At 62.9% G+C, this 57671-nt stretch carries 49 protein-coding genes (2 of these 49 running past the window's edge); 33 read left to right on the top strand and 16 right to left on the bottom strand.

Features of this window, described 5'->3' with window-relative positions; all coding sequences use genetic code 11:
- From QME24_RS06685 to pvdM, 5 genes are all read right to left on the bottom strand, one after another.
- Positions 1-705, bottom strand: partial view of a cyclic peptide export ABC transporter gene (locus QME24_RS06685; RefSeq protein ID WP_281690797.1) — the 5' portion only. Its footprint begins 945 nt before the window's first position; 705 of the gene's 1650 nt are visible here — the first part of the coding sequence; the start codon lies at positions 703-705; the stop codon falls past the left edge of the window.
- A gap of 16 nt (positions 706-721) precedes the next feature.
- Positions 722-2056, bottom strand: a complete 1335-nt coding sequence (locus QME24_RS06680) for a SidA/IucD/PvdA family monooxygenase (RefSeq protein WP_054904861.1) — start codon at positions 2054-2056, stop codon at positions 722-724.
- A gap of 116 nt (positions 2057-2172) precedes the next feature.
- On the bottom strand, positions 2173-3033 hold the full coding sequence (locus QME24_RS06675; RefSeq protein WP_054904862.1) for a formylglycine-generating enzyme family protein: 861 nt from the start codon (positions 3031-3033) through the stop codon (positions 2173-2175).
- Between the two features lie 14 nt (positions 3034-3047).
- Complete coding sequence (locus tag QME24_RS06670; protein WP_054904863.1) at positions 3048-4319, bottom strand: aminotransferase class V-fold PLP-dependent enzyme; 1272 nt, start codon at positions 4317-4319, stop codon at positions 3048-3050.
- A 15-nt stretch (positions 4320-4334) separates the two neighbouring features.
- Entirely contained in the window at positions 4335-5681 is a 1347-nt protein-coding gene (gene pvdM / locus QME24_RS06665; RefSeq protein WP_280091549.1) for a pyoverdine-tailoring dipeptidase-like protein PvdM, read from the bottom strand.
- 220 nt (positions 5682-5901) lie between these two features.
- Between pvdM and QME24_RS06660 the strand changes: the two genes are divergently transcribed.
- Positions 5902-7530: a twin-arginine translocation signal domain-containing protein gene (locus QME24_RS06660; protein ID WP_280091548.1), complete on the top strand. Its 1629-nt coding sequence runs from the start codon at positions 5902-5904 to the stop codon at positions 7528-7530.
- 23 nt (positions 7531-7553) lie between these two features.
- On the opposite strand, the gene QME24_RS06655 is transcribed toward QME24_RS06660, so the two are convergent.
- From QME24_RS06655 to QME24_RS06645, 3 genes are read right to left on the bottom strand one after another with little or no spacing between them, the layout of a single operon-like run.
- Complete coding sequence (locus tag QME24_RS06655; RefSeq protein WP_280091547.1) at positions 7554-8957, bottom strand: efflux transporter outer membrane subunit; 1404 nt, start codon at positions 8955-8957, stop codon at positions 7554-7556.
- 3 nt (positions 8958-8960) lie between these two features.
- Positions 8961-10925 (bottom strand): MacB family efflux pump subunit, encoded by a 1965-nt coding sequence (locus QME24_RS06650; protein ID WP_280091546.1) that lies wholly within the window; start codon positions 10923-10925, stop codon positions 8961-8963.
- Entirely contained in the window at positions 10926-12104 is a 1179-nt protein-coding gene (locus QME24_RS06645; protein WP_280091545.1) for an efflux RND transporter periplasmic adaptor subunit, read from the bottom strand. It abuts the gene before it with no gap.
- Positions 12105-12332: 228 nt separating this feature from the next.
- Between QME24_RS06645 and QME24_RS06640 the strand changes: the two genes are divergently transcribed.
- From QME24_RS06640 to QME24_RS06630, 3 genes are all read left to right on the top strand, one after another.
- On the top strand, positions 12333-12809 hold the full coding sequence (locus QME24_RS06640; RefSeq protein ID WP_054904869.1) for a sigma-70 family RNA polymerase sigma factor: 477 nt from the start codon (positions 12333-12335) through the stop codon (positions 12807-12809).
- Positions 12810-12976: 167 nt separating this feature from the next.
- Positions 12977-13456, top strand: coding sequence for a response regulator (locus QME24_RS06635; protein WP_054904870.1), 480 nt, complete (start codon positions 12977-12979; stop codon positions 13454-13456).
- Positions 13457-13528: 72 nt separating this feature from the next.
- Positions 13529-14854: an MFS transporter gene (locus tag QME24_RS06630; RefSeq protein WP_280091544.1), complete on the top strand. Its 1326-nt coding sequence runs from the start codon at positions 13529-13531 to the stop codon at positions 14852-14854.
- Positions 14855-14911: 57 nt separating this feature from the next.
- Here QME24_RS06630 and QME24_RS06625 read toward each other — a convergent pair whose 3' ends face one another.
- The gene (locus QME24_RS06625) at positions 14912-16594 is read right to left on the bottom strand and encodes an electron transfer flavoprotein-ubiquinone oxidoreductase (RefSeq protein WP_280091543.1); all 1683 of its coding nucleotides are present in this window, start codon (positions 16592-16594) and stop codon (positions 14912-14914) included.
- Between the two features lie 532 nt (positions 16595-17126).
- Between QME24_RS06625 and QME24_RS06620 the strand changes: the two genes are divergently transcribed.
- The 13 genes from QME24_RS06620 (at position 17127) to QME24_RS06560 (ending at position 30416) form a co-directional block, all read left to right on the top strand.
- Complete coding sequence (locus QME24_RS06620) at positions 17127-17876, top strand: electron transfer flavoprotein subunit beta/FixA family protein (RefSeq protein WP_280091542.1); 750 nt, start codon at positions 17127-17129, stop codon at positions 17874-17876.
- Positions 17877-18806, top strand: coding sequence for an FAD-binding protein (locus QME24_RS06615; RefSeq protein ID WP_009684724.1), 930 nt, complete (start codon positions 17877-17879; stop codon positions 18804-18806).
- A gap of 95 nt (positions 18807-18901) precedes the next feature.
- Positions 18902-19723: a transporter substrate-binding domain-containing protein gene (locus tag QME24_RS06610; protein WP_029886527.1), complete on the top strand. Its 822-nt coding sequence runs from the start codon at positions 18902-18904 to the stop codon at positions 19721-19723.
- Between the two features lie 9 nt (positions 19724-19732).
- A complete protein-coding gene (locus QME24_RS06605; protein WP_029886528.1) occupies positions 19733-20086 on the top strand; it encodes a DUF4398 domain-containing protein in 354 nt (117 codons plus the stop codon).
- The gene (locus tag QME24_RS06600) at positions 20083-20895 is read left to right on the top strand and encodes an OmpA family protein (RefSeq protein ID WP_054904874.1); all 813 of its coding nucleotides are present in this window, start codon (positions 20083-20085) and stop codon (positions 20893-20895) included. Before QME24_RS06605 ends, QME24_RS06600 begins: the two co-directional genes overlap by 4 nt.
- Positions 20896-21061: 166 nt before the next feature.
- Complete coding sequence (locus tag QME24_RS06595) at positions 21062-22504, top strand: PLP-dependent aminotransferase family protein (RefSeq protein WP_280091541.1); 1443 nt, start codon at positions 21062-21064, stop codon at positions 22502-22504.
- A gap of 64 nt (positions 22505-22568) precedes the next feature.
- Positions 22569-23024: a hypothetical protein gene (locus QME24_RS06590; protein ID WP_280091540.1), complete on the top strand. Its 456-nt coding sequence runs from the start codon at positions 22569-22571 to the stop codon at positions 23022-23024.
- A gap of 132 nt (positions 23025-23156) precedes the next feature.
- Complete coding sequence (locus tag QME24_RS06585; RefSeq protein WP_009684718.1) at positions 23157-23411, top strand: YkgJ family cysteine cluster protein; 255 nt, start codon at positions 23157-23159, stop codon at positions 23409-23411.
- Between the two features lie 33 nt (positions 23412-23444).
- Complete coding sequence (locus QME24_RS06580) at positions 23445-24050, top strand: START domain-containing protein (protein ID WP_280091554.1); 606 nt, start codon at positions 23445-23447, stop codon at positions 24048-24050.
- Positions 24051-24468: 418 nt separating this feature from the next.
- Positions 24469-25572: an HlyD family efflux transporter periplasmic adaptor subunit gene (locus QME24_RS06575; protein WP_280091539.1), complete on the top strand. Its 1104-nt coding sequence runs from the start codon at positions 24469-24471 to the stop codon at positions 25570-25572.
- Positions 25569-26810, top strand: coding sequence for a hypothetical protein (locus QME24_RS06570; RefSeq protein ID WP_197885446.1), 1242 nt, complete (start codon positions 25569-25571; stop codon positions 26808-26810). Before QME24_RS06575 ends, QME24_RS06570 begins: the two co-directional genes overlap by 4 nt.
- A gap of 1 nt (position 26811) precedes the next feature.
- Positions 26812-28944, top strand: coding sequence for a glycosyltransferase family 2 protein (locus QME24_RS06565; RefSeq protein ID WP_280091538.1), 2133 nt, complete (start codon positions 26812-26814; stop codon positions 28942-28944).
- A gap of 11 nt (positions 28945-28955) precedes the next feature.
- Positions 28956-30416, top strand: a complete 1461-nt coding sequence (locus tag QME24_RS06560) for an efflux transporter outer membrane subunit (RefSeq protein WP_281690796.1) — start codon at positions 28956-28958, stop codon at positions 30414-30416.
- Between the two features lie 126 nt (positions 30417-30542).
- Here QME24_RS06560 and gltA read toward each other — a convergent pair whose 3' ends face one another.
- Positions 30543-31832, bottom strand: coding sequence for a citrate synthase (gene gltA / locus QME24_RS06555; protein ID WP_029886714.1), 1290 nt, complete (start codon positions 31830-31832; stop codon positions 30543-30545).
- Positions 31833-32184: 352 nt separating this feature from the next.
- Between gltA and sdhC the strand changes: the two genes are divergently transcribed.
- The 11 genes from sdhC to QME24_RS06500 all read left to right on the top strand — a co-directional run bounded on the left by sdhC (position 32185) and on the right by QME24_RS06500 (position 46227).
- The gene (gene sdhC, locus QME24_RS06550) at positions 32185-32571 is read left to right on the top strand and encodes a succinate dehydrogenase, cytochrome b556 subunit (protein ID WP_008091902.1); all 387 of its coding nucleotides are present in this window, start codon (positions 32185-32187) and stop codon (positions 32569-32571) included.
- Positions 32565-32933: a succinate dehydrogenase, hydrophobic membrane anchor protein gene (sdhD, locus tag QME24_RS06545; protein WP_008091903.1), complete on the top strand. Its 369-nt coding sequence runs from the start codon at positions 32565-32567 to the stop codon at positions 32931-32933. The genes sdhC and sdhD overlap by 7 nt, the downstream gene beginning before the upstream one ends.
- Positions 32934-32936: 3 nt before the next feature.
- Positions 32937-34709, top strand: a complete 1773-nt coding sequence (gene sdhA, locus QME24_RS06540; protein WP_009684709.1) for a succinate dehydrogenase flavoprotein subunit — start codon at positions 32937-32939, stop codon at positions 34707-34709.
- Between the two features lie 11 nt (positions 34710-34720).
- Positions 34721-35425: a succinate dehydrogenase iron-sulfur subunit gene (locus QME24_RS06535; RefSeq protein ID WP_009684708.1), complete on the top strand. Its 705-nt coding sequence runs from the start codon at positions 34721-34723 to the stop codon at positions 35423-35425.
- A gap of 246 nt (positions 35426-35671) precedes the next feature.
- Positions 35672-38503 (top strand): 2-oxoglutarate dehydrogenase E1 component, encoded by a 2832-nt coding sequence (locus QME24_RS06530; RefSeq protein ID WP_029886713.1) that lies wholly within the window; start codon positions 35672-35674, stop codon positions 38501-38503.
- Positions 38504-38545: 42 nt separating this feature from the next.
- Positions 38546-39769, top strand: a complete 1224-nt coding sequence (gene odhB, locus QME24_RS06525) for a 2-oxoglutarate dehydrogenase complex dihydrolipoyllysine-residue succinyltransferase (RefSeq protein WP_054881175.1) — start codon at positions 38546-38548, stop codon at positions 39767-39769.
- A 96-nt stretch (positions 39770-39865) separates the two neighbouring features.
- A complete protein-coding gene (lpdA, locus tag QME24_RS06520) occupies positions 39866-41302 on the top strand; it encodes a dihydrolipoyl dehydrogenase (protein ID WP_009684703.1) in 1437 nt (478 codons plus the stop codon).
- A gap of 172 nt (positions 41303-41474) precedes the next feature.
- Positions 41475-42641, top strand: coding sequence for an ADP-forming succinate--CoA ligase subunit beta (gene sucC, locus QME24_RS06515; protein ID WP_003254205.1), 1167 nt, complete (start codon positions 41475-41477; stop codon positions 42639-42641).
- A complete protein-coding gene (gene sucD, locus QME24_RS06510) occupies positions 42641-43525 on the top strand; it encodes a succinate--CoA ligase subunit alpha (RefSeq protein WP_003254203.1) in 885 nt (294 codons plus the stop codon). Before sucC ends, sucD begins: the two co-directional genes overlap by 1 nt.
- Positions 43526-43945: 420 nt before the next feature.
- Complete coding sequence (gene brnQ / locus QME24_RS06505) at positions 43946-45259, top strand: branched-chain amino acid transport system II carrier protein (protein ID WP_029887683.1); 1314 nt, start codon at positions 43946-43948, stop codon at positions 45257-45259.
- A gap of 218 nt (positions 45260-45477) precedes the next feature.
- Positions 45478-46227, top strand: a complete 750-nt coding sequence (locus QME24_RS06500; protein ID WP_054904881.1) for a DUF599 family protein — start codon at positions 45478-45480, stop codon at positions 46225-46227.
- Positions 46228-46292: 65 nt separating this feature from the next.
- Here QME24_RS06500 and QME24_RS06495 read toward each other — a convergent pair whose 3' ends face one another.
- On the bottom strand, positions 46293-46556 hold the full coding sequence (locus QME24_RS06495) for a hypothetical protein (RefSeq protein ID WP_009684700.1): 264 nt from the start codon (positions 46554-46556) through the stop codon (positions 46293-46295).
- 152 nt (positions 46557-46708) lie between these two features.
- On the opposite strand from QME24_RS06495, the gene QME24_RS06490 reads away from it, so the two are divergent.
- From QME24_RS06490 to QME24_RS06475, 4 genes are all read left to right on the top strand, one after another.
- Positions 46709-47185 (top strand): PaaI family thioesterase, encoded by a 477-nt coding sequence (locus QME24_RS06490; RefSeq protein WP_054904882.1) that lies wholly within the window; start codon positions 46709-46711, stop codon positions 47183-47185.
- On the top strand, positions 47182-47664 hold the full coding sequence (locus QME24_RS06485; protein WP_161892037.1) for a PaaI family thioesterase: 483 nt from the start codon (positions 47182-47184) through the stop codon (positions 47662-47664). Before QME24_RS06490 ends, QME24_RS06485 begins: the two co-directional genes overlap by 4 nt.
- A gap of 69 nt (positions 47665-47733) precedes the next feature.
- On the top strand, positions 47734-49638 hold the full coding sequence (gene htpG, locus QME24_RS06480; RefSeq protein WP_029887686.1) for a molecular chaperone HtpG: 1905 nt from the start codon (positions 47734-47736) through the stop codon (positions 49636-49638).
- A gap of 63 nt (positions 49639-49701) precedes the next feature.
- Complete coding sequence (locus QME24_RS06475) at positions 49702-50427, top strand: dienelactone hydrolase family protein (protein WP_281690795.1); 726 nt, start codon at positions 49702-49704, stop codon at positions 50425-50427.
- Between the two features lie 105 nt (positions 50428-50532).
- Here QME24_RS06475 and QME24_RS06470 read toward each other — a convergent pair whose 3' ends face one another.
- Positions 50533-51396, bottom strand: coding sequence for a pirin family protein (locus QME24_RS06470; RefSeq protein WP_054904885.1), 864 nt, complete (start codon positions 51394-51396; stop codon positions 50533-50535).
- 117 nt (positions 51397-51513) lie between these two features.
- Between QME24_RS06470 and QME24_RS06465 the strand changes: the two genes are divergently transcribed.
- Positions 51514-52518, top strand: coding sequence for an amidohydrolase family protein (locus tag QME24_RS06465; RefSeq protein ID WP_281690794.1), 1005 nt, complete (start codon positions 51514-51516; stop codon positions 52516-52518).
- A 496-nt stretch (positions 52519-53014) separates the two neighbouring features.
- On the opposite strand, the gene fabB is transcribed toward QME24_RS06465, so the two are convergent.
- The 4 genes from fabB to QME24_RS06445 form a co-directional block, all read right to left on the bottom strand.
- Positions 53015-54235 carry a beta-ketoacyl-ACP synthase I gene (gene fabB, locus QME24_RS06460; RefSeq protein ID WP_029887743.1) on the bottom strand — a complete coding sequence of 407 codons (1221 nt, stop codon included), beginning with the start codon at positions 54233-54235 and terminating at the stop codon, positions 53015-53017.
- An 11-nt stretch (positions 54236-54246) separates the two neighbouring features.
- Entirely contained in the window at positions 54247-54762 is a 516-nt protein-coding gene (gene fabA / locus QME24_RS06455) for a 3-hydroxyacyl-[acyl-carrier-protein] dehydratase FabA (RefSeq protein ID WP_008089108.1), read from the bottom strand.
- A 208-nt stretch (positions 54763-54970) separates the two neighbouring features.
- Complete coding sequence (locus QME24_RS06450) at positions 54971-56905, bottom strand: ATP-binding protein (protein ID WP_029887742.1); 1935 nt, start codon at positions 56903-56905, stop codon at positions 54971-54973.
- A protein-coding gene (locus QME24_RS06445; protein ID WP_009683175.1) for an ABC transporter substrate-binding protein crosses the window boundary here: on the bottom strand, positions 56902-57671 show its 3' portion. It continues 121 nt past the right edge of the window; 770 of the gene's 891 nt are visible here — the last part of the coding sequence; its start codon lies beyond the right edge, outside the window; it ends in the stop codon at positions 56902-56904. The genes QME24_RS06450 and QME24_RS06445 overlap by 4 nt, the downstream gene beginning before the upstream one ends.

Genomic DNA, 57671 nt, shown 5'->3' with positions numbered 1-57671 from the left:
GCGGATCTGGGTCTTGCAGATGAAATCCGCGGTGGCCTGGATGCCATGCACGAACATGCGGTGGCGACGTGGGCGGTGGATGCGCAGTTCCTTGGCGCCGCCGGCCACGGCGTTGTACTGGCGTTGCAGGTCGTCCTCGGCGTCGCGGGCGGCCATGAAGCCACGCACGCCTACCGATTGCGCGAGGTACTGGGCGCTCGTGCCCACGGCGATGGCCGCCAGCATCAGCAGGAACATCGGCCACGACAGCATGGCCAGGTAGCCCAGGCAGCCCAAGGTCACCGTCAGCGAAATCGCCAGCGGCGCGAAGGCGAAGGCGAAGTCGCTGATGGTGTCGACATCATGGGTCAGTACCGGAATCAGACGGTGGCTGCGAAAGCGCTCGATCTGCTCGATCGGCGCGGCGAGCACCTTCTCCCCCAGGGTCTTGCGCAGGCGGGCGATGATGTGCTGGCCGACGTAGTTGGTACCGATATCCGACAGGATCGTGCTCACCAGTGCCAGCAGGCACAACCCGGCAAAGCCCAGGATCAGGTTGTGCCCCAGGTCGCCCTCGGCGTGCAGCGCGCCGTTGATGGTGGCCAACAGCGTGGTCACGCTCAGGCCCCCGATCATGCCGAGGAAGATGGACAGGGTGACGATCGGCCAGAATGGCTTGAGCAGGGCCAGCAATTCACGCAGGGCCCCGCGGTTGGAAGTGCTCATCGGCTGGTTCCCGTCCTCAGGCGCAGGTCTGGCGCAGGCTGGCTGGCGCGTTGCTGGCCTGCTTGCCCAGATGCTGGTAGAGCGACTGGCCGATCTCCGCCGCACGTGCCGGCAATACCGACAGCAGCGTGTCGCTGAGGCCGTGGGAGGCTTCGCAGAACCCTTGCAGGTAGACGTTGGCGCCGAACTCGGAGTGGGCCAGCGCGCGGTAGTCGCGGTCTACCTCGAAGTCCTTCAGGTGCTGCTGCAGGGGGGCCAGCAATTCGCGGTGCGAGCGGCGTTCGTAGCCGGTGGCGAGGATCACCGCGTCGTAGCGGTGGGTCTGGCGCACATCGGTGGCCAGGTCGCGCAAGGTCAGCTCGATGCCTGCGGCGGTTTCCACCACATCTTCGATGGTGCGGCGGCACAGCACGGCGTGGCGGTGCAGGTGCGCGACCTTCTGGCGGTAAAGGATGCCGTAGATGCGCTCGAGCAGGTCAACGTCGACTACCGAGTAGTTGGTGTTGTGGTATTCGCTGACCAGCTTCTCGCGCTCGGCGTGGGGCTGGTTGAACACCAGGTCGGTGTACTCGGGGGCGAAGATCTCGTTGACGAACGGGCTGTCGTCGGCCGGCTTGAGAGCCGAGGCGCGCAGGATCATGTCGACCTTGACCGATGGATAGCTGTCATTGAGATCGATGAAGGCCTCGGCGGCGCTCTGCCCGGAGCCGACCACGGCGATGCGCATCGGCTTGCCTTCGTTGCAAGGCAGCTGCTGCAGTGCGCTCAGGTACTGGGAGTGGTGGAATACCCGCGGGTCGTTCCTGAAGGCGCGGAAGGCGTCGGGGATCTTCGGCGTGCCGCCGCTGCCGACCACCACCGAGCGGGCACGGCGTTGGGTTTCACGGCCCTGCGGGTCGCGGGAGACGATGCGCAGGTGGTCGACCTTGCCCTCGCGCAGCTCAGGTTCGATGCGCAGCACTTCCTCGCCGTACACCGCCTGGGTGGCAAAGTGCTCGGCGGCCCAGCGCAGGTAGTCGTTGTACTCCAGGCGGCAGGGGTAAAAGGTGCCCAGGTTGATGAAATCGGCCAGGCGCTGCTTCTGGTGCAGGTAGTTCACGAAGCTGTAGGGGCTGGTAGGGTTGCGCAGCGAAACCAGGTCCTTGAGGAAGGAGATCTGCAACTCACTCTGGGTGGCCAGGGTGTTGCCGTGCCAGCGGTAGTCGGTCTGCTTGTCGATGAACAGGGCGTCGAGAGCATGGCCGTTGGTCTCGGCGAGCTCTTCCAGGGCGATGGCCAGGGCCAGGTTGGAAGGGCCGAAGCCGACGCCGATCAGGTCGTGGATTTTTTCGGGGGAAGAGGTCTGGCTCATGGTTGCGGTTCCTTGGATGGTCGAGTGGGGGCGCCGCTGAAGGGCGCCCCGTGTCCTGCGCAAGTACACCGATAGGAACGAGCCTGCTGGCGGAGAATTTACCGCCGCCTGGCGCTTTACAGCTCGCGGGCCACGCGGAATCCGATCCAGTCGCCACGGTCGTCGCGCACGGTGGTGTTGCGGTTGCCCGAGCGCGAGAAGATCGGTGCCTCGCCCCAGTCGTTGCCGCGGATCGAGATCTGCCGGCAGCCGGCTTCCTTCCAGGCGCTGCCGTCGGCCGGCGCGCCGACATAGCTGTCGTGGTAACAGTCGGCGACCCACTCGTAGACGTTGCCGTGCATGTCGTACACACCGAAGGCATTGGCCGGGAAACTGCCCACCGGTGAGCTGTAGCTGAAGCCGTCCTTGGGGCCGTAGACGTTGGCGTTCTTGCTGATCTCGAGATTGGCGTCCGGCTCGAACGGGAACATGCCGGTACTGCCGCCGCGTGCGGCGTATTCGCGCTGCGCTTCGCTGACCATGGCGTAGTGCTTGCCGGTTTTCTTCGACAGCCAGGCCACATAGTGCTCGATGTCTTGGTAGCTCATGCACACCGCCGGCTGGCGAGGGCCTTGCTGGTAGCTGGGCTTGCTATTGGTGCAGCGCCGCCCGGGGCGATCGTCGCCGTCGGCGATGACGATGCCGGTGGCCTTCTGGTAGGCGGCCCATTCAGCGGCAGTGATCTGGAAGCGGCTGATGGCGAACGGCTTGGCGAAGGTGACCGGGTGCTGCGGACCTTCGTCGTCCTGGCGGCCCATCTCGTCGGGCGGGGTGCCCATGGTAAAGGTACCGGCGGGCAGCACGACCATTTCCGGGCAGGCCTTGTCGCAGTCGCGGAACACTGTGCCGGGCTTGTCCGACGGCTGCGCGGCCAGGGCCGGCAGGCTGCAGGCGGCCAGCACGGCGGCCAGGGTGAGGCGTTGCAGGGGTGCGCTCATGGAAGATGCCTTGTTCAAAGTTGCTGGGTAATGAGGGACATGACCCGGTCTATCTGCTGCTCGTCGTTGAGCAGGCTCGGGGCCAGGCGGATCACCGGGCCGACGTCGCGGTCTACGGCGTCGCACATCACCTTGTTGGTGGTGAGGTGCGCGGCCACGGCGTCGGCGTCACGATCCTTGATGCGCAAGAAGGTGAAACCGGCGGAGAACTGTTCGCTGCGCGGGGTCACCAGCTGGATCTGGCGGTGCTCGAGCAGGCGCTGTTTGAGCAGGCTGTTGAGCTGGTGTATGCGCTGCTGCACCTCGGCCTTGCCCAGTTGCAGGTGCAGCTTGAAGGCCTCGCTTGTGGCCCAGCGGTGCTCGAAGGCGTGGTAGCCGCCCGGGGTCATGATGGTGGCGAAGTCCTCATCGCGGGAGAAGGTGGCGACGCTGGGCACCAGGTGCTGCATGCCGGTGGAGGCAGCGCAGATGATCCCGGTGCCGCGCGGGCCGAACATCCACTTGTGCGTACCGGCGATGAAGTAGTCGCAGTTGAAGTCGGCGAAGCGGGCGTTCTCCACGCCGAAGCCATGCACGCCGTCGACCACGTACAGGATGCGCTCGGCTTCGCTGCGCTCGCGGTTGTGCCGGCGCACCAGTTCACCGATCTCGCCCACCGGCAGCTTGACGCCGCTGCCAGAGTGCACCCAGGTCATGCCCAGCACCCGGGTGTTGGGCTTGATGGCCTTGTCGAGGGTGCTCAGTACCTGGTCGGTGGAGACCGTCCATGGGTCGTCGAACAGGCGGATCTGGCGCACCGCGGTGCCCTGGCGCTGGTTGCGGAACTCCAGCGCCTTCTGCGCGCAATAGTGTTCGTGCTCGGTAATCAGCACCTCCTGCCCGGCGCCGACTTTGAGGCCGCCATAGATCATCGCCAGGCCTTCGGTAGTGCTGCCGGTCAGGGCGATCTGGCGCGGGCCGACCTCCAGGTAGCGCGCGGCCCACTCGCGTACTTCATCTTCGCGCTGCCATTCGTACTGGCTTTCCCAATCCATCAGCGCAGCTGGGTTGCGATCCAGGTCGGCGCGGTGGCGGTCGATGGCTTCCTGTACCGGGCGCGGATGGGCGGTGACCAGGAAGTTGGCGAAATGCGCAATCTGCGGGTCGAGTGGAAACAGCTCGCGCAGGTTGCGCCACTTGTCGGGGCCGGCCAACGGCTTGGCGGGCTGGGCCAGGGCCTGGGGTAACAGTGGCAGGCTTGCAGCCAGCAGCCCGGCCTGTTTGAGGAAAGTGCGGCGGTTACTCATGTGTGTCGGCCTTGTTCAGCGATTGGCGACGGGGCGGGCAGCTTTCTGCACCTGTTCCCAGACGCGCAGGAAGTTGCCTGCCCAGAGCTTCGCGATGTCCGTTTCGCTGTAGCCTCGGGTCAGCAGTTCGGCGGTGACGTTGCGGATTTCGCTGACGTCATTCCAGCCGTCCAGGCCGCCGCCATCGTTGAAGTCAGAGCTGATGCCGACATGGTCGATGCCGACTTTCTTCACCGTATAGTCGATGGCGTCGACGTACTGCGCGAGGGTAGCCTTGGGCTCTTCTTCCAGCGTGCTGTACAGCGCGCTGGCGTATTCGCCGAAACGCGCTTCGGGCCAGATGGCGATCACCGCATCGCCCGGCATCAGCGCGTTGGCCAGGCCCTGCAGGGGTTGCAGGTCGAAGCGCGCGCGCAGGGCGTCGAGTTTTTCAATCACCGGCTTGCTCAGGGGCTTGAGGTATTGGCCGAAGCCGACCACCTGGATGACACCGCCGCTGTCCTTGATCAACTGCATCTCCTTGTCGGAGAGGTTGCGCGGGATGTCTACCAGCGCCCGGGGCGCGGAGTGCGAGGCCACCATGGGCGCGCGGCTAAGGCGGGCGACATCTTCAAGTGCCAGGGTGGACATCTGCGATACGTCGATGATCACGCCCAGATCGTTGAGGCGCTTGACCGCCTGCTCACCCAGCGGCGACAGGCCACCGAGGGCGTCGGCGGTGTCGTTGAAGAACGGCAGTGGGCGCGAGGAGTCGGCCCAGTCGTTGTTGCCCGTGTAGCTGAAGCCGAACATGCGCACGCCGCGCGCAGCCCACAAGTCCAGCTGCGACAGGTCGTGGCCCAGTGGGTAGGCGTTGAGCATGCTGATGAAGATGGCGAACTTGCCTTCGCCATTGAGCCGGCGGAAGTCGTCGGGGGTGTAGGCGATGCCGACCTGGTTGGGGAAGTCACGGACCATCCCGCTGATGATCTTGTAGCGGGCTTCCTGTTCCTGCCGGGCGGCATCGACGAAACCGGGGGTAGGGCGGTGCGGGGCGTTTGGGCCGTTCCAGATTTCCGGCCAGCCGAAGATGGTCAGCGCCGCACCGGACAGGCGGCCCCGGTTGGCCTTGACCAGGTCGAACTGGCCCGGGCCGTCCCTGTCGATTTCCTGGCCGGCGCTGCCCAGTTCGAGGGGCACGGTGACATGGCTGTCGAACGACAGCATGTGCTCGTGCAGGTCGTTGGCCTGTTGCACGATTTTCAGCGGATAGCCGGCGTGCTGCTGTTGCCAGAAGAAATAGCCGGCGACACCCCCCAGGGCGGCCACCAGGGCCAGGGGTAGACCAATGTAAAGGGCCTTGCGGGAACGGGTCTTGGTCATTGCCATCTCGTTGCACGGTTGATCGGGGCGACCTGCCGACGCACAACGTGCTGCTTGGGCAGGGCTTGGGTATCAGGTGAACGAGCGACCGCCGGGCAAATTTATCGCCGGCTTCGAACCAGGCCGAGCCAGGCCTGGCATTAAATTTCGCCGAAGATGCAACGTTTTAGCCTTGGACGGGCCGTGCTCCACGGCCGCAATGAATGCTCAGGTAGTTGCAATGACGATTTCTCGACGCGGGTTCATCGCCGGTGTGGCATTGGCAGGCGTGGCGGTGCCCGGCGCGATGTATGCGCAGCATGTGCAGCGCCAGCGGTTCGACGAGCAGTTTCCGGAAACCCCCGGTGAGGCGGTGGTGGAACTGGCCGATGCGGCGCTGCAGCAATTGGGCGACACCTTGCGCGGGATCTGGCGTTTTACACTGCAAGGGAAAGATGCCGGGCTGCCCGGCCTGCCTGAGGGTGAGCTGGAAATGTTTCTCGATGTTGCCCCAAGTGGCCGCGGCCTGCGTGGTTACCTGGACACGCCCGAGCGCCTGCGGGGTGCCGAGGCGCCGCGTTATCGGGTAGTCGGTGACCTGCTGACCGATGCGAACAGGACCTTGCGTTGGCGGTTGTTTTCTACCGCGCCGGGGGAAGGGCAGGCTGACTACCAATGCACGGTGGTACTCGACGAAGTCTGGGGTGAGTTCGGCAATGCCGGGCAGGCCACCCTGAACGGGCGCATCGCTGCGCTGGGGCGTTCGTTGACCCTACCCGTGCAGGACAACACTTTTGTCGCGCTCAAGCGCAGTTTCCCCGAGGCTCGCGAGCGCACGCCTCTGTCCCCGGCCTTGCTGGCCTGGCTGATTGCGCCGGAGCACCGTCTGTTCCACCAATTGTGGCATGCCTCGCGTGACAAGTGGCACAACCTCGACATGGACAAGCAGGCGGCCCTGCGCGGCTTGGGCTGGCAGCCCGGGCCGCGCGACCGTGAGCGTGACGCCCGTGGCCGGCACAAGGATCGCAATGGCTCGGGCGAGGACTTTTTCTTCATGCACCGGCACATGCTGCGTGCTGCCCGGGTCATTCAGGACCTGCCGTCGTGGGCGCGGTTCCCGCTGCCGCAGCCAGAGCTCGAACGCGACCGGGTCGGCTTTGCCAGCTATTTCGACAACCATGACGGTACGGCCTTGCCACCCACCTGGCTGGCTGCGGACGATGCGGCGTATACCCAGTGGGTGCGCGATATCAAGACGCCGGATACTTTCCACGGTAACTTCCAGGTCTGGGAGTCGAGGTACACCGACCCGCATTACCTGAGTACGCTCACCCTTGCGCAGTTCGGTTCGGAGATGGAACTGGGCCTGCACGATTGGTTGCACATGCGCTGGGCCTCGGTGCCGCGCGACCCGTCCAGCGGCTTGCCGGTGCCGTTCGCGCGCCAGCCGGAGGACTTTGCCGCACGCTGGTTCGAGGCGGAAAACGACTTCCTTGGCGACCCGTTCTCATCCCATGTAAACCCGGTGTTCTGGCACTTCCATGGCTGGATCGATGACCGCATCGAGGACTGGTTCCGCGCCCACGAGCGTGTGCATCCGGGCCAGGTGCGGCGCGCCGAGGTCAACGGTGTGCCGTGGTTCGCGCCTGGGCGCTGGGTAGAGGTATCCGACCCATGGCTGGGGCCCGATACCCATGGCTGTTCGACTGTGCCGGGGCTGCGGCCGGGGCGCAGTGTGGAGATGGACCCAGAGACCATGAAGCTGGCGCTGCGTATCATCTTCGCCGATGACGACCTGTTTGCCAGCTTGCGGCCGAAGGTGCCGCAGCGGCCCTGGTACGCACGCAACCTGAAACTGGCGAAGCGCTGACACCGCGCCCCACAGGGAATGCATCAGCGCTCGACCTGCCAGCCACCTCCCAGGGCCTTGTACAACGCCACGCTGCCCTGCAGCCGAGCCAGGTGCAGTTGCGCCTGCTGGTCCTGGGCAACATACAGCGTGCGCTGGGTTTCCAGCACCGTCAGCAGCGTTTCGGCGCCGGCGCTGTAGCGCTGCTGTGCCAGGGCGAAGGCGGTGCGTGCTTCCTGTACCTCCTGGTCCTGCCATTGCCGCTGGCGGTCTACGCCATGGATCGCATTCAGCGCTTTTTCCACGTCGGCGAAACCTGCCAGGATTGCGGCGCGGTAATCGTGCAGCAGCTCTTCCTGTTCGGCACTGGCCAGTTCGCGCTCGGCGCGCAGGCGGCCGTTGTTGAAGATGGGTGTGGCAATGCCGGCAGTGAGGGTATAGAAGGGGCTGCCGAGGATATCGGCGAAGGTCCGTGCCCCGCTACCCAGGTCTGCTCCCAGGGTCAGCTTGGGCAGCATGGCGGCCCTGGCCACTTGTACGTTGGCGCTGGCGGCGGCCAGCCGGGCCTCGGCGGCGGCAATGTCGGGGCGTCGGCCGAGCAGGTCGCTGGGCACCCCGCTGCCGATCGCCGGCCAGCGCAGGGTAGCGATCGATTCGTTGGTGTTCGGTAATGCCTGCACCGGATCACCGAGCAAGGTGGCAAGGGTTATCCGGTTGTTCTGCCATTGCTGCTCCAGCAGGGGTACCTGGCGCTCCTGGGCCGCCACCAGGCTGCGTTGCTGCGCCAGCTCCAGTCGCGTGGTCGAGCCAGAACGCTGGCGTGCCTCGACCAGGCCCAGCACGTCCCGGGCGTTTTTGAGGTTCAGCCGGGCGATGCGCAGCTGCTCCTGCAGCGCCAGGCCCTGCAGGTAGCTATCGGCGACGGCGCTGGTCAGCGTCAGCTCCACCGTCTGGCGATCGAAGCGGCTGGCGTCCAGGCCATGCAGGGCGCTGTCGCGGGCGGCGCGGATGCCACCCCAGAAATCGACCTCGTAGCTGGCGCTCAAGCGCGTGCCGAATGAGGTGCTGGTGCGCTCGCTGCTGCTGGCGTCGAGTTGGTCGTTGCCGTCGCCGCGCAACAGGCGCTGGCGGCTGCCGTCCACTCCGAGCGTCAGCTCCGGCAGCCGCGCAGCGCCGGCGATCACAGCCAGCGCCTGGGCCTGGCGCACCCGAGCCGCGGCGGCGGCCAGGTCGTGGCTGTTGTGCCGGGCGCGTTCGACCAGGCGGTCCAGTTCGCCGCTGGAGAAGGCTTGCCACCAGTGAGCATCCGGCAGGGCCTGGCTGGAGGCGTCGGCTCGGGATTGCCAGGTTGGCGGCTCGGTAATGCCGGCCTCGGGGGCGGGCGGTGTGCTGCAGGCGGCCAGGGCCAGGCTGAGGGTCAACAGGCTGATGCGGCTTGGCAATGTCATGGGCTATACGCTGGTAAGGGCTTTGACCGGATCAAGGCGCGCAGCCTTGCGGGCCGGCATGAAACCGAACACCACGCCGGTGATGACGGCGCAGGTGAAGGCGCCGAGAATGGCGGGCAGGGCGAATGCCACGGCGATGTCGGCGAGCATCAGGCCGCCACCGATGCACAGTGCCAGCACGATACCCGTCACCCCGCCGACCATCGACAGCATCACCGCCTCGCTGAGGAACTGACGCAGGATATCGCGCTGGCGGGCGCCGGTGGCCATGCGGATACCAATCTCGCGGGTACGTTCGCGCACGGTCATGAGCATGATGTTCATCACGCCGATACCGCCGACCAGCAGGGAAATGGCGGCGATGGCACCGAGCATCAGCGACAGGCTGTTCTGCGTGCGCGCCTCGGCCTGGATCAGCGCGGCGTCGTTGGTCAGTTCGAAGTCCTGCTTGTCCTGGTGGCGCTGGCGCATCAGGTGGGCGATTGCCCGCTCGGTTTCGCTCACCCGGCTCGAATCGGCTGCGGCGATGATCACGTATTCCGGGTCTTGCTTGCCGAACAGGCGTACGGACGCGGCGGAGTAGGGCACCACAATGCGCTCGTCGCTGTCCTGGTCGCCGGAGCTGGCACCTTTGCCGGCGAGCAGGCCGACCACCTGGAAGGGCACGTTGCCGATCAGCAGGTACTGGCCCAGCGGATCGCTGCCAGGCTCCATGAGCTTGTCCCGGACCTTCTGGCCGATCACCGCCACGGCGGCGGCAGCCCGTTCGTCAGCTTCGGTGAAGAAGTTGCCTTCGACCACTGGCCAGTTGAGGATCTCGGAAAACTGGGTGTTATTGCCGCCGACATAGAACTGCTGGTTGTTGTTGCCGTGGCGCACGGTCAACTGGTCGCCGATCACCGGCATGATGCGTTGGACCTGGGGTAACTGGGCGATGGCGGCGACATCGTCCAGCGTGACGATGCCGGCCGGTTCGCGCAGCGTGGCGTGGCGGCCACTGAGGTAGAGGATGTTCGAGCCGAACGCCGCCATCTGGGCCATGACCTGGCGCTTGCTGCCTTCGCCGACAGCCAGCATCACTACCACCGAGGCCACGCCGATGACGATGCCGAGCAGGGTCAGGGCGGTGCGGAAGCGGTTGATCCACATGACCCGCCAGGCCGCTTGCAGGGCCTCGAGCAACTCGCCCTTCCAGGCCCCGCGCAAGGTGGCGCCGCGGTCCAGGCGCTGGCGCAGGTCGTCGGCCTGCAGGCCTGGGTGCGCCGCGTCGAGGGGCCGGTCGGCCGCCGAGTCGCTGATCACCAGGCCGTCGCGAATTTCGATCACCCGTCGCGCCCGGGTCGCCACTTCACGGTCGTGGGTGATGAGGATGATCACATGGCCCTGGCTGGCCAGTTCGTCTAGCAGGGCCATGACTTCGGCGCCGCTGTGGCTGTCCAGGGCACCGGTGGGTTCGTCGGCGAGGATGATGTGGCCGCCATTCATCAAGGCGCGGGCGATCGACACCCGCTGCTGCTGGCCGCCAGACAACTGGTGCGGGCGGTTGCCCGTGCGGCTGGCCAGGCCGAGGCGTTCGAGCAGGGCCGAAGCGCGGGCATGGCGCTCGGCGGCCGGGGTGCCGGCGTAGATGGCCGGCATCTCGACGTTTTCCTGGGCCGAGCCGGAGGGGATCAGGTGGTAGCCCTGGAATACGAAGCCGAAGGCTTCGCGTCGCAGCCAGGCCAGTTCGTCACTGTCCAGCTCGGCAACATCCTTGCCGGCGAAGCGGAAGCTGCCGGTGGTAGGGCGATCGAGGCAGCCAAGTATGTTCATCAGGGTCGACTTGCCCGAGCCGGAGGCACCGACGATGGCGACGAACTCGCCGGGGTGGATGCTCAGGCTGATGCCGCGTAGCACTTCCACCTTCGGCGAGTCGATGCCGCCGTAGTGCTTGCGGATGTCAGTGAGTTCGATCAAGGGCGCTGTCATTCAACCTCCGCTGGCGGCTGGGGCGCCGATGACCAGTTGCTCGCCTTCGGCAAGGCCGTCGAGTATCTGCACGCGCAAGCGATCGCTCAGGCCGGTGCGCACCTTGCGCTGTTCGATCTTGCCGTCGCGGGTGACCACCTGGGCCAGGCGCACGCCTTCGTCGCCGGCACCATCCAGGGCTGCCAGTGGCGCCGTGAGCACTTGGCTGGCCTGGCCGGCGACGAAGAACACCTGGGTGGTCATCTCGGCCATCAGGGCGCCATCGGGGTTTTCCACATCGAGCAGCACGGTGTATTGCACCACTTGGGCGCCGGTGGTGCCGGCGATGGCACTGGCGGGGCTGCCACCGCCCTGGCTGGCCTGGTCCAGCGGCTTGGGCGGGATCGGCAGGATCTGCCGCACGGTGCTGGTCCAGCGGCGCTTGCCGCCGGCCAGGGTGGTGAAGTAGGCGGTCATGCCGGGCTTGACCTTGCCGATGTCGGCTTCGGACACCTGCGCCCACACGGTCATTGGCGAGAGCTTGGCTATGCGCAGGATCAACGGGGTTTGTTGCTGGGCATTGAGGGTTTGCCCTTCGCGGGCATCGACTGCCACCACCGTGCCGTCCATCGGTGCGTAGATTCGGGTGTAGCCCAGCTCGGCTTCATCGCTGCGCAGGTTGGCCTGAGCCTGGCGGATTTGCGCCTGAAACATGTCGATGCGGGCCTGGGTGACCTTCAGCTGGGCGTCAGCCGTTTGCACGTCTTCGTCACGGGTGGCGCCGGCGGCGGCCAGCTCGCGCTGGCGCTTGAGCTGTTGCTGGGCCAGTTGGTACTGCGCGCGCTGCTCTGCCAGCTGAGCCTTGAGGTTGTCGATCGAATAGCGCCCGGCATCCAGCCGGGCCTGCTGGGTGGAGGGGTCGATCTCGACCAGCAGCTGACCTTTGCGCACAGTGTCGCCGACCTCGACGTGCAGCTTGTGGATCTGCCCGGACGCCTGTGCGCCAACATCCACATAACGCCGTGGTTGCAGGGTACCCAGTGCTGTGACGCTGCTTTCGATATCGGCACGGGTGACCGCGACCGTGCTGACTGGCTGAGCCCCGAAGGGCAGGGCTTTCCAGGCCACCAGGCTGCCCAGGCCCAGCAGGCCCAGGCCTACGAGCAGGGCGCGACTGCGGGTGTTGGTTGAACGTGTCATGCAGGCTTCCAGCCAGGAGTGATGGCCACGCGCAGCCCGATTGCGGCGCGCACTGAGGTCCCAGATAGACGAAGGTCAGCCGGGCGGATTTAGCCTTTGTCTCGGGCAGGAGCCTTTGTTGCTGAGAATAATTATAATTTGTAAGATCGCAACTTGATATCACTCGGTCCCGCGTTGGTGTCTGGAGGGGTTCCGGCAAAAACTGGCAGGGCGGTCTCAGGTAACGTCGTGGAACATTACTATCGCGAACTGGTGGGTTTCCTTTCCGCGCGCCTGGGCAATCGTCAGGCCGCCGAGGACGTGGCGCACGATGCTTATCTGCGGGTGCTGGAACGCACCCACGCCGAGCGCATCGAGCACCCGCGTGCCTTCCTCTATCGTACCGCGCTCAACCTGGTGGTCGACCGCCACCGCCGCCACCGGGTGCGCCAGGCGGAGCCGCTGGAGGTGCTCGACAGCGACGAGCGCTGGCATACCCCGGCGCCGGCGCACGACATGCAGCACGACCAGCGCCTGGCGCTGATGCAACGTGCGCTGGATGAGTTGAGCAAGGTCTGCCGCGAGTGCTTCCTGCTGCGCAAGCTCGAAGGCTTGTCTCATCAGCAAATCGCCGAGCACCTGGGCATCTCGCGCAGCCTGGTGGAAAAGCACATCGTCAACGCCATGAAGCATTGCCGGGTGCGCATGCGCGAGTGGGAGTGCTGATTGCCGGGCTCAAGGAAAATGCAAATTCTGTCAGCCAGTCACTTGATTTATGCGGTTTTCCCGACTTCTCTCAAAGAAGACCACTGCCAGGCAGGGCCCTGGCAATAGCCGTTAGCGGCGCAGTATGGTCGTGGAACGCTCCCATTACCTACTGCCCAGGTCCGACCATGGCAAACAAGACCCTGCGCATCCTCATCGCCGACGCCCACCCGTGCCAGCGCTTGCAGTTGGAGCGGTTGCTCAACGGCCTGGGCTATTACCGGATTGCCCCGGTGGAGAGCTTTGAAGAGCTGCAGCGCCTGGTGCAGTGCGCCTTGCAGCCCTTCAACCTGTTGCTGGGCAATATCGAGCTGGCCAGCCACGCTGGGGTCGACCTGGCGCGGTTCTGTCGCGTCAGCACGCAGATCCAGCACGCGCTGCTCTACCACTCCAGCCAGTTGAAAGTGCCCGCAGTGCCGCCGGCCGAGCGCCAGGCGGTAAGCTTGAGCCTGCCCCAGGCCCCCGATATCGAGGCACTGGAAACATTCATGGCGATCATCGACACCCCGGTACTGGTCGGCCAGTTGCCGCTGCCGGATACCCTGGCCGGCAACAGAGCCAGGCCACGGCTGCGGGCCAATTTTGCGCACACGGTGTTCAACCGCTGACGGCGCATAGCGCAGGGCAACCGGGCAGGCATTTGTTATGCTCTTGCCCTTTGCCGATCTGCGGACCCTGCCATGACTGCCATCGATACCGCTCGCCCGCCCCGGTTCAGCCGCGGCGACCACCGGACCCTGGGCCTGGCGGCGCTGGGCGGCGCGCTGGAAATCTACGATTTCATCATTTTCGTGTTCTTCGCGCTGACCCTCAGCCAGCTGTTCTTCCCGCCGGAAATGCCGGAGTGGTTGCGCCTGCTGCAAAGCTTCGGGATTTTCGTCACCGGTTACCTGGCGCGGCCGCTGGGCGGCATCGTCATGGCTCACTTCGCCGACCACCTGGGCCGCAAGCGGGTGTTCAGCCTGAGCATTTTGATGATGGCGCTGCCGTGCCTGATGATCGGGGTAATGCCGACCTATGCCGAGATTGGTTACGCCGCGCCGCTGATCTTGCTGGCGTTGCGCATATTGCAGGGGGCTGCGGTCGGCGGCGAGGTACCCAGTGCCTGGACATTCGTTGCCGAACACGCACCGCCGGGGCGGCGGGGGTATGCCCTGGGTTTCCTGCAGGCCGGGTTGACCTTTGGCTATTTGCTGGGGGCACTGACCGCGACACTGTTGGCCCAGGCTTTCAGCGCCGAGGAAATTCTCGATTACGCCTGGCGTTACCCGTTCCTGCTCGGGGGCGTGTTTGGCGTGATCGGGGTGTGGTTGCGCCGTTGGCTGAGTGAAACGCCGGTATTTCTGGCCCTGCGCGAGCGCAAGGAGCAGCCGGTGAAATTCCCGTTGCGCCAGGTGCTGGGCGCGCATCGTGGGGCGTTGATTCCGGCTGCGCTGCTGACCTGCGTGCTGACCTCGGCGGTGGTGGTGCTGGTGGTGATTACGCCGACGGTCATGCAGCAGCGCTTCGGCATGTCCGCCGCGCACACGTTCGCGCTGAGCAGCGTAGGCATCGTCTTTCTCAACATCGGTTGTGTGCTTGCCGGCCTGCTGGTCGACCGCCTGGGCGCCTGGCGGGCGTTGATGATCTACAGCGCGCTGCTGCCGCTGGGCATCGCTGCGTTGTATGCAAGCCTGGTGGGGCAGTGGGGCATGACGTGGCTGGCTTATGCGTTGGCCGGGCTCTGCTGTGGGGTGGTGGGTGTGGTGCCGTCGGTCATGGTCGGGCTGTTCCCGGCGCAGATCCGGGTATCGGGTATTTCCTTCACCTACAACGTGGCCTACGCCTTGTGGGCCAGCACTACGCCGCTGGCGTTGATAGCCTTGATGCCGTGGAGCCCATGGGTGTGCGTTGGCTTCTGTCTGGTCATGGGCGCGGTGGGGCTGCTCACTGCCCGCTACTTTGGCCGCCGCGAACCTTCCGCGTTCGCGGCGGAGCCGATGCCGATCATGTGTGTCGACAAATGAACGAAAAAGCCCCCGGGCCGCGAGGCCAGGGGGCTTTTTCTTGCGGCAAGGGCGGGCTTACATGTTCGGGTAGTTCGGCCCGCCAGCGCCTTCAGGGGTGACCCAGGTGATGTTCTGGGCCGGGTCCTTGATGTCGCAGGTCTTGCAGTGCACGCAGTTCTGCGCGTTGATCTGGAAGCGCTTGTTGCCGTCTTCCTGGGTGACCACTTCGTACACGCCGGCCGGGCAGTAACGCTGGGCGGGCTCGTCGTACAGCGGCAGGTTGCTGGCGATCGGGATGCTCGGGTCGGTCAGCTTCAGGTGGCAGGGTTGTTCCTCTTCATGGTTGGTGCTGGAGAGGAATACCGAGCTGAGCTTGTCGAAGCTGAGCTTGCCGTCCGGTTTCGGGTAGTCGATTTTCTGCGAGTCGGCCGCCAGCTTGAGGCAGGCGTAGTCCGGCTTGGTGTCGTGCAGGGTAAACGGCAGCTTGCCGCCAAACCAGTTCTGGTCGACATAGTTGAAAGCACCCCCCAGCAGCGGGCCGAACTTGTGCAGTGCCGGGCCGAAGTTGCGGCTGGCGAACAGCTCTTCGTACAGCCAGCTGGCCTTGAACGCGCTGACGTAGCCGTCGAGCAGGTCGCCACCTTCACGCCCGGCAGCCAGGGCGTCAGCCACCGCTTCGGCGGCCAGCATGCCGGACTTCATTGCGGTATGGCTGCCCTTGATCTTCGAGAAGTTCAGGGTGCCGAGGTCGCACCCGATCAGCGCGCCGCCGTTGAAGACCATCTTCGGCAGGGAGTTCAGGCCGCCCTTGCAGATGGCGCGGGCGCCGTAGCTGATACGCTTGCCACCTTCGAGGTATTGGCTCATCACCGGGTGGTGCTTGAGGCGCTGGAATTCGTCGAAGGGCGACAGGTACGGGTTGGCATAGGACAGGTCGACGATCAGGCCGACCACCACCTGGTTATTTTCCAGGTGGTAAAGGAACGAGCCACCGGTGTTGTCCTTGGCCATCACATCCAGCGGCCAGCCAGCGGTATGCACCACCAGGCCTTGCTCGTGCTTGGCCGGGTCGATTTCCCAGATTTCCTTCAGGCCGATGCCGTAGTGCTGCACGTCGGCTTCGCTGTCGAGCTTGAAGCGCTTGATCAGCTGCTTGCCGATATGGCCACGGCAGCCTTCGGCGAACAGGGTGTACTTGGCGCGCAGTTCCATGCCGGGGGTATACAGGCCGTCCTTTGGCTTGCCTTCGCGGTCGACACCCAGGTCGCCGGTGACAATGCCGCGGACCACGCCGTTTTCATCGAACAAGGCTTCCTGGGCGGCGAAGCCGGGGTAGATTTCCACGCCCAGGTTCTCGGCCTGCTGGGCCAGCCAGCGGCACAGGTTGCCCAGCGAAATGATGTAGTTGCCCTGGTTGTGCATGGTTTTGGGCACGAACAGGTCGGGCACTTTGGTCGAGCTGCCGGCGTCTTTGAGCACGTAGATATCGTCGCGCTTCACTTCGGTGTTCAGTGGCGCGCCCAGTGCCTTCCAGTCGGGGAACAGCTCGTTCAGCGCGCGGGGCTCGAACACCGCACCGGAGAGGATGTGAGCACCGACTTCGGAGCCTTTTTCCACCACGCAGACGCTGATTTCGCTACCGGTTTCGGCGGCCTTCTGCTTCAGGCGGCAGGCGGCGGACAGGCCCGCCGGGCCGGCGCCGACGATGACCACGTCGAATTCCATGTATTCGCGTTCCACAGGTTCTCTCCTACTCATCAAGGCTCGTGCTGTTGCTGGGTCTTATGGGTGCATGCGCGCAGTGGCTCGTCACGGGAGCGAAACTGTAGCTGCGCAACTGACGGACTACACCGTTTTGTCTTGGCCGCGCATTATATCTACACCACTTGGCGGGTCCAATACAAACGTTTGTTTGAATTTGCCGCAGGCCAGTAAAATCACAGGCGTGCGGCTGGAGGGTGACCGATTTGCCGTATTGACCGGATTGGGTGTTACGGTCAAGATACGAGCGGTTTTACGTTCGCCGTAGGCTTGCAGCCGGGCGCAGGTACACCTCTAAAGACCAGGTGTGGAGCAGGGTTTTGCGGGCTTAGGCCGGTTTGTAGTGGAGTTTACACGCCACGACAGGAAATGACCCGTGAGTATTTGTCGCAATGGTCCGAACAAGACTGTTCGGTCACTGTGAAGATGCCGCTTCCCGGTACGTTTTTAGAGGTGCCCTTGTACCCACGCGCATCGCAGGGCTTTGCCCCAGGCGACTATCTATTCACCGGAGAGTAACGAGGAATCCATGAAGGTTCTTGTAGCTGTCAAACGAGTGGTCGACTACAACGTCAAGGTTCGCGTCAAAGCGGACAACTCCGGCGTCGACCTTGCTAACGTCAAGATGTCCATGAACCCCTTCTGCGAAATCGCCGTGGAAGAAGCCGTACGCCTGAAAGAGAAGGGCGTTGCCAGCGAGATCGTGGTCGTTTCGGTCGGTCCGACCACTGCCCAGGAACAACTGCGCACCGCCCTGGCCCTGGGCGCCGACCGCGCCATCCTGGTCGAAGCCGCCGATGAACTGAACTCCCTGGCCGTGGCCAAGGCGCTCAAGGCCGTTGTCGACAAGGAGCAGCCACAGCTGATCATCCTCGGCAAACAAGCCATCGACAGCGACAACAACCAGACCGGCCAGATGCTGGCTGCGCTGACCGGCTACGCCCAGGGCACTTTCGCCTCCAAGGTGGAAGTGGCCGGCGACAAGCTGAATGTCACCCGTGAAATCGACGGTGGCCTGCAGACGGTTGCCCTGAACCTGCCTGCGATCGTCACCACCGACCTGCGCCTGAACGAGCCACGCTACGCGTCGCTGCCGAACATCATGAAGGCCAAGAAAAAGCCGCTGGAAACCCTTGCGCCAGCCGCGCTGGGCGTTTCCCTCGCCTCCACCAACAAAACCGTGAAAGTTGAAGCCCCGGCTGCCCGCAGCGCGGGTATCAAGGTCAAGTCGGTGGCCGAACTGGTCGAGAAGCTGAAGAACGAAGCGAAGGTAATCTAAATGACTATCCTGGTTGTCGCTGAATACGAAAACGGTGCCGTAGCCCCGGCCACCCTGAACACCGTTGCCGCTGCCGCCAAGATCGGTGGCGATGTGCATGTGCTGGTCGCTGGCCAGAACATTGGCGGCGTTGCCGAAGCCGCTGCCAAGATCGCTGGCGTGGCCAAGGTCCTGGTTGCCGATAACGCAGCTTATGCCCACGTGCTGCCTGAGAACGTGGCGCCGCTGATTGTCGAGCTGGCCAAGGGTTACAGCCACGTGCTGGCCCCGGCCACCACCAATGGCAAGAACGTCCTGCCGCGGGTTGCTGCGCTGCTGGATGTCGACCAGATCTCCGAGATCATCTCGGTCGAGTCCGCCGACACCTTCAAACGCCCGATCTACGCCGGTAACGCCATTGCCACCGTGCAATCGAGCGCGGCCATCAAGGTGATCACCGTGCGTACCACCGGCTTTGACGCCGTGGCCGCCGAAGGCGGTTCGGCTGCCATCGAGGCGGTCGGTGCCGCGCACGATGCCGGTATCTCGGCGTTCGTTGGCGAAGAGTTGGCCAAGTCCGACCGCCCAGAGTTGACTGCCGCCAAAATCGTCGTTTCCGGCGGCCGTGGCATGGGTAACGGTGACAACTTCAGCCACCTGTACAGCCTGGCCGACAAGCTCGGTGCTGCTGTGGGTGCCTCGCGCGCCGCCGTCGACGCCGGCTTCGTGCCCAACGACATGCAGGTCGGCCAGACCGGCAAGATCGTCGCGCCGCAGCTGTACATCGCTGTGGGCATTTCCGGTGCGATCCAGCACCTGGCCGGCATGAAGGACTCCAAGGTGATCGTTGCGATCAACAAGGACGAAGAAGCGCCGATCTTCCAGGTGGCTGACTACGGGCTGGTCGCGGACCTGTTCGAAGCGGTGCCAGAGCTGGAAAAGCTGGTCTGATCCGCCTGCTTCACTTATAAAGAACCCGGCCCCGTTACAGGGGCCGGGTTTTTTTATGGCCGGTTACGGGTCAATCGCGATACAAGGAGTGAGCAATGGTGCTGCGTAAAGCAGGCAGGGTGCTGGCATGCATGGCGGTCTTGGTTGCGCCACCGGCCATGGCGGCAGGCAAGTGCGAACGCCTGGTAGCAACCGGCAGCCCTGATGCGCCGCCCTATTCGTGGCAGGACCCGAAAAACCCGCAGCACCTGATCGGTGCCAACGTCGACCTGCTGCGTCAGGTGGCTGGCGAGCTGGGGGTGAAGGTGGAGGTGCTCAGTGCCGGGCGTCGCGAACAGGCACTGCAAGAGGTTCGCAGCGGCCGCATGGACCTGCTGATCGACACGCCGATGCAGGTGGAGCAACTGACTGCGCTGGACTATATCCACCCCCCGTTGCAGCTGAACGAGTACCTGGTGTGGACGCGGCACGATGCGCAACTGACCATCGATGGCCCGGCCGACCTGGCCCGCTACCAGGGTAGTCTTTCCGAGCGTGCGCGCCTGACGCCGGCCTTTACTGCGTTCGCCAAGGCGCAACTGAAGCTGGTGCCTGCGCAGAACCTTACTCAAGCGTTCCAGAAACTGGTGCTCGGCCAGGTGGATTACGTGCTGGCTGGCCGCTATGCCGGTATGGCCATGGCCCAGAGCCTGGGCATGAGCAATGACCTGATTGCGCGGGGTTTGCCGGTCGACCGCCCAGGCTTGTACTTGGCGCTGTCGCACAATTCCGCGTGCAATGACAGTTGGTTGCGTGGGCAATTGGCGAAAAAACTGACAGAATTGCCGATCTCCGGTGCATCCGAAGCGGTACTGCAACGTAATGTCGAGCGCTGGAAAGCGCAGTTGCAGGTGCCGGCGGACGCCCCCAAACACTAGGAAGATTGCGTGAGAACCCAACCACTGATCCTTGCCCTGGCCGTGCTCGGCCTGGCGGGCTGCGCCAATGACCCGGCCCCTAACGAGCAGATGCGTATTTCCGAACAGGCGCTGGAGCAGGCCAGGGCCGTCGGTGCAACCGACCAGGTCGAATCGCTGAAACTGGCCGAAGACAAGTTGGCGCGGGCCAGGACCAACATGCTGACCGAAGACTACCGCGATGCGCGCATGCGCGCCGAGCAGGCGGAACTGGACGCGCGTTTTGCCGAGGCCCAGGTGCTGAACCAGAAGAGTGAAGAGCAGTTGCAGTTGTTGCAGTCGCGGGTGCAGCGCCTGCGCAAGCAGCTGGAGGTGCAGCCATGAACCGTCACGCACCCTTCGCCGTACTGGCACTGCTGGCCCTGGCGGCAGGCCTGCAGGGTTGCGCCAGCCAGCGCAGCAGCGCGGCGCTTGAGCAAGCCAGCGCCGCCTTCCAGAAGGTCAAGGACGATTCCGACGTGTTGCGCAGCGCGCCGCGTGACGTGATTCGTGCGGGCGAGTCGCTGGCGCGCGCCGAGCGCTTGTCCAGCTACATCGGCACCGGCTCCGATGTGCGCCATTACGCTTACCTCAGCCAGCGCTACAGCGAAATTGCCGGTGAGCATGCCAAGCTGGCGCTGAACCAGGAGCGCCAGGCCAAGCTGGACCTGGAGCGCCAGCGTTTGCAGCTGGCTTTGCGCGAGGCCAAGCTGGCCAGCGTGCAGCAGCAAGGCAAATGGGTCGAGGCGCAAATTGCCGCGCTGGCCTCGGAGCAAGCCGACCGCGGCCTGGTAATGACCTTGGGTGACGTGCTGTTCGACACCGGCAGTGCCAACCTGAAAAACACCGCCAGCCGAACCGTGCTCAAGCTGGTGCAGTTCCTGCAGCTCAACCCACACCGGGTGGTACGCATCGAGGGCTATACCGACAGCACGGGTACACCTGAAGAAAACCTCAAGCTGTCGCACGACCGGGCTCAGTCCGTTGCCGACATGCTGGTGGACCTTGGTGTCGACGAAAAGCGCCTGCAGGTCGAAGGCTACGGCGACCAGTACCCGATCGAGGCCAATGCCTCGGAGCGGGGTAGGGCGCAGAACCGCCGGGTCGAGATTGTGTTTTCCGACGACAAGGGCAGGCTCGCGCCGGCGCGTTGAGCGTGAGTGTTCGGCTCGGTGCGGGCGGCGCTGGATCTCGCAGGCGCTGAAGATGCAGTGGCGAGCACACCATCTGTCCCGGTACACTTCGCAACTGTTACGGTATCCTCTACTGTCAGTGAGTCGCACAAGAACAACGAGCCCGTCCGCGCGTCGAGATCCCGCCATGACCAACCTGCTGCTGTACCAGCGTATCGCCCAGCAACTGGCCGATGACATCCGTCGCGGCGTCTACCAGCCAGGCGAGCGGGTACCCTCCGTACGCAAGATGAGCGCGCAGCTCAACGTCAGCCATGCCACGGTGCTGCAGGCCTACGCCAACCTCGAAGACCAGGGCCTGATCCGTGCGCGGCCGCAGTCCGGCTACTATGTGCACCAGACCCCGGCCCTGACCGCCCCGACCCCGGATATCGCCAGGGTCGAGCGCCCAGGCCTGGTCACACGTGCCAGCATCATCCAGCAGGTATTGACCGAGGCCCGCCGCGACGGTGTGTTCCCGTTCGGTGCTGCCGTGCCGCATGTGGATTATCTGCCAGTGCGCGCGCTGCACCAGCAAATCGCCAAAGTGACACGCTTCCACAGCCCGCGCGCCTTCAGCTACATGTTCAGCCCAGGGTTCGAGCCGCTGCGCCGGCAAATTGCCATTCGCATGCGCGATGCCGGTGTGATCGTCGACCCGCGTGAGGTGATCGTGACCCACGGCTGTGTCGATGCCTTGCAGATGTCGTTACGGGTGCTGACCCGCCCCGGGGACCTGATCGCCGCCGAGTCGCCGACCTATTACGGTTTGCTGCAACTGGCGGACCTGCTGGGTTTGAAAGTGATCGAGATCCCCAGCGACCCGTCCACGGGGATCAGCCTCGAAGCCTTGCAACTGGCGGCAAACCAGTGGTCGATCAAGGCCTTGGTGTTGACTGCGCGGCTGAGCAACCCGCTGGGCGGTACGGTGCCGGAAGAGCGGCAAAAGCAGCTGCTGCGCCTGGCGTCGGACTTCGATATCCAGATCATCGAGGACGACATCTATGGCGAATTGATGTTCGAGCAGGGCAAGAGCAAGGCACTGAAAGCCTTCGATCGGCTGGACCGGGTGATCTACTGTTCGAGCTTCTCCAAAACCTTGTCTCCCGGGGTGAGGGTTGGCTGGATGATCGCCGGGCGTTACCAGGACGAGATACAGCGCCTGCAAACTTTCACCACCCATTCAGCCTGCAGCGTGACCCAGATGGGCGTGGCAGCGTACCTGGAAAATGGCGGCTACGACCGGCAGCTGCGCTATATCCGCCAGGAGTACCGCAAGAACCTCACTGCCTACCAGCTGGCGGTGCAGCAGCACTTCCCCGAAGGTACCCAGATGACCCGGCCTACCGGGGGGTTTATCCTCTGGGTGAGCCTGCCTGGGCGGGTGAATACGCAAGAGCTGCATGTGCGTGCTTTGGAGCAGGGCATCAGTATTGCCCCGGGGTTGATATTCAGTAACACGGAACAGTTCAACCACTGCATCCGCCTCAACTGCGGTATTCCGTGGAACAAGGAGGCAGAGCGGGCGGTCATGACCTTGGGCTTGCTGGCACAGCAGCTGTGCCGCGAGCCTGCGCTCACACTTTTGTGAGGGTTGCCAGCAGCCCGCGGAACAGGGAGCATACGAGCCTTTACAGCGGGGCTGTCCATTTGCCATGAATGCATTACGTCGTTTTGTTCTGATTCTGTGCCTTGCGGCCCCGTGCTGCACCGTCGCGGGCCTGGCTTTCGCTGCGCAGCCGGCGCAGGCCCAGCAGGCACAGACAAAAAACGCCGCCAAGCCTGCGCAGAAGCCGGTAGTCCGCAAAGCCCCTGCCAAGAAAGCAAAACCGCGAAGCAAGGCAGTTGCCAAGCCTTTGCCCAAAGCAAAGTTGGACTTGAGCCTGCCCACCGACCTGGTCGACAACCTTGAGCCAGACGTAGGGACACCTTCGCCGATCCAGCGCCGCAAACCGCTGCTGCCCCCTATGTTCCGGGACAAGCCGGAAGCCGACGACAGCCCGTTCCAGCTCAATGGCCGCTTGATCAACAATGAAATGCAGCTGCAACTGCGCAATGACAGCCGCCGTGAAGTGGAAGGTGCGGCCATCGATTTCGAGTACCGGCAGTAAGGGGCAAACTGACTGCCGGGTCATGTCATTTTTCATCGTGCCAGCAATTTCAAACACCTGTTTGGGCGGGTACTATCCAGGGGCGTTCGTCCCGTTACTTGTTTCAGGGAGTCCTGAGTTTGGTGAATCGCCATGAACTGCCGTGAGGGCTGCGGTGCCTGCTGCATTGCCCCGTCCATCACCTCTGCCATGCCGCGCATGCCCAATGGCAAGCCAGCTGGCGAGCGCTGCCTGCACCTGACGGCGGCCAACCTCTGCGACCTGTTCGGCAAGCCTGAGCGGCCAGCAGTGTGTGGCGGGTTCAAGGCAGATGTCGAGGTGTGTGGCAGTGACCGTGACGAAGCGATCAGGATTCTTGGCTGGTGGGAGCAGATGACGGCGGCGTGAAAGGCTGGATCTTCGACAACAAGGATAAACATGATGAGATCGTTAAAGCGTATTGCACTGCTGTGTGGCGTGGGTGTTCTGCTTTCGCCGGCGGCCTGGGCCGAGAACTGGCAAGTGGCCAAGGACGACGAGGGCATCAAGGTGTCCCTCAGCGAAGTCCCTGGCTCCAAGTACAAGGCCTATCGCGGGGTGACCGTGATCAAGGCGCCGCTGGCCAAGGTCGAGGCACTGCAGGAAGACGCGGCCGGGGCATGTGCATGGATCCACGAATGCAAATCGCAGAAGCTGCTCAAGCATGAAGGTAACCAGAGCTGGACCTACACCCAGTTCAATACGCCATGGCCGGTGACGCCGCGCGATTCGGTGCTGCATATCACCACTGTCAAGGAGGCTGATGGCAGCGTCACCCGCAACCTGAAAGAAGAGCCGACCTACCTGCCGGAAGAGAAGGGCTTCGTGCGGGTGGCTAAAGTCGAAGGGTTCTGGAAGCTGGTGCCCAAGGGCGACACCACCGAAGTGACCTACCAGGTGCATACCGAGCCGGGTGGCAGCGTGCCGGCGATGGTCGCCAACAAGTTCGTGGTGGATTCGCCGTTCAATACCCTCAAACAGCTGCGTGAACGGGCTGAGAAAAACTGAGGCTCGCACTGCCTGTAGCGCCTTCAGGTGATGGCGCTACAGGTGGCACCGGCGTCAATAAAAGAACGCCATTATTTGAGCGTTGCTGGAAGTTTGACAGCATAAATTTTTGGGCTTAGATTCAAACTCAGTGAGCCATTTCCTGCCCCCTCTCGTGCTCACGCCAACTATAAAAAACGTGCTGCGTTTTTCTTCTGCTTTATAACTTCAAGACCTACGCCTTACCCACTTGTACCTCTGCGCTTGCGGGCCGTTTTGTCCTCGGTCTGTGCAAGGGCGAGCACTTGCCTATTGATTTTCATCCGCCGCGTGTGTGGGAGATATCATCGTGCATGCTAATCGACTTTCGTTATTGCCCCGGATCGCCGGGTACGGTGTATTGGCTTTCATGGGCTGGTTGCTGTTTTCGACATTGTTCATGCCGTTATTGTCGTCATCGGCAACCCGGGCCATTCTCAATGCACCGGTCATTCTGCTGACCACGCCCATCGATGGCGTGGTGCGTACCTTGAATATTCAGCCAGGCACCACGTTCACCACGGGCCAGGATATCGCAACCATCGAGAACCCCCGGGCGGAACAGGAAACGCTGCTGGGCTTGCAGACACGCCGGCTCACCTTGCAGCAGCAATTGGCGGCCATGGCCAGCCAGGCCGAACACGACCGCAAGTACTACAACGCACTGGAGATCACCAGCCAGCAGTACCAGGATGCCTATGAGGTGCGCAAGCGCTACGCGCAGAAGGCCCTGAAGGCTGAGAGCGGGGCGGCTGGCGCACGCCTGGCCGATGCCCGGGAAACACTGGCACGTAACCTTGAGCTGTTTCGCCAGGGCGCGGTGAGCGAGGCCGTCGTGGCCAGTTCCCGGGCGCAACTGGCCTCATTGCAGGCCGATGCCGAGACCATTCGCTCGCGGGTACACATCAACGATGGTGATCTTAATGCGGCCAAGGACCAGGTGTACCTGGACCCCGAGCAATTGCGCATGTTCGACCTCAAGTCGCAGATGACCACGCTGAAACTTAGCCTGGATAATCTGGAACGCAACCGGGTAACCCTCGAAGAAGAACTTACCCACCTCGACCAGTTGATAGAAAGTGAGCAAAACCGGGTGCAGATGATGGCGGCTTATAATGTGGTGGCGTATGCATCCGGAACCGTGCAGGAGTTGATCGCCCCGCAAGGCACGCAAGTACGGGCGGGCGCAACGCTATTGCGCGCTACCAATTGCAGTCAAAGTTATGTTATTGCGGTATTCCCGGAGCGAATGGCCAGCCGGATCGACCGGGATAGCGAACTGCAAGTATCGATCCGCGGTGTCGCGCAACCGCTGAAAGCCAAAGTCGTGCAGTTGTTGTCCAGCCCGACCGATGTACAAAGCAGCAATTACAGTGTGCCGTTTCCTTATGCCGAGCAGAACTCGGTCTATGTGGTGGGTACGTTCGACAACAACTTGCCGGCCGATGAGCGCCTGTTGACCTGCAACCCCGGCAACTGGGTGACCGCGACGGTATCGCGATGAACGGCTGGGTGCTTTTTGCCGGTGTGCTCGGGCTGGTGCTGGGCAGCCAGGCCATGGCCCTGGAGCCTCGGGCCCGCCTGCAGCACATGACCTGCGCAGGCATCGGGCAGGCGGTGGCGGCTCAAGGCCAAGGGCCGTTGCTGCTGGCCAGCTATCCGCAGCAACCGGGGCGGCCTGCCGTGCCTGGCGTGCTGCAAGGCGTGGCATTCACCTACGACAACGCGTTGGCCAGCATCGCCTTGTTTGCCTGCGGCAATGCCCCAGCTGCCCGACAAATTGCCGACGCTTTGGCCTATGCCATCGATCACGACCCTGAGTACCGCGATGGCCGGGTGCGCAATGCCTACGCCGCTGGCCCGCTGCAGGCCGCACCTGTGCGGCTGCCGGGCTACTGGAGCGATGAGCGTGCTGCATGGAGCCAGGATGCGTACCAGGTGGGCAGTGCGACCGGTAATCAGGCGTGGGCAGCGCTGGCGTTGCTGGAGGCTTATCGGCACAGCGGTGAAGCGCGTTATTTGCAGGCGAGCAGAAAGGTGCTCGACTGGGCCCGGCGCACCACCTTCGACAAGGGGCCACCGGCAGGCTTCAATGGGGGCATTTACGGGTTCGCCGCTGCCCCGCAGGTGCAAACCTGGAAGTCCACTGAGCATAACGTCGATCTGGCGGCAGCCTGGGCCTCGTTGGCGCGGCTGGACAACGATAGCGAAGCTGGCCGGCAGGCGCGCATCGCCCGCGGCTTCGTCGAGGCCCACTGGGATGCCGGCCAAGGCCGGTTCCTGATCGGTACCTTGCCCGATGGCCGAACACCGCAGACGCAGCAGTCGGGCCTGGATGCGCAGATCTGGCCGCTGATTGCCATTGCCGACGCACCGCAGCAGTGGCTGCAGGCACTGACGTTCGTGGAGCGGGCCCATGGTTTCGCTCAGGGCTATGGCTTCAAGCAGGACCCTGACGGTATCTGGACCGAAGGCACGGCGCAGGTGGCGGCCGTTGCCAGCCTTCGCGGCCTGGCGCCCCTGGCGCAGCCATTGTGGCCGTTGTTGCTGGCGCAACAGGCTGGCGATGGCTGGCTGTACGCCACCCCGGAGGCACAGGTCAGCACGGGGCTGAGCGTGGGGCCGGACTCGACCCATGACGATTTCCTGTACTTCCACCTGCCCCATTTGGGCGCCACGGCATGGGCGGCGATCGCTGCCACCGGCGTCAACCCTTTCACTGGCGATTACAAGGCCCACTGACATGCAAGCACTGGACTCGACACAACTGCTGCAAATCAACCTGTGGACGCTGGCCATCGTGGTTCTGCTGAGTTGCATGGCCCACCGCGAGCAATGGCTGGCGCGCCTGCTGTTCGGCGCGCTGACCGCGGCACTGCTGGTCAGGTACGTGGCCTGGCGCTTCGCCGACACCTTGCCTGACAGCCGCGCGGGGTTCGCCACGGTATGGGCTTATGGCTTCCTGTTCTTCGAGTTGTTGGGCATTGCCTACACCTTGTTTTCGATCATGGTGATGTGCCGGCGCAGCGATCACCGCCACGCCGCGGACGCTGGCGAGCAGCGCTTGCGCGCGATGGGGGCCGAGGCGCCGGCGGTCGATGTGTTCATCTGCACCTACAACGAAGGGCTCGAGGTTCTGGAGAAGACCATCATTGCCGCGCAGGCCATGGACTACCCCAACTTCACCCTCTGGGTGCTGGATGACACGCGGCGGGACTGGCTGCGCGACTACTGCGCGAGCATGGGGGTGCGTTACACGCGGCGCGATGACAACCTGCACGCCAAGGCGGGCAATCTGAACAACGGCCTGCGCCAGTCGGCAGCCAGTACCAACGCGCCGTACATACTGGTGCTGGATGCAGACTTCGCCCCGCAGCGGCCGATTCTGCTGCGGACCTTGGGGCTGTTCCAGGACCCTGAGGTCGGGTTGGTGCAGACCCCGCAGTTCTACTACAACCCGGACCCTATCCAGCATAACCTGGGGTCGGCAAACAGCTGGGTGGATGAGCAACGGGTATTTTTCGATGTGTTCCAGCCTGCCAAGGATGCCTGGAATGCAGCGTTCTGCGTGGGCACGTCGTTCGTGGTGCGGCGTGATCTGGTCGAGCGCATGGGTGGTTTTCCCACGGGGTCGGTCTGTGAGGACATCTACACGTCCTACCGCCTGATGCAGATGGGCTACATCACCCGCTGGCTGAACGAGCGTTTGTCCATCGGGCTGTCTGCCGAGGGCCTGACCGAGTACATCAACCAGCGCGGCCGCTGGTGCCTGGGGACGATCCAGGTGGCCTTGCTGCGCCAGGGGCCGCTGTTCGGTCGCGGCTATGGCCTGAACGATCGCCTGCATTACCTGCACGGCCTGCTGCATTGGTGCTCCAAGCCTTTCATCCTGATGATGCTGGTGTCGCCGGTGCTGTATTGGTATTTCGGCATTGCCGGTTTCTATGCAACGCCGGCAGCGTTTCTGGCCTTCGGCATGCCGGCGCTGATCGCCTATTGGGGTTACAGCACCTGGGTGACCGGGCGGCGCTCACTGCCGATCTTCACCGAGGTGACGCAGATCGTTTGCGCATTGGCGGTGACCGCGACCCTGATCAGTGCTGCGATTCGCCCGTTCGGACGGCCTTTCAAGGTGACGGCCAAAGGCCTGGACCGCTCCCAGACCCAGGTGCACTGGAAGCTGTTCGGGTTTTTCCTGGCCTTGAGTGCGTTGGCGCAGGTCGGCGCAATCACGGCGATCAGCACTGCCAGCCGACTGGACGGCAATATGGTGTTCAACCTGAGCTGGACGGTGCTGGTGCTGCTGTACAACCTGGCGACACTGGTGGCCTGCGTTGATCGGCCGCGGCTACACGGCGAGGAGCGCTTTCCGTTTGCTCGGCCCACCCAGCTGCGCCTGGGCACCGGTACGCTGGGTGGGCAACTGGTCGATATCTCGATCAGCGGGGCGGCGTTCGAGGGCGCCATGGCCGGCGAGGTGCCGTGCGGCAGGCGTGGCCAGGTATGGGTGGACAAGGTCGGCTGGCTGGGGGCAGAGGTGGTACGCCGGGATGGCAGCCAACGGCTGGGGCTGCGCTTCGTGGCGGTGCATGAGGCGCAGCGGCGCGCGCTGATCACCAGGCTGTTCAGCCAGGCCAATCCCAATGTGGCCAGCACGGCGCAACCCGCCACTGCGTTCTTCACCCTGCTGCGCCGGGCGCTGCTGGGCGAAGGCGACTGGCGCCTGCGGCTGGTGCGCCGGCCGCGGCAGGCGCCCATCGCCGGCGCGCGGGTGGCGGTGAAGCGCCGCAGCGCCCAGCCGGCCGCCCTGCAGGCTTCCAGCGGCCCTCTCGGCGTGCTGGCTCAACTGCGTGCCTTGATGAACAGCGTTTGGTGAGGGAAGGGCCCATGACTAGACCCCTGCACTGTGTGATGTTGGCCGCTCAACTGTCTTTGGCCGGCTGTTCGCTCGAGCCTGCCTACGAGACACCGGCGTCCCCCATGGACACCGGCTGGCCGGATAGCGTCGAGGCGGGCTGCTGTGATCCGCGAAACGCTTTCGACCCGGATTGGCGAGCGTTCGTCAGTGACAGCCGCTTGCGCCGGTTGATCGAGTTGGCCCTGGTCGACAACCGTGACTTGCAGCAAGCTGCAGCCAGCGTGGCGCAGGCCAGGGCAGGCTATCAGGGCGCCGCGGCAGCGCTGTACCCCAGCCTGGGCGTCGACACCTATGCTGGACGCGCAAAGTTGCCGGCGCTGGAGCAAACCCCCGGGGGCGGCTCCAGCGCCGGCAGTGTGGCCAACACCTTCCAGGCCACCGTGGGGTTTACGGCCTATGAGCTGGACTTCTTCGGCCGGGCGCGAAGCCAGGCCCATGCGGCCGAGGCGCGCTTTCATGCCACGCTGGCCGATTACCAGGCTGCACGCATGGCCTTGATCGGCGAAGTGGCCGGGACCTGGCTGACGCTCAAGGCCAATCAGAGCTTGCTTGGGCTGGCAGAGCGCACATTCGAATCCCAGCAGCATTACGGGCAATTGCTGCGTTCCAGTTTCAACCTGGGTTCGACCGCACGCATCGATGTCCATCAAGCCGATGCCATCACCAACACTGCTGCCGTGCAAGTCAGTACCTACCGGATGCAAGTGGCGCAGAACCTCAATGCGTTGCGGGTGCTGGTAGGGCAAACGGTACCGGCCTGGCTGTTGCCGGAGGGCCAGCTTGGGGCGCAGATGGCGACAGCCGATGTACCCGCCGGGGTGCCTTCAAGCCTGCTTGAGCGGCGGCCCGACATTCGGGCGGCGCAGGCTCAGCTGCGCGCTGCCAATGCAGAAATCGGCAGTGCGCGGGCCGCCTATTTCCCCAGCTTTTCGTTGACAGGCGCGCTGGGTAGCCTGAGTGGGGACTTTTCGCGGCTGCTGACAAGCCCGGCACAGTTCTGGAACCTGGCGGCGCTCGGTTCGCTGACATTGCTCGATGCCGGCCAGCGCAGGGCAGGGGTGGATGCCACTTGGGCCCAATACGACCAGCGTGTGGCTGCTTACGAGCAGACCGTGCTCAACGCCTTCCGTGAAGCGGCCAATGCGTTGAATGCGCGGCAGGAGATGCTGCCGCAGGTCGCGGCCCAGCGGCAGCTGGTCGAGGACTATGAACAAGCCTACCGGCAGTCGCGGCTTCGTTTCGAGGCGGGTCTGGACAGTTACTTCTCGACCATGGACGCCCAGCGCTCGCTGTTCGGTGCGCAGCAGCGTTGGCTGGAGCTGGAGCTGGCGCGCGAGATCAACCAGGTGAACCTGTTCAAGGCGCTCGGGGGTGGCTGGTCACCGGGGCCGACGGCAATCGTGGGCAGTGCTGCGCAAGTCGCACGGTAGTTGGCCAGGGTGGCTGATGCGGGTCGCCGGGGAGGGGATGAGTCATGCCTCTGGGCCGCGCGGCACCAGGCGTGCGCGCGGCCCAGGGGGCTGGCCGGGGGGGCTGGAGCGTTACCCGATCAAGTCTTACTTGCGGTCGCCGAGGGCAACGATGTCGCGCTTCTGCTCGCCGGTGTACAGCTGGCGCGGACGGCCGATCTTGTACGGGCTGGAGAGCATTTCCTTCCAGTGCGAAATCCAGCCCACGGTACGTGCCAGGGCGAAGATCACGGTGAACATGCTGGTTGGAATGCCGATCGCCTTGAGGATGATCCCCGAGTAGAAGTCGACGTTCGGGTACAGCGAGCGCTCGATGAAGTACGGATCGGTCAGTGCGATCTCTTCCAGGCGCATGGCCAGCTCCAGCTGCGGGTCGTTCTTGATGCCCAGTTCGCGCAGTACTTCATCGCAGGTCTGTTTCATCACGGTGGCGCGCGGGTCACGGTTCTTGTAGACGCGGTGACCGAAGCCCATCAGCTTGAACGGGTCGTTCTTGTCCTTGGCCTTGGCGATGAAGGTGTCGATGTTCGAGACATCGCCGATTTCATCGAGCATGGTCAGTACGGCTTCGTTCGCACCGCCGTGCGCCGGGCCCCACAGGGCAGCGATGCCCGCGGCGATACAGGCGAACGGGTTGGCACCCGACGAGCCGGCCAGGCGCACGGTGGAGGTGGAGGCGTTCTGCTCATGGTCGGCATGGAGGATGAAGATCCGGTCCATTGCCTTGGCCAGTACCGGGCTGATCGGTTTGATCTCGCACGGGGTGTTGAACATCATGTGCAGGAAGTTTTCCGCGTACGACAGGTCGTTGCGCGGGTACATCATCGGCTGGCCCATGGAGTACTTGTAAACCATTGCCGCCAGGGTCGGCATCTTGGCGACCAGGCGCACCGCGGAGATTTCGCGGTGTTGCGGGTTATTGATATCCAGGGAGTCGTGGTAGAACGCCGACAGGGCGCCGACCACACCGCACATGACCGCCATCGGGTGGGCATCGCGGCGGAAACCGTTGAAGAACGACTTCAGCTGCTCGTGAACCATGGTGTGGTTTTTCACGGTGCTGACGAACTGCGCCTTCTGCTCGGCATTCGGCAGTTCGCCGTTGAGCAGCAGGTAGCAGGTTTCGAGGTAGTCGGATTGCTCGGCGAGCTGTTCGATCGGGTAGCCGCGGTGCAGCAGGATCCCTTTGTCGCCGTCAATGTAGGTGATCTTCGACTCGCACGAGGCGGTCGCCATGAAACCAGGGTCGAAGGTGAAGTGACCAGTGGCCCCTAACCCGCGGACGTCGATTACATCAGGACCAACGGTGCCGGTTAAAATGGGCAGCTCGACGGGGGCAGCGCCCTCGATGACCAACTGCGCTTTTTTGTCAGCCATGTGGCCTCCTATTAATGCTTGAAATCATCAGACAGACCCCCCACGCAGGGCCCGCACCACTATAGAGGGATAAATTCAGATGTCAATTTGCCTAAAGGCTTGTTGAATCAGGCATTCAAGCCTGATTTTTCCCGAAATTCTCGCCCATTTACGCCTTTTGTTCATTAAAGGCAATGCGCTATTTGGGCTACCCCGTCACGTTGTCATAAGCAGCCTAACTGTCTATACTCGGCACCCGACCGCCAGGGGCTTGCAAGCCCGAACTGCTGGGGGTCGCCGTTCCCTGGGTGGTGGGTACCTGACCAGTACACTTACCAACAACTTTGCCCTGATTCGCTAGGGGCTCTTCAGTGTGAAAAAAGCCGTGAAAAGCCAACGACCTGTAAACCTAGACCTAAGGACCATCAAGCTCCCTGTCACTGCGTACACGTCCATCCTGCACCGTATCTCCGGCGTCATCCTGTTCATCGGCCTTGCCATCATGCTTTATGCACTGGGCAAATCGCTGGGTTCCGAGGAAGGCTTCGGCGAGGTGAAGGCGTGTCTGACCAGCCCGCTGGCCAAGTTCGTGACCTGGGGGCTGTTGTCTGCCCTGCTTTATCACCTCGTGGCAGGTGTTCGTCACCTGATCATGGACATGGGCATCGGCGAGACGCTGGAAGGCGGCAAGCTGGGCTCGAAAATCGTGATCGTCATCTCCGTGGTGCTGATCGTTCTGGTGGGAGTTTGGGTATGGTAACCAATGTCACGAACCTGTCGCGTTCGGGCCTCTATGACTGGATGGCGCAGCGCGTATCTGCGGTCGTTCTCGCGGCTTATTTCATCTTCCTGATCGGCTACGTGGTCGCCCACCCAGGCATCGACTACACCCAGTGGCATGGTCTGTTCTCCAACAACGCGATGCGAATCTTCAGCTTGCTGGCCCTCGTTGCCCTCGGCGCTCACGCCTGGGTCGGCATGTGGACCATTGCTACCGACTACCTGACGCCTATGTCGTTCGGCAAGTCGGCAACTGCGATTCGTTTCCTGTTCCAGGCGGTGTGCGGCGTTGCGATGTTCGCTTACTTCGTCTGGGGTGTGCAGATTCTCTGGGGTATCTGATTCATGGCTAGCATTCCAACCATTTCTTTCGACGCCATCATCATCGGTGGCGGCGGCGCCGGCATGCGTGCTGCGCTGCAACTGGCTCAAGGCGGCCACAAGACTGCCGTAGTCACCAAGGTCTTCCCGACCCGTTCGCACACTGTATCCGCCCAGGGTGGCATCACCTGCGCCATCGCTTCGGCCGACCCGAACGACGACTGGCGCTGGCACATGTACGATACCGTCAAGGGTTCCGACTACATCGGTGACCAGGACGCTATCGAATACATGTGTCAGGAAGGCCCGGCTGCCGTGTTCGAGCTGGACCACATGGGCCTGCCGTTCTCGCGTACCGAAACCGGCCGTATCTACCAGCGCCCGTTCGGTGGCCAGTCCAAGGACTTCGGTAAAGGTGGCCAGGCCGCCCGTACCTGCGCGGCGTCCGACCGTACCGGTCATGCGCTGCTGCACACCCTGTACCAGGGTAACCTGAAGGCCGGCACCACCTTCCTCAACGAGTACTACGCCGTTGACCTGGTGAAAAACAAGGAAGGCGCTTTCGTTGGTGTGATCGCGATCTGCATCGAAACCGGCGAAACCATGTACATCAAGTCCAAGGCTACCGTGTTGGCCACTGGCGGTGCCGGTCGTATCTACGCCTCCACCACCAACGCCCTGATCAACACCGGTGACGGTATCGGCATGGCCCTGCGTGCAGGCGTTCCTGTGCAGGACATCGAAATGTGGCAGTTCCACCCGACCGGCATCGCCGGCGCCGGTGTACTGGTCACCGAAGGTTGCCGTGGTGAGGGTGGCTACCTGATCAACGCCCACGGCGAGCGCTTCATGGAGCGTTACGCGCCGAACGCCAAAGACCTGGCCGGCCGCGACGTGGTCGCCCGTTCCATGGTCAAGGAAATCATCGCCGGCAACGGCGTGGGCCCGAACAAGGACCACGTGCTGCTGAAACTGGACCACCTGGGCGAAGAAGTGCTGCACAGCCGCCTGCCAGGTATCTGCGAGCTGTCCAAGACCTTCGCCCACGTCGACCCGGTTGTCGCGCCGGTGCCGGTGGTTCCGACCTGCCACTACATGATGGGTGGTGTTGCCACCAACATTCATGGCCAGGCCATCACCATGGACGAAGAAGGCAAGGATCACATTATCCCTGGCCTGTTCGCCGTAGGCGAAGTTGCGTGCGTATCGGTACACGGTGCCAACCGCCTGGGCGGCAACTCGCTGCTCGACCTGGTGGTATTCGGCCGTGCTGCCGGCCTGCACCTGGAGAAGGCACTGAGCGACGGTATCGAGCACCTCGACGCCAGCGACACCGATATCGATGTTGCCCTGAACCGCCTGAACAAGCTCAACGAGCGTACTTCCGGTGAAGACGTAGCCAGCCTGAAGCGCGAGCTGCAGAGCTGCATGCAGAACTACTTCGGTGTGTTCCGTACCGGCGAATACATGCAGAAGGGTATCGAGCAACTGGCCGGCCTGCGTGAGCGCATCGCCAACGTCAAGATCAACGACAAGTCCCAGGCCTTCAACACCGCGCGTATCGAAGCGCTGGAGCTGCAGAACCTGCTGGAAGTCGCCGAAGCTACCGCCATCGCGGCCGAAGCCCGTAAAGAGTCCCGTGGCGCTCACGCCCGTGAAGACTTCGAAGACCGTGACGACGAAAACTGGCTGTGCCACACCCTGTACTACCCGGGTGAGAAGCGCGTTGCCAAGCGTGGCGTCAACTTTGCGCCGAAGACTGTTCCAGCCTTCGAACCAAAAGTCCGGACTTACTAAGGGTGGCTGCTATGTTGAAAGTCGAAGTTTATCGTTACAACCCGGATACCGATTCGGCGCCAAAAATGGAGTCGTTCGACGTCGATACCGGCGGCAAGGACTTGATGGTGCTGGACGTACTGGCCCTGATCAAGGAAAAGGACGAAGGTTTCTCGTACCGTCGTTCCTGCCGTGAAGGCGTGTGCGGTTCCGACGGCATGAACATGAACGGCAAGAACGGCCTGGCCTGCATCACCCCGCTGTCGGCGGTGGTCAAGGGCAACAAGCTGGTTCTGCGCCCTCTGCCAGGCCTGCCGGTCATTCGTGACCTGGTGGTCGACATGAGCATCTTCTACAAGCAGTACGAGAAGGTGAAGCCGTTCCTGCAGAATGACACGCCGGCCCCGGCCATCGAGCGCCTGCAATCGCCGGAAGACCGCGAAAAGCTGGACGGCCTGTACGAGTGCATCCTGTGCGCTTGCTGCTCGACTTCCTGCCCGTCGTTCTGGTGGAACCCGGACAAGTTCCTGGGCCCGGCCGCGCTGCTGCAGGCCTACCGCTTCCTGGCCGACAGCCGCGACACCAAGACTCAGGAGCGCCTGGCGTCCCTGGATGACCCGTTCAGCGTATTCCGCTGCCGCGGGATCATGAACTGCGTGAACGTTTGCCCGAAAGGTCTCAACCCGACCAAGGCAATCGGCCACGTACGTAACATGCTGCTGCAAAGCGGCACCTGATACACCGTGTTGTACCTGCAGTAAGCCGAGGTGCGGGCGGTGAGCCCGCACTGAGGTAAAACCCGAGCAAGGGCCCAAAAAGCCCGCGCTCATTACCTATGAAGATATGAGACCAGCAGGGGCTTTCCGGGCTGGTACCCGGAAAATCAGCAGGATCCAGGTGGCGTGGTTCAGTCGCTGTTTTCGGACTTTTCCAGGTTTGCTTCGGCTCTCGCCGATCAGTCCCCTAATCGAGGGTGACCAAGCATGCAAGAAAGCGTGATGCAGCGCATGTGGGATAGCGCCCACCTTTCAGGTGGTAACGCTGCATATGTGGAAGAGCTCTACGAGCTCTACCTGCACGACCCTAACGCTGTGCCAGAAGAGTGGCGCACTTACTTCCAGAAGTTGCCAGCCGACGGCAGCACCGCTACTGATGTATCGCACTCGACAATCCGCGACCATTTCGTACTGCTGGCAAAGAACCAGCGCCGCGCCCAACCGGTATCTGCCGGGAGCGTGAGCAGTGAACACGAGAAGAAGCAGGTTGAAGTTCTGCGACTGATCCAGGCCTATCGTATGCGCGGCCATCAGGCTGCCAAACTCGACCCGTTGGGGTTGTGGCAGCGCCCTGCGCCCGTAGACCTGTCGATCAATCACTACGGCTTGACCAATGCCGATCTTGATACGACCTTCCGTGCCGGCGACCTGTTCATCGGCAAAGAGGAGGCGAGCCTACGCGACATCCTGGATGCACTCCAGAAGACATATTGTCGCACCATTGGCGCCGAGTTCACCCACATCGTCGATTCCGAGCAGCGCAGCTGGTTCCAGCAGCGCCTGGAAAGCGTGCGCGGCCGTCCGGAATACTCCGCTGACGTGCAGGCCCACCTGCTCGAGCGCGTTACCGCCGGTGAAGGCCTGGAAAAATACCTGGGCACCAAGTACCCAGGCACCAAGCGCTTCGGCCTGGAAGGTGGCGAGAGCCTGATCCCGATGCTGGACGAAATGATCCAGCGTTCAGGCTCCTACGGCACCAAGGAAGTGGTCATCGGCATGGCCCACCGTGGCCGTCTGAACGTGCTGGTGAACACCTTCGGCAAGAGCCCGCGCGAGCTGTTCGACGAGTTCGAAGGCAAGAAGATGAACGAGCTGGGCTCCGGTGACGTGAAGTATCACCAGGGCTTCTCCTCGAACGTGATGACCTCTGGTGGCGAAGTGCACCTGGCCATGGCGTTCAACCCGTCCCACCTGGAAATCGTTTCGCCGGTGGTCGAGGGTTCGGTGCGCGCCCGTCAGGACCGCCGCAACGACACCGTTGGCGACAAGGTGCTGCCGATCTCGATCCACGGCGACGCTGCATTCGCCGGCCAGGGTGTGGTCATGGAAACCTTCCAGATGTCGCAGACCCGCGGTTTCAAGACCGGCGGCACCGTGCACATCGTGATCAACAACCAGGTTGGTTTCACCATCAGCAACCCGCTGGACGCGCGCTCCACCGAGTACGCCACCGACGTGGCCAAGATGATCCAGGCGCCGATCCTGCACGTGAACGGCGATGACCCGGAAGCAGTGCTGTTCGTCACCCAGCTGGCCATCGACTACCGCATGCAGTTCAAGCGTGACGTGGTCATCGACCTGGTCTGCTACCGCCGTCGCGGCCACAACGAGGCCGACGAGCCGAGCGGCACCCAGCCGCTGATGTACCAGCAGATCACCAAGCAGCGTACCACCCGCGAGCTGTACGCCGAGTCGCTGATCCAGGCTGGGCGTATCGATGCCGAGCGTGCCCAGGCGAAGATCGACGAGTACCGCAACGCGCTGGACAACGGCCTGCACGTGGTGAAAAGCCTGGTCAAGGAGCCGAACCGCGAGCTGTTCGTCGACTGGCGCCCCTACCTGGGCCATGCCTGGACTGCGCGTCACGACACCCGCTTCGACCTCAAGACCTTGCAGGACCTGTCGGCCAAGCTGCTGGAAATCCCGGAAGGCTTCGTCGTCCAGCGCCAGGTGGCGAAGATCTACGAAGACCGCCAGAAGATGCAGGCCGGTGGCCTGCCGATCAACTGGGGTTATGCAGAGACCATGGCCTACGCCACCCTGCAGTTCGAAGGTCACCCGATCCGCATGACCGGCCAGGACATCGGCCGTGGCACCTTCTCGCACCGCCATGCAGTGCTGCACAACCAGAAAGATGCCGGCACCTACGTACCGCTGAAGAACCTGTTCCCGGGCCAGCCGATGTTCGAGCTGTACGACTCCTTCCTGTCGGAAGAAGCCGTGCTGGCCTTCGAATATGGCTACTCGACCACCACGCCGAACGCGCTGGTGATCTGGGAAGCCCAGTTCGGCGACTTCGCCAACGGTGCGCAAGTGGTCATCGACCAGTTCATCACCAGCGGCGAGCACAAGTGGGGTCGCCTGTGCGGTCTGACCATGCTGCTGCCGCACGGCTATGAAGGGCAGGGCCCGGAGCACTCCTCCGCGCGCCTGGAGCGTTACCTGCAGCTGTGTGCCGAGCACAACATCCAGGTCTGCGTGCCAACCACGCCGGCGCAGATCTACCACCTGCTGCGTCGTCAGGTCATTCGCCCGCTGCGCAAGCCGCTGATCGTGCTGACACCGAAGTCGCTGCTGCGTCACAAGCTGGCCGTTTCGACCCTGGAAGACCTGGCAGAAGGCTCGTTCCAGACCGTGATCCCGGAAATCGACAACCTCGATCCGGCCAAGGTCGAACGCCTGGTCCTGTGCGGTGGCAAGGTCTACTACGACCTGCTGGAGAAACGCCGTGCCGAGGGCCGCGAAGACATCGCCATCGTGCGTATCGAGCAGCTGTATCCGTTCCCGGAGGACGACCTGGTCGAAATCCTGGCGCCGTACACCAACCTCAAGCATGCCGTGTGGTGTCAGGAAGAGCCGATGAACCAGGGTGCCTGGTACAGCAGCCAGCACCACATGCGCCGTATCCTGGGCCGCCACAACAAGGCGCTGGTCCTGGAATACGCCGGCCGCGACGCTTCCGCCGCGCCAGCTTGTGGTTACGCTTCGAAGCACGCCGAACAGCAGGAAAAACTGCTGCAAGACGCCTTCACTGTCTAACGCCTTCGCGCACCTGAAACCGAATTTAAGGAAACACAGATAATGGCTATCGAGATCAAAGCCCCAACCTTCCCGGAATCGGTTGCCGATGGCACCGTTGCCACCTGGCACAAGAAGCCGGGCGAAGCCGTCAAGCGTGACGAGCTGATCGTCGACATCGAGACCGACAAGGTCGTCCTGGAAGTGCTGGCTACCGCTGACGGCGTGCTGGGCGACATCGTCAAGGGCGAGGGCGACACCGTCCTGTCCGACGAGGTGCTGGGTTCGATCGTTGAAGGCGGCGCTGCTGCCGCACCTGCTGCCGCCGCTGCACCTGCCGCTGCACCCGCTGCGGCAGCTGCCGATGCTGGTGAAGACGACCCGGTCGCCGCCCCGGCTGCGCGCAAGCTGGCCGAAGAAAACGGCATCGACCTGGCCAGCGTTGCCGGTACCGGCAAAGGCGGTCGCGTCACCAAGGAAGACGTGGTTGCAGCGGTTGCCAACAAGAAGTCGGCACCTGCCGCTGCGCCGGCTGCCAAGCCTGCTGCCGCTGCTGCTGCCCCGGTGGTCACCGCTGCTGGCGACCGCACCGAGAAGCGCGTCCCGATGACCCGCCTGCGTGCCAAGATCGCCGAGCGCCTGGTAGAAGCCCAGTCGAGCATGGCCATGCTGACCACCTTCAACGAAGTGGACATGACCGAAGTCATGGCCCTGCGTTCGAAGTACAAGGACCTGTTCGAGAAGACCCACAACGGCGTGCGCCTGGGCTTCATGTCGTTCTTCGTCAAGGCTGCCACCGAGGCGCTGAAGCGCTTCCCGGCGGTCAACGCCTCGATCGACGGCAACGACATCGTCTACCACGGCTATGCCGACGTCGGCGTTGCGGTGTCCAGCGACCGTGGCCTGGTGGTACCGGTACTGCGTAACGCCGAATCGATGAGCCTGGCCGAAATCGAAAACGGCATCGCCACCTTCGGCAAGAAGGCCCGTGACGGCAAGCTGTCGATCGAAGAGATGACCGGTGGCACCTTCACCATCACCAATGGCGGTACTTTCGGTTCGATGATGTCGACCCCGATCGTCAACCCGCCGCAGGCCGCGATCCTCGGCATGCACAACATCATCCAGCGCCCGATGGCCGTTAACGGCCAAGTGGTGATTCGCCCGATGATGTACCTGGCGCTGTCCTACGATCACCGCCTGATCGATGGCAAGGAAGCGGTAACCTTCCTGGTCACCATCAAGAACCTGCTGGAAGATCCGTCTCGCCTGCTGCTGGACATCTAATCGCGCGGCTGTAAGCTGCGAGCGGCAAGCTTCAAGTCGAAGCCTGCCTGTCTCGCAGCTTGCAGCTTGCTGCTTGAAGCTCAAAAGGAATCTTTTATGACCCAGAAATTCGACGTAGTGGTAATCGGTGCAGGTCCTGGCGGTTATGTCGCTGCCATCAAGGCCGCACAACTCGGTCTGAAGACTGCCTGTATCGAGAAGTACACCGACGCCGAGGGCAAGCTGGCCCTGGGCGGCACCTGCCTGAACGTCGGTTGCATTCCTTCCAAGGCCCTGCTGGACAGCTCCTGGAAGTACAAGGAAGCCAAAGAAAGCTTCAACGTGCATGGCATCTCCACCGGTGAAGTGAAGATGGACGTTGCCGCGATGGTTGGCCGCAAGGCTGGCATCGTCAAGAACCTGACCGGTGGCGTGGCCACCCTGTTCAAGGCCAACGGTGTTACTTCGATCCAGGGCCACGGCAAGCTGCTGGCGGGCAAAAAGGTCGAAGTCACCAAGGCTGACGGCACCACCGAAGTGATCGAAGCCGAGAACGTGATCCTGGCCTCCGGCTCGCGTCCGATCGACATTCCGCCAGCGCCTGTCGACCAGAACGTCATCGTCGACTCCACCGGCGCCCTGGAATTCCAGGCCGTACCCAAGCGCCTGGGCGTGATCGGTGCTGGCGTCATCGGCCTGGAGCTGGGCTCGGTATGGGCTCGCCTGGGTGCTGAAGTCACCGTGCTGGAAGCCCTGGACACCTTCCTGATGGCTGCCGACACTGCCGTGTCGAAAGAAGCCCAGAAGACCCTGACCAAACAAGGCCTGGACATCAAGCTGGGCGCGCGCGTGACCGGCTCGAAAGTCAACGGCGACGAAGTCGAGGTCACCTACACCAACGCCGAAGGCGAGCAGAAGATCACCTTCGACAAGCTGATCGTTGCGGTCGGCCGCCGTCCGGTGACCACCGACCTGCTGGCTTCCGACAGCGGCGTGACCATCGACGAGCGTGGCTACATCTACGTCGACGACCACTGCGCGACCAGCGTGCCGGGCGTCTATGCCATCGGTGACGTGGTGCGTGGCCTGATGCTGGCGCACAAGGCCTCGGAAGAGGGCATCATGGTGGTTGAGCGCATCAAGGGCCACAAGGCCCAGATGAACTACGACCTGATCCCTTCGGTGATCTACACCCACCCGGAAATCGCGTGGGTCGGCAAGACCGAACAATCCTTGAAGGCCGAGGGTGTTGAGGTTAACGTAGGCACCTTCCCGTTCGCGGCCAGCGGCCGTGCGATGGCGGCCAACGACACCGGTGGTTTCGTCAAGGTCATCGCCGACGCCAAGACCGACCGCGTGCTGGGTGTACACGTGATTGGCCCATCGGCTGCCGAACTGGTGCAGCAGGGCGCAATCGCAATGGAATTCGGCACCAGTGCCGAGGACCTGGGCATGATGGTCTTCAGCCATCCAACCTTGTCCGAAGCGCTGCATGAAGCAGCGCTGGCTGTGAATGGCGGCGCCATTCACGTGGCCAACCGTAAGAAGCGTTAATCATAAGAAACCACGGCGGGCAGCCCGTCGTGAGTCTTGCGTGCATGACTCACCGCGGAACGTCCGCCGGACCGGATCACATGGGATAACCCGGGGTCAACGGTCACAGGTGGCGCGGCGCCAGTAATGGCGCAGCGCCGAAGCGCAGTACCTAACGAAGACGGTAAAAAGCATGAATCTTCACGAGTATCAGGGTAAGCAGCTGTTCGCTGAGTACGGCCTGCCAGTTTCCAAGGGTTTCGCAGTCGATACCCCTGAGCAAGCTGCAGAAGCCTGCGACAAGATCGGCGGGAACGAGTGGGTAGTCAAAGCCCAGGTTCACGCGGGTGGTCGCGGTAAAGCGGGCGGCGTCAAGCTGGTTCGCAGCAAGGAAGACGCCAAGGCGTTCGCTGCACAGTGGTTGGGCAAGAATCTGGTTACCTACCAGACCGATGCCAACGGTCAACCCGTCTCCAAGATTCTGGTCGAATCCTGCACTGACATCGCCAAAGAGCTGTACCTGGGCGCTGTAGTCGATCGTTCGAGCCGCCGCATCGTGTTCATGGCCTCCACCGAAGGTGGCGTGGACATCGAGAAAGTCGCTCACGAAACGCCTGAGAAAATCCTCAAGGCCACCATCGACCCACTGGTCGGCGCACAGCCGTTCCAGGGTCGCGAGCTGGCATTCCAGCTGGGCCTGGAAGGCAAGCAAGTTCAACAGTTCGCCAAGATCTTCGTAGGCCTGGCCAAGCTGTTCAAGGATCACGACCTGGCGCTGCTGGAAGTGAACCCGCTGGTGATCAAGGCCGATGGCGACCTGCACTGCCTCGATGCCAAGATCAACATCGACGCCAACGCCATGTACCGTCAGCCCAAGCTGAAAACCTTCCACGACCCGTCGCAGGACGACGCCCGTGAAGCCCACGCTGCCAAGTTCGAACTGAACTACGTTGCCCTCGAAGGCAACATCGGCTGCATGGTCAACGGTGCCGGCCTGGCCATGGGTACCATGGACATCGTCAACCTGCACGGCGGCAAGCCGGCCAACTTCCTCGACGTTGGCGGCGGTGCTACCAAAGAGCGCGTTACCGAAGCGTTCAAGATCATTCTGTCCGACAGCAATGTCGCGGCCGTTCTGGTCAACATCTTCGGCGGCATCGTTCGCTGCGACATGATTGCCGAAGGCATCATCGGTGCAGTGAAAGAAGTCGGCGTCAAGGTTCCGGTCGTCGTTCGCCTTGAGGGCAACAACGCCGAACTGGGCGCTAAAGTACTGGCAGAAAGCGGTTTGAACATCATTGCGGCAACCAGCCTGACCGACGCTGCTCAACAAGTTGTCAAAGCTGCGGAGGGCAAGTAATGAGCGTCCTGATCAATAAAGACACCAAAGTCATCTGCCAGGGCTTCACCGGCTCGCAGGGTACTTTCCACTCCGAACAGGCCATCGCCTACGGCACCAAGATGGTCGGCGGCGTAACCCCAGGCAAGGGTGGCACCACCCACCTGGGCCTGCCGGTGTTCAACACCGTCAAGGAAGCCGTGGAAGCTACCGGCGCTGATGCTTCGGTCATCTACGTACCGGCTCCTTTCTGCAAGGACTCGATCCTGGAAGCAGCCTTCGGCGGCATCAAGCTGATCGTCTGCATCACCGAAGGCATTCCTACCCTGGACATGCTGGATGCCAAGGTCAAGTGCGACGAGCTGGGCGTGACCCTGATCGGCCCTAACTGCCCAGGTGTCATCACCCCGGGCGAGTGCAAGATCGGCATCATGCCTGGCCACATCCACCTGCCAGGCAAGGTCGGTATCGTGTCGCGCTCCGGCACCCTGACCTACGAAGCTGTGAAGCAGACCACCGACGCCGGCTTCGGCCAGTCGACCTGTGTCGGTATCGGTGGTGACCCGATCCCGGGCTCCAACTTCATCGATATCCTGAAGCTGTTCCAGGAAGACCCGAAGACCGAAGCGATCGTCATGATCGGCGAGATCGGCGGTTCGGCTGAAGAAGAAGCAGCGGCCTACATCAAGGCCCACGTGACCAAGCCTGTCGTTTCCTACATCGCTGGTGTTACCGCACCTGCGGGCAAGCGCATGGGCCACGCTGGCGCCATCATTTCTGGCGGCAAAGGCACTGCAGACGAGAAGTTTGCAGCCCTGCAGGACGCGGGTGTGAAAACCGTGCGTTCCCTGGCCGACATCGGCAAGGCCCTGGCCGAGCTGACCGGTTGGGAAGCCAAGAAGTAATACCGCTACCCCCCCACGCGCACAGAGGCCACCTTCGGGTGGCCTTTGTCGTTTGTGGGGTTCTGAATTCCTGTGCCGCACTCTTCGCGGGCAAGCCCGCGAAGAGGCCAGATCAGGCACTGTAGATTTTTCGATGGGTTTGATAGGAATTTTCACACAGACACGGCGTTTAAACCGAGGATAATTCCCTCTGTCTTCGGTCGCACAGACGACAAACATGTACGCACATCGGACAAGCAGCACTGTTCCAGTGCGTTTGACTGACAAAACGGTTACATTACGCGCTCACTCTGTGCCCGTACCCCAAAAGGGAACGACACGCTAAACGGGTCTGGCCTATCAAGCCGGGCAGCATTTCCCCTCATCCAAAGGGAAATCCCCTCTCGAATCCCGATTTCAGCAGTGTGGTACTACCTTAAAATGAAAGTTCTCAAAGGCCAGGATATCCTGGCGCTTGGCTTTATGACGTTTGCGCTTTTTGTGGGTGCAGGCAACATCATCTTCCCGCCTATCGTCGGCCTGCAGTCCGGCCCCCATGTGTGGATGGCGGCGCTGGGCTTCCTGGTTACGGCCGTAGGCCTGCCGGTCATCACCGTGGTCGCCCTGGCCAAGGTCGGTGGTGGCATGGATGCCCTGAGCAGCCCGATCGGCAAATTCTTCGGCGGCTTGCTGGCGGCCGTCTGCTACCTGTCGGTCGGCCCACTGTTCGCTACCCCGCGTACGGCGACCGTTTCGTTCGAAGTGGGTGTTGCTCCGCTGACCGGGGAAAGCCCGCTGGCGCTGTTCATCTACAGCCTGGTGTATTTCGCTGTGGTGCTGGCCGTGTCGATGTACCCCGGCAAGTTGCTCGATACCGTGGGCCGCTTCCTGGCGCCGTTGAAGATCATCGCCCTGGCCGTACTGGGCATTGCCGCCTTTGCCCTGCCGGCAGGGGGCATGGGTGACGCGCAGCCGGCTTATGCGGCAGCGGCCTTCTCCAAAGGCTTCTCCGATGGCTACCTGACCATGGATACCCTGGGGGCCCTGGTGTTCGGTATCGTCATCGTCAACGCCATCCGCTCGCGCGGTGTCGAGTCGCCGAAGCTGATTACCCGTTATGCCATCATCGCCGGCCTGATCGCCGGTGTCGGGCTGGCCCTGGTCTACATCAGCCTGTTCCGTCTGGGCGCCACCAGCCACGATATCGCGGCGGATGCCACCAATGGCGCGGCCGTTCTGCATGCCTACGTACAGCACACCTTCGGTTCGTTGGGCAGCGGCTTCCTTGCGGTGCTGATCGCGCTGGCCTGCCTGGTGACTGCGGTGGGCCTGACCTGCGCATGCGCCGAGTACTTCAGCCAGATCCTGCCGCTGTCGTACCGCGCCCTGGTGGTGATCCTGGCTGGCTTCTCGCTGTTGATTTCCAACCTTGGCCTGACCAAGTTGATCATGTTCTCGATCCCGGTACTTACCGCCATCTACCCGCCCTGCATCGTGGTAGTCGGCCTGAGTTTCGTGAAAGAGCTGTGGCATTCGCCGACCCGTATCCTGGCGCCGGTCATGCTGGTGTCGCTGGTGTTCGGCATGGTCGATGCGATCAAGGGCAGCAGCCTTGCCCACATGCTCCCGGACTTCATGGCGCACCTGCCGTTGAGCGATGCCGGCATGGCCTGGCTGGTGCCATCGGTGGTGACCCTGATGGGCGCCGTCGCCTGCGACCGCATGCTGGGCAAGCCGCGCGAAGCGCTGGCCTGACGCGCCGGGCCAAGCCTTGGGGGGCGGCACCGGCCACAAGCCGAAGGGTGCCCGCCCAAGGTGCAAGCTGCAGAGCCCCGTATCGGCAACGATGCGGGGCTTTTTTCTGCCCCAAACCGGCAGTACGAATTTCAGCAGGAATGTGTGCCTTTTGCCGCTTGCCAGCGTCGAAACCCGGTCCCTATCCTTCAGGCACCTGGCCTTTTCGGGAATCCTGCATGAATTTCATCCAAAGCAACCTCAACAACCTGCTGGCTGTCGCCTGGTTCGCCCTGTGCTGGGGTGGCTATACCCGGTATGCGATCTGGAAAGGGCGCGACACCGCGTGCCTGGCCAGCGTGCTGCACCTGTACCGTGAAGACTGGATGCGGCGCATGTTGCTGCGCGATAACCGTATTGCCGATGCCAGCGTGATCGGCAACCTGGAGCGCAACGCGTCGTTCTTCGCCTCCAGCACCTTGATCATCCTGGCCGGTATCCTCACCGTGCTGGGGGCCTCCGACAGGGCGCTGTCGCTGCTGGCCGACCTGCCGCTGGTGCAGCAGACTTCACAGGGCATGTCGGAGATCAAGTTGTTGTGCCTGGCCATGGTCTTCGTGTATGCCTTCTTCACCTTCAGCTGGTGCATGCGCCAATACAACTTTGCTGCCGTACTGGTTGGCTCGGCACCGATGATTGGCGAACGGCAGGTCAACGAACTGGAGCGCAAGGCGTTCGCCTCGCGGGCAGCACGGGTGTTGTCGCTGGCGGCCAACCAGTTCAACCTTGGTTTACGTTCCTATTACTTCGGCATGGCCATGTTGAGCTGGTTCATCAGCCCGTGGTTGTTCATGGGCATGAGTGTGGGCGTTGTATTGATCTTGTACCGTCGGGAGTTCCATTCCGATGTGCTGGAGGTGATGGTCTTTACCCCCACGGATAGTGTCAACAGCGAGCCATTGAAAGAGGGTGGTGTAGCAGTGAACTGAAACGATTAACCGTTAATTCAACGCAAAAAAAAACCCGACAACGTCGGGTTTTTTTATCGGGCTGATTACTGCTTGGCAGGTTCTGCCGGCGCCGGAGTAGCCGGGGCGGCTTCTTCGGCAGCCTTTTGCTCGGCTTCAGCCTGATCTTTGGCAGCTTCGGCGTTTTCCTTGGCGGCGTCGTTCATTTTATCCTGAGCTTCGCCCATCTTTTCCTGGGCTTGCTCGGCATGTTCCTGCGCATCTTGGGCTTTGTCTTCGCTCGCTTTATCGCAAGCAGCCAGGCCCATGGCAGCAGCCAGCATCAGAGCAAAAGCAAATGGTTTACGCATGGGGGTGTTTCTCCTTGGTGTGATAAGTGACTTGTTCCTTCGAGTGCAGCCACTTGGAATAAGTTCAACGAAGGTTTCAGATATATAACGCCCCGTTCTACATGGACTTTTGAACCCACCTATGCCGTTTGGAAGGGACGTGGTAACAGCCTATGAGTGATGCGACCTTGATGTCCATGGCCGAGCGTTTTCTTTCGGCATTGAAACACTGCCAGTTGTTGCAGATGCGTGTGGCCCAGGCTGATGAAACTGGCATGACGCTGGTCCTGCCCTGGTCGCCGGCCATTGTCGGCAACCCGCAAACCGGTGCCGTACACGGTGGGGCGCTGACAACGCTGATGGACACCACCTGCGGCATGGCCACGCTATGCGTACTGCCGCACTTCGAGGTATGCCCGACCCTGGATCTGCGCATCGACTACATGCACCCGTCGGTACCGGGCAAGGACATCCATGGGCATGCCCAGTGTTACCGGGTGACCCGCGACGTGATCTTCACCCGTGGCAGCGCCTACCAGGACGACCCCGAGCGGCCGATCTGCCAAGTGGTGGGTACGTTCATGCGGTTAGGCACGCAGGTCAAGGGCGGCATCCGCTTTGGCAGCAGCCTGAAGGAGGGCGGGTCATGATTCCGCCGGCCATTCGCCAGCAACTCAATGCAGCACACGCGCAAGGTGACTATCGCCCCTTGCTGGCATTGATTCCCTACGCCGGGTTGATCGGCATCGAATGCGAGCGCGAGGGGGATGACCTGCTGTTCCGCCTGCCAGCCAATCCGGACACTGTCGGCAACCCGCTCTTGCCCGCTATCCATGGCGGGGTGATTGCCGGCTTCATGGAGCTCTCTGCAGCGCTGTACCTGCTGATCTATAGCGACAGCGCCAGCATTCCGAAGATCATCGATTTCTCCATTGACTACCTGCGCGCCGGGCTGTTGCGCGATACCTACGCCCAGTGCCAATTGTGGCGCCAGGGGCGACGGGTGACCAATGTGGCCATTACCGCCTGGCAGGGCGACCGCCAGTCGCCGATTGCCACAGCCCGCGCGCATTTCAAGATCGAACCGCAAAAGCCCTTGAAATCATCCGGGCAGCCCCCATCTGCATGACATCCGCCGTTAACGCAGGCTGTACCGCCCGCCAGGCGCCATTGCAATCAGATCGGAGTTTTGAAGACCATGAGTGTGGAGACTCAAAAAGAAACGCTTGGCTTCCAGACCGAGGTAAAGCAACTGCTGCACCTCATGATCCATTCCTTGTATTCGAACAAGGAGATCTTCCTGCGTGAACTGATCTCCAACGCCTCCGACGCCGCCGACAAGCTGCGCTTCGAGGCGCTGGCCAAGCCAGAGTTGCTGGAAGGCGACGCCGACCTGAAGATTCGCCTGAGCTTCGACAAGGAGGCGGGTACCGTGACCCTCGAGGACAACGGTATCGGCATGAGCCGCGAAGACGTCATCACCCACCTGGGCACCATCGCCAAGTCCGGCACTGCCGACTTCATGAAGAACCTCACCGGTGACCAGAAGAAGGACTCGCACCTGATCGGCCAGTTCGGCGTGGGCTTCTATTCCGCGTTCATCGTTGCCGACAAGGTTGACGTGTACAGCCGTCGCGCCGGCCAGCCGGCTGCCGAAGGCGTACATTGGTCGTCCCGTGGCGAGGGTGAGTTCGAAGTCGCCACTGTCGACAAGCCCCAGCGCGGCACCCGCATCGTCCTGCACCTGAAGAAGGACGAGCAGGAGTTCGCCGATGGCTGGCGCCTGCGCAACGTGGTCAAGAAGTACTCCGACCATATCGCCTTGCCTATCCAGTTGCCGAAAGAGCAGGCGGCTGCCGAAGGTGAAGAGCAGCCGGCCGAAGAGTGGGAAACCGTCAACCGTGCCAGCGCCCTGTGGACCCGTTCGCGCAGCGACGTGAAGGACGAGGAATACCAGGAGTTCTACAAGCACATCGGCCACGACTTCGAGAACCCGCTGGCCTGGAGCCACAACAAGGTCGAAGGCAAGCTTGAATACAACTCGCTGCTGTATGTGCCGGCCCGCGCGCCGTTCGACTTGTACCAGCGCGAAGCGCCACGCGGCCTGAAGCTATATGTACAGCGCGTGTTCATCATGGACCAGGCCGAGTCGTTCCTGCCGCTGTACCTGCGCTTCATCAAAGGTGTGGTCGACTCCAACGACCTGTCGCTGAACGTATCGCGTGAAATCCTGCAGAAAGACCCGATCATCGACTCGATGAAGACCGCGCTGACCAAGCGCGTGCTGGACATGCTGGAGAAGTTGGCGAAGAACGAGCCTGAGCAGTACAAGGGCTTCTGGAAAAACTTCGGCCAGGTGCTGAAGGAAGGCCCGGCCGAAGACTTCGCCAACAAAGAGAAGATCGCCAGCCTGCTGCGTTTTGCCTCCACCCACGACGACAGCGGCGAGCAGAGCGTTGCCCTGGCCGACTACCTGGCGCGCGCCAAGGAAGGCCAGGACAAGATCTACTACCTCACCGGTGAGTCCTATGCGCAGGTCAAGAACAGCCCGCACCTGGAAGTCTTCCGCAAGAAAGGCATCGAAGTGTTGCTGCTGACCGACCGCATCGACGAGTGGCTGATGAGCTACCTCAACGAATTCGACGGCAAGGCCTTCGTCGATGTCGCCCGCGGCGACCTGGACCTGGGCAAGCTGGACTCCGAAGAGGACAAGAAAGCCCAGGAAGAAGTCGCCAAGGACAAGGAAGGCCTGGTCGAGCGCCTGAAAGGTGCATTGGGTGACAGTGTGGCCGAAGTCCGCGTGTCGCACCGCCTGACCGACTCCCCGGCGATCCTGGCCATTGGTGAGCAGGACCTTGGCCTGCAGATGCGCCAGATCCTCGAGGCCAGTGGGCAGAAAGTGCCGGAGTCCAAGCCGATCTTCGAGTTCAACCCAAGCCACCCGCTGATCGACAAGCTGGACAACGAGCAGAGCGAAGACCGTTTCGCCGAGCTGTCGCATATCCTCTTCGATCAGGCGGCCCTGGCGGCCGGGGACAGCCTGAAAGACCCGGCAGCGTACGTTCGTCGCCTGAACAAGCTGCTGGTCGAGCTGTCTGCTTGAGTTGATGCAGAGGAAAGCCCGCTTCGGCGGGCTTTTTTATGACGAGTGCCAATGGAGTGCCTGATGAGCAAAGTAATCGTCGAATCGCTGGTTTATCACCTGTCCGGCCGAACCTACGAAAGCCGCCTGGTCTACGAGCCCGGGGCGCTGGGGCGCCCGGGCCTGGTCATGGCACCGAACTGGATGGGGATTGGCGAAGGTGCCGAACGCATCGCCAAGGAAGTGGCCGAAAAGGGCTATGTGGTGTTGCTCGCCGACCTGTATGGGCAGTCGGTGCGCCCGTCCAATGCGGACGAAGCGGGCGCAGCGATGATGCCGCTCAAGAACGACCGCGGCGAACTTCGCAAGCGCATGCAGGAGGCCCTGGCCCAGTTGCTGGGGCAGTCCAAGGCGCTGCTGGAGCCTGGCAAAGTTGCCACCTTCGGCTTCTGCTTCGGGGGTTGCTGTGCGCTGGAGCTGGCGCGCAGCGGCGCCGACTTGCGTGCGGCAGTGTCGTTCCACGGCACATTGGACACGCCGAACCCCGAGGATGCCAAGCGCATCAAGGGCTCGGTGCTGGTGCTGCACGGTGCATCCGACCCATTGGTGCAGAAAGAGCAGCTGCCGGCATTCGAAGACGAGATGAATGCGGCCAAGGTCGACTGGCAGTTGCTCAGCTATGGCGGGGCCGTGCATTCGTTCACCGACCCTGGCGCCAATGTGCCGGGCAAGATGCAGTATGACCGGCGCACCTCGGAGCGGGCGTTCCGTTCGATGCATAACCTGCTGACTGAAGTGTTCCAGCGCTGATCGCATAGTGGGGCTGCTGTGCAGCCCTTCGCGGGCTTGCCCGCTCCCACGACTCTCACCCTGTGGGAGCGGGCAAGCCCGCGAAGGGGCGCAAAGCGACCCCAATCAGCGAGGCAACTCGATCCTCGAGCTCTCCCCCGGCACGACCGGCCAATCCCCCGCAGCCCATCTGGCCCTCGCCTGCTCGATCAGCGCCGGGTCACTGGCGACAAAGTTCCAGTTCATCCGCCGCGGCCCATCCAGCGGCGCGCCGCCAATCAGTACCAGCTGGCATTCACCTTGCGCACACAGCGTCACCTCTTCGCCCTCCGGCAGCACCACCAGGCTGCACGGCGCCACATCCTCGCCGTTCATCTGCAGTTCGCCCTCCAACAGGTACAGCGCCCGCTCCACGTGCTCGTTCGGCACCTGCAAGGTAGCCGCCGTTTGCATCTGCACCTGCGCATAGAGGGTAGGGGACAGCACCGGCACCGGTGACGCCAGGCAGAACCCGGTGCCGGCAATCATGCAGATGCGCACCCCCAGGCTGTCGCTGACCGGCAGGCTGGCCGCAGGATGATGGCTGTAGCTGGGCGCGCCTTGTTCATGCTCACGTGGCGAGGCCAGCCAAACCTGCAAGCCGTGCAGGCTTGACCCTTTGGCCAAGGCGTCAGCAGGGGTGCGCTCGACGTGCGCCACGCCGCGACCGGCCGTCATCCAGCTGACGTCGCCGGGCAGCACCAACTGGTCCGAGCCCAGGCTGTCCTTGTGCTGAATTGCCCCTTCGAACAGGTAAGTCAGGGTTGAAAGGCCGATGTGCGGGTGTTGGCGGATGTCCATGCCGCGCCCGGGGGCGTAGGCGGTTTTCAGCATGTGATCGAAGAATACGAACGGGCCGACACTGCGGCACTGCGCCGCTGGCAGCGGGCGCAGAATCGGCTGGCCCTCGACCGACTCTGCACGGGGGCGAATGATCAGCGTGCTGCTCATGAGAATGGCTCCAGGCAAGGGGGCAATGCCCAAGCATAACGGTTTGCCTGCTGTGCCTGAACCGTCTTCTGCACCAGCCGGTCTACCTTGTCTGATACCAGGAGAAGGGAGCTGCCCATGAATGCCAAAGCGCTGGCCTGCGCGTTACTGTCCGCTTGCTTGTGCCAAGCGGTACAGGCGCGTGACTACCGCTACAGTGACGCCCACCTGCACTATGTGGATTTCTTCCAGGAAAGTGAGGGGATGCCGGCATTGCTCAAGGCGATGGATGCGGCAGGCGTTGACCAGTCGATGATTTCCGGCATTCCGGTGGCCAAGAAGTGGCACGAAGACGAGCCCAAGCGCCCGCGTTACTACGCCGGTGATGATGCCGATGCTTACTGGTACAGCGCCACCGACACCTATGTGGCGGCCGCGCTCCAGCAGTTGCCACCGCAGCAGCGTAAACGCTTCCACCCGTTCCTGAGCGGGTTCAACCCGGTGGACAAGAACGCCGTCAGCCATATCGAGCGTATGCTCGATCTGTACCCGGGGCTATGGCAGGGCATCGGGGAGGTGTTTACCCGCCATGATGACCTGACTGCGTTGACCAGTGGCGAAACGCCGCGCGCCAACAACGAAGCCATGACCCGGATCTATCACCTGGCCGCTGAGCGCGACCTGCCAGTGCTGCTGCACTCCAACATCACCTCCAAGCGCGAGCGCAACCCGCTGTACCTGGCAGAAATCGAAGAGCCGCTACGCAATCACCCGCACACCCGGTTCATCTGGGCCCATGCTGGCAGCAGCATGGAAATACACCGGCATCAGACGCAGATGGACTTTTTACTGCCCGTGCTGACGCGGTTGCTTGAGGATTACCCGAACCTGTATGTCGATCTGTCGTGGAGTGTGCTGCAGCCGTATCTGCTGGATGACAAGGGTGTGCCGCGCAAGGAATGGCTGGCGTTGGTCGAGAAGTTCCCGGAGCGGTTCATGCTGGGGTCGGATGTGGTGGGGCAGTTTGGCAGCCTGGGCGAGCAGATGCACGGGTTCAAGCCGTTTCTGGATGCGTTGCCGGAGGGGGTGGCGAACAAGGTAGCCAAGGAGAACTTCCTGGCTGTGTTGCCCAGGCAGAAGTAAGGGTTCACCAGTACTGACCTATCGCAGGCAAGCCAGCTCACAGGGATCGCATCAGGGCTGACAGGTGTTTGCCACAAGGTATGCAGCGCCTGTTAGAGCGAGCGCCGCCCGCGCGGCGCATCGCGAGCTGCGCTCGCTCCTACGTTTGTTTCGGGCCAATTATTCCTGTGGGATTTGCGCGCGAACGCCTTGGCGCATGCCTCAAAATCGCGTCGTACGAACAAGGCGGCCGCGCGCATCTGGCACAGGGGCTACTGGCCCGAAACAAACGTAGGAGCGAGCGCAGCTCGCGATGCGCCGCGCGGGCGGCGCTCAATCTCACAGGCGCTGAAGATGCTGCGGCTACCCGTGCCAGAAACCATTCTCCCACAGGTACAGCGCAGCACTCAGGCCCTGTGCTGATCCTGTGGGCTTGCCTGCGACAGGGCCAGTACAGGCCACACAAAAGAAAACGCCCCGAACCAGTCGGGGCGTTTCTGATTACTGCCAGGGCGCCTTACTTGCCTTCCCAGCGCTTGAGCACCAGGGTGGCGTTGGTGCCGCCGAAGCCGAAGCTGTTGCTCATGACCGTGTCGATCTTGGCGTTTTCTTCGGTTTTGCGCAGGATCGGCAGGTCGGCCACTTCCGGGTCCAGCTCGTCGATGTTGGCAGAGCCGGCGATGAAGTTGTTTTCCATCATCAGCAGGCAGTAGATCGCCTCGTGCACGCCCGCGGCGCCCAGCGAGTGGCCCGACAGGCTCTTGGTCGAGCTGATCTTCGGCGCCTTGTCCTTGAATACCTCGCGAACGCCTTTCATCTCGGCAACGTCACCGACCGGGGTCGAGGTGCCGTGGGTGTTCAGGTAATCGATCGGGGTGTCGACGGTAGACAGCGCCTGCTGCATGCAGCGGATAGCGCCTTCGCCACTCGGGGCAACCATGTCGTAACCGTCGGAGGTCGCACCGTAGCCGACGATTTCGGCGTAGATCTTGGCGCCACGGGCCAGGGCATGTTCCAGCTCCTCGACCACCACCATGCCGCCGCCGCCAGCGATGACGAAGCCATCACGGTCTGCGTCGTAGGCGCGGGAGGCCAGTTCCGGGGTTTCGTTGCGCTTGGTCGACAGGGCGCCCATGGCATCGAACAGGAACGACTGGCTCCAGTGCTCTTCTTCACCGCCGCCGGCAAAGACGATGTCCTGCTTGCCCCACTGGATCTGCTCCAGGGCGGTACCGATGCAGTGAGCCGAAGTGGCGCAGGCCGACGAGATCGAGTAGTTGATGCCCTTGATCTTGAACGGCGTAGCCAGGCACGCCGAAACGGTGCTGCCCATGGTGCGCGTAACGCGGTAAGGGCCGACACGCTTGACGCCTTTCTCGCGCAGGGTGTCCAGCGCTTCCATCTGGTTCAGGGTCGAGGCGCCGCCGGAGCCAGCCACCAGGCCGGTACGCGGGTTGGACACCTGCTCTTCGGTCAGGCCGGAATCCTTGATCGCGTCCTGCATGGCCAGGTAGGCGTAGGCAGCCGCGTGGCCCACGAAGCGGTAGACCTTGCGGTCGATCAATTCTTCGAGGTTGAGGTCGATGGACCCGGAAACCTGGCTACGCAGCCCCATTTCCTTGTATTCCGGGTTGTAACGGATACCCGGACGGCTGTTGCGCAGGTTTTCGGTGACGGTAGCTTTGTCATTGCCCAGGCACGAAACGATGCCCAGACCAGTGATAACGACGCGGCGCATGCGAATAACCCTTAGAAATTGTCAGTGGAGGTGAACACGCCGACCCGCAGGCCTTCGGCGGTGTAGATCTCGCGGCCGTCAACGCTGACCGAGCCATCGGCGATGGCCATGTTCAGCTTGCCCTTCAGGACGCGTTTGATGTGGATGTTGTAGGTGACTTTCTTGGCGGTAGGCAAAACCTGGCCGAAGAACTTCACTTCGCCCGAACCCAGGGCGCGGCCGCGGCCTGGCAGGCCCTGCCAGCCGAGGAAGAAACCGACCAGCTGCCACATGGCGTCGAGGCCCAGGCAGCCCGGCATGACCGGGTCGCCTTCGAAATGGCAGGCGAAGAACCACAGGTCCGGGGTGATATCCAGCTCGGCGACCAACTCACCTTTGCCGTACTTGCCGCCTTCTTCGCTGATGTGGGTGATGCGATCGACCATCAGCATGTTCGGCGCGGGCAGTTGCGCATTACCTGGGCCGAACAGCTCACCGCGACTGCAGCGCAGCAGGTCTTCCCGAGTAAAGGCGTGTTGTTTGGTCATGCGAGCTCCTCAATAACCCCCTGTGGCAGGGGATGAATCTTCCCGACCGACCCGAATAACCAACGGCTTCGGGGCGGTAGCCTACAGGTAGACTATTGCGTTGTGGTGAAAGTCACAGCGCACCTGGTGAAAGAAGTACAGGTGTGCACTGAAACGTCTATTTTCAGGGCCGATGAAGGTCCTGTCCAGTGTTTAAGACTGCCGCACTTTAGCATTTATCGCCAGTCGCGGTTGTCTGGCCGGGTAACCAGCGTTGCAGCACGCGCTGCAGTTCGCTGCGGCGCAAGGGTTTGCTCAGGTAGTCATCCATGCCGGCGGCCATGCATCGCTCGCGGTCGCCGTCGAGCGCGTTGGCGGTCAGGGCGATGATCGGCAGGCCTGTGCCGTTGTCCAGTTGGCGAATGCGGCGGGTGGCTTCATAGCCGTCCATGTGCGGCAACCGGCAGTCCATCAGCACCGCGGCAAAGCGCTGGCGGCCCACCAGGTCGACCGCCTCGAGGCCGTCTGCAGCGGTGCACACCGCCAGCCCAAGGCTGCGCAGCATGGCTTCTATGACACTCTGGTTGACCGGATTATCCTCGACCAACAGCACCTTTTTCTGCTCTGCAGCGGCCGCTGGCGGGTCGAGTGGGTGCGGCAGTGGCGCTGGCGCCTGGCTGGCCAGGGCCAACGGCATCTCCAGGGTGAACGTTGAACCCTGGCCCACATGGCTCTCACCGCGCAGCTTGCCACCCATGCGCTCGGCCAGGGTGCGGGCGATCGACAACCCCAGCCCGGTGCCGCCATAGCGGCGGGAAATCGAGCTGTCCGCTTGCTGGAACGCGACGAACATCATTTCCAGGCGGTCGCTGTCGATACCGATGCCGGTATCACGCACGCTGCAGGTCAGCCAGATCAACTGCCGATCAACCACTTGCCAGCGGGCCTCGACCTGCACCTGGCCGCGTTCGGTGAACTTCAGCGCGTTGCCCACCAGGTTCAGCAGGATCTGGCGGATGCGCGTAGGGTCGCCGTTCACCTGCAACTGGCCGATGTCGGCCGGCAGTTGCAGGTGCAGCCCAAGGCCGCGTTGCTGGGCGCTGTGCTGGAAGGACTGGACGCTGCTGGTGATCAGCTCGCCGAGGTTGAAGTCGATGTGTTCAAGTTGCAGCGCGGCGCGTTCGATGCGCGAGAAGTCCAGAATATCGTTGATGACTTTCAGCAGGTGCCCGGTGGACTCGCTGGCCACGGCGGTGTAATCGGCCTGTTCGTTGCTGAGCGGGGTGGTTTCCAGCAATTGCAGCATGCCCATCACGCCGTTCATCGGGGTGCGCAGCTCGTGGCTCATCATCGCCAGGAAATCGGACTTGGCACGGTTGGCCTGTTCAGCCTCTTCGCGGGCCTGGATCAGCTCGGCGATGGTTTGTTGCTGTTCAGCGCTGGCCTGCTCCAGGGCGCTGGCCAGGTTGTTGATGTGGCGCGCCAGGTGGCCCAGCTCGCTGTCGTCTACCACCGGCAAGGGGGTGTTGTACTTGCCTTGCTGGATGGCCTTGACCGCGTGGCCCATGTCGCTGATCGGCTTGGCCAGGCTCAGGGCCAGGCGGCGAGCCAGCAGGAAGGTGAACAGCAGGGCGAACAGCGCGAGGATGCCCGCCTTGATCACGATTTCCTGCTGGCGCTGGCTGAACGCGTCATCGGACATGCCGACGATCACCCGGCCCAGGTAGTCGTCCCCGATGGCCGGGGTGTTGGCTTTGCCCTGTTGCAGAAAATCGTTGTCCAGGCGTATCTGCTGCAGGCGGATGGGCGCCTGGAACACTTCGACCTGCTGCGCGCGGTTGGCGCTTTCGTCGGACTGCTCCACGTAGACCAGGATGTGGTTGCGGCTGTCCTGTACCTCCAGGAAGCGGACGTGCGGGATGCTGAGGGTGGCCCGCATGAGCCCCTCGAGCACTTCGTTGTTACCGGAAATCACCCCGTACTCCGACGCGGGTGCCAGCTGGTTGGCGATCAATTGCCCGGTGTGGTTGAGTTCCTGGCGCAGGTCCTGGATACGAACGAAGGTAAAGAAGCTGATCAGCAGCAAGGTCAGCAGCAGCGCGGGGCCAAGGCTGATGATCTGGGTGCGGGTGTGAATGTCCCAACTCAGGCGTTTGCTGCTCATGGGGTGGGTTCTCCTTCGGCCAGTACCTGGGCGGCGGCGTTCGGATCGATCGGTTCAAGGCCCAGGGCCCGGGCCACTTGCTGGTTGCCGCTGACGCTGTAGCGCTTGGGGTAGAGGCTGCGCGGCCAGCGCGCCGGGGGCTGGTCGAGCAATTGGTCGAGTTCCGCCAGCCAGTCATCCTGGTCGCTGTAGGTGCTGGCCAGTGCGCCGGCGCGGACAAAACCGGCGTTGGGGCCGATCAGCGCCATCTGCCGGCCATAGCTGCTCAGCAGCAGGTTCTTTGCCGTCTTGGAGTTGTACAGGTCAGGGTCGTCCAGCCCCAGCAGGACATCGCTGTTGCCCAGCAGGTGCTGCAATGGCCGGTTGTCGCGTGGGTCGGACCAGTCCTGGGCTACGATTTCCAGGCCCAGCGGCCGTGCCGCATGGCGCAGTTCCTCGAGCAGAAACCCACTGTGCTGGCCGTACAGCACGCCGATACGCCGTGCCTGGGGCAGCAAGTAACGCGCCAGGCGCAACTGACGGGCCGGTGGCGCGTCATTCCACAGGAAGGTGAGAAACGCCGGGCGCGACTTTCCCAGGCGCTGCTCAGCCTGAACGCGGCTGACGCGCATGACCAAGGCCGGTGGCCCGGCGGTTTCGCTCAGGCGCCAATCGAGGGCAGGGTTGTCGAGCAGGATCAGGCGCTGGTCGGCCTTGAGTTTGCCTGGTGATGGCAAGTCGGCGGTGGTCTGGAAGTGCACATGGTCGTGCGGCCTGCGGTTTTCCA

The organism is Pseudomonas sp. PARCl1, assembly GCF_947311875.1.
Classification (GTDB): Bacteria; Pseudomonadota; Gammaproteobacteria; order Pseudomonadales; family Pseudomonadaceae; genus Aquipseudomonas; species Aquipseudomonas juntendi.
The sequence above is the reverse complement of the archived record's forward strand: the minus strand, read 5'-3'. Positions and strand labels throughout refer to the sequence as shown.

Bases quoted from the DNA above. Each gene is read 5' to 3' on its own strand.
- QME24_RS06625 (WP_280091543.1), bottom strand. From the start codon at position 16,594: ATGAGTAGGAGAGAACCTGTGGAACGCGAATACATGGAATTCGACGTG.
- QME24_RS06485 (WP_161892037.1), top strand. From the start codon at position 47,182: ATGATTCCGCCGGCCATTCGCCAGCAACTCAATGCAGCACACGCGCAA.
- QME24_RS06670 (WP_054904863.1), bottom strand. From the start codon at position 4,319: ATGAGTAACCGCCGCACTTTCCTCAAACAGGCCGGGCTGCTGGCTGCA.
- QME24_RS06635 (WP_054904870.1), top strand. From the start codon at position 12,977: ATGGCAAACAAGACCCTGCGCATCCTCATCGCCGACGCCCACCCGTGC.
- QME24_RS06450 (WP_029887742.1), bottom strand. From the start codon at position 56,905: ATGAGCAGCAAACGCCTGAGTTGGGACATTCACACCCGCACCCAGATC.
- QME24_RS06590 (WP_280091540.1), top strand. From the start codon at position 22,569: ATGAATGCATTACGTCGTTTTGTTCTGATTCTGTGCCTTGCGGCCCCG.
- sdhD (WP_008091903.1), top strand. From the start codon at position 32,565: ATGGTAACCAATGTCACGAACCTGTCGCGTTCGGGCCTCTATGACTGG.
- QME24_RS06470 (WP_054904885.1), bottom strand. From the start codon at position 51,396: ATGAGCAGCACGCTGATCATTCGCCCCCGTGCAGAGTCGGTCGAGGGC.
- QME24_RS06490 (WP_054904882.1), top strand. From the start codon at position 46,709: ATGAGTGATGCGACCTTGATGTCCATGGCCGAGCGTTTTCTTTCGGCA.
- QME24_RS06630 (WP_280091544.1), top strand. From the start codon at position 13,529: ATGACTGCCATCGATACCGCTCGCCCGCCCCGGTTCAGCCGCGGCGAC.
- QME24_RS06615 (WP_009684724.1), top strand. From the start codon at position 17,877: ATGACTATCCTGGTTGTCGCTGAATACGAAAACGGTGCCGTAGCCCCG.
- odhB (WP_054881175.1), top strand. From the start codon at position 38,546: ATGGCTATCGAGATCAAAGCCCCAACCTTCCCGGAATCGGTTGCCGAT.
- QME24_RS06530 (WP_029886713.1), top strand. From the start codon at position 35,672: ATGCAAGAAAGCGTGATGCAGCGCATGTGGGATAGCGCCCACCTTTCA.
- QME24_RS06535 (WP_009684708.1), top strand. From the start codon at position 34,721: ATGTTGAAAGTCGAAGTTTATCGTTACAACCCGGATACCGATTCGGCG.
- htpG (WP_029887686.1), top strand. From the start codon at position 47,734: ATGAGTGTGGAGACTCAAAAAGAAACGCTTGGCTTCCAGACCGAGGTA.
- lpdA (WP_009684703.1), top strand. From the start codon at position 39,866: ATGACCCAGAAATTCGACGTAGTGGTAATCGGTGCAGGTCCTGGCGGT.
- fabB (WP_029887743.1), bottom strand. From the start codon at position 54,235: ATGCGCCGCGTCGTTATCACTGGTCTGGGCATCGTTTCGTGCCTGGGC.
- QME24_RS06475 (WP_281690795.1), top strand. From the start codon at position 49,702: ATGAGCAAAGTAATCGTCGAATCGCTGGTTTATCACCTGTCCGGCCGA.
- sucD (WP_003254203.1), top strand. From the start codon at position 42,641: ATGAGCGTCCTGATCAATAAAGACACCAAAGTCATCTGCCAGGGCTTC.
- QME24_RS06565 (WP_280091538.1), top strand. From the start codon at position 26,812: ATGCAAGCACTGGACTCGACACAACTGCTGCAAATCAACCTGTGGACG.
- QME24_RS06580 (WP_280091554.1), top strand. From the start codon at position 23,445: ATGAGATCGTTAAAGCGTATTGCACTGCTGTGTGGCGTGGGTGTTCTG.
- QME24_RS06465 (WP_281690794.1), top strand. From the start codon at position 51,514: ATGAATGCCAAAGCGCTGGCCTGCGCGTTACTGTCCGCTTGCTTGTGC.
- QME24_RS06495 (WP_009684700.1), bottom strand. From the start codon at position 46,556: ATGCGTAAACCATTTGCTTTTGCTCTGATGCTGGCTGCTGCCATGGGC.
- pvdM (WP_280091549.1), bottom strand. From the start codon at position 5,681: ATGACCAAGACCCGTTCCCGCAAGGCCCTTTACATTGGTCTACCCCTG.
- sucC (WP_003254205.1), top strand. From the start codon at position 41,475: ATGAATCTTCACGAGTATCAGGGTAAGCAGCTGTTCGCTGAGTACGGC.
- brnQ (WP_029887683.1), top strand. From the start codon at position 43,946: ATGAAAGTTCTCAAAGGCCAGGATATCCTGGCGCTTGGCTTTATGACG.
- QME24_RS06600 (WP_054904874.1), top strand. From the start codon at position 20,083: ATGAACCGTCACGCACCCTTCGCCGTACTGGCACTGCTGGCCCTGGCG.
- QME24_RS06570 (WP_197885446.1), top strand. From the start codon at position 25,569: ATGAACGGCTGGGTGCTTTTTGCCGGTGTGCTCGGGCTGGTGCTGGGC.
- QME24_RS06675 (WP_054904862.1), bottom strand. From the start codon at position 3,033: ATGAGCGCACCCCTGCAACGCCTCACCCTGGCCGCCGTGCTGGCCGCC.
- QME24_RS06645 (WP_280091545.1), bottom strand. From the start codon at position 12,104: ATGACACGTTCAACCAACACCCGCAGTCGCGCCCTGCTCGTAGGCCTG.
- QME24_RS06560 (WP_281690796.1), top strand. From the start codon at position 28,956: ATGACTAGACCCCTGCACTGTGTGATGTTGGCCGCTCAACTGTCTTTG.
- QME24_RS06620 (WP_280091542.1), top strand. From the start codon at position 17,127: ATGAAGGTTCTTGTAGCTGTCAAACGAGTGGTCGACTACAACGTCAAG.
- QME24_RS06650 (WP_280091546.1), bottom strand. From the start codon at position 10,925: ATGACAGCGCCCTTGATCGAACTCACTGACATCCGCAAGCACTACGGC.
- QME24_RS06575 (WP_280091539.1), top strand. From the start codon at position 24,469: ATGCCGTTATTGTCGTCATCGGCAACCCGGGCCATTCTCAATGCACCG.
- QME24_RS06680 (WP_054904861.1), bottom strand. From the start codon at position 2,056: ATGAGCCAGACCTCTTCCCCCGAAAAAATCCACGACCTGATCGGCGTC.
- QME24_RS06595 (WP_280091541.1), top strand. From the start codon at position 21,062: ATGACCAACCTGCTGCTGTACCAGCGTATCGCCCAGCAACTGGCCGAT.
- QME24_RS06500 (WP_054904881.1), top strand. From the start codon at position 45,478: ATGAATTTCATCCAAAGCAACCTCAACAACCTGCTGGCTGTCGCCTGG.
- QME24_RS06655 (WP_280091547.1), bottom strand. From the start codon at position 8,957: ATGACATTGCCAAGCCGCATCAGCCTGTTGACCCTCAGCCTGGCCCTG.
- gltA (WP_029886714.1), bottom strand. From the start codon at position 31,832: ATGGCTGACAAAAAAGCGCAGTTGGTCATCGAGGGCGCTGCCCCCGTC.
- QME24_RS06585 (WP_009684718.1), top strand. From the start codon at position 23,157: ATGAACTGCCGTGAGGGCTGCGGTGCCTGCTGCATTGCCCCGTCCATC.
- QME24_RS06660 (WP_280091548.1), top strand. From the start codon at position 5,902: ATGACGATTTCTCGACGCGGGTTCATCGCCGGTGTGGCATTGGCAGGC.
- sdhA (WP_009684709.1), top strand. From the start codon at position 32,937: ATGGCTAGCATTCCAACCATTTCTTTCGACGCCATCATCATCGGTGGC.
- fabA (WP_008089108.1), bottom strand. From the start codon at position 54,762: ATGACCAAACAACACGCCTTTACTCGGGAAGACCTGCTGCGCTGCAGT.
- QME24_RS06610 (WP_029886527.1), top strand. From the start codon at position 18,902: ATGGTGCTGCGTAAAGCAGGCAGGGTGCTGGCATGCATGGCGGTCTTG.